Source organism: Ligilactobacillus hohenheimensis, from assembly GCF_947381805.1.
Classification (GTDB): domain Bacteria; phylum Bacillota; class Bacilli; order Lactobacillales; family Lactobacillaceae; genus Ligilactobacillus; species Ligilactobacillus hohenheimensis.
In genome coordinates this window covers 576,716-634,386 of sequence record NZ_CANCXC010000001.1, presented here as the reverse complement: position 1 = coordinate 634,386, position 57,671 = coordinate 576,716, and the positions used below count along the sequence as shown (strand labels likewise).

51 protein-coding genes and 1 other RNA gene (1 of these 52 cut by a window edge) are annotated in these 57,671 nt (G+C 50.0%); 36 read left to right on the top strand and 16 right to left on the bottom strand.

The genetic code is table 11. The annotated features are described in order from the left end of the window. On the bottom strand, nt 1-1,852 hold the 5' portion of the coding sequence (locus tag QOR60_RS03105) for a transglycosylase domain-containing protein (RefSeq protein WP_283581893.1). Its footprint begins 353 nt before the window's first position; 1,852 of the gene's 2,205 nt are visible here — the first part of the coding sequence; its start codon is at nt 1,850-1,852; the stop codon falls past the left edge of the window. A gap of 34 nt (nt 1,853-1,886) precedes the next feature. Beyond that, nucleotides 1,887-2,489, bottom strand: a complete 603-nt coding sequence (recU, locus tag QOR60_RS03100) for a Holliday junction resolvase RecU (protein ID WP_283581892.1) — start codon at nt 2,487-2,489, stop codon at nt 1,887-1,889. Between the two features lie 121 nt (nt 2,490-2,610). On the opposite strand from recU, the gene QOR60_RS03095 reads away from it, so the two are divergent. The 4 genes from QOR60_RS03095 to QOR60_RS03080 all read left to right on the top strand — a co-directional run bounded on the left by QOR60_RS03095 (nt 2,611) and on the right by QOR60_RS03080 (nt 5,171). Next, entirely contained in the window at nt 2,611-3,174 is a 564-nt protein-coding gene (locus QOR60_RS03095; RefSeq protein ID WP_283581891.1) for a DUF1273 domain-containing protein, read from the top strand. A gap of 52 nt (nt 3,175-3,226) precedes the next feature. Further along, the gene (gene gpsB / locus QOR60_RS03090; protein ID WP_283581890.1) at nt 3,227-3,562 is read left to right on the top strand and encodes a cell division regulator GpsB; all 336 of its coding nucleotides are present in this window, start codon (nt 3,227-3,229) and stop codon (nt 3,560-3,562) included. A gap of 26 nt (nt 3,563-3,588) precedes the next feature. Next, nucleotides 3,589-3,962, top strand: an RNA gene (rnpB, locus tag QOR60_RS03085) — RNase P RNA component class B. Between the two features lie 75 nt (nt 3,963-4,037). Then, nucleotides 4,038-5,171 carry a THUMP domain-containing class I SAM-dependent RNA methyltransferase gene (locus QOR60_RS03080; RefSeq protein ID WP_283582013.1) on the top strand — a complete coding sequence of 378 codons (1,134 nt, stop codon included), beginning with the start codon at nt 4,038-4,040 and terminating at the stop codon, nt 5,169-5,171. A 45-nt stretch (nt 5,172-5,216) separates the two neighbouring features. Here QOR60_RS03080 and QOR60_RS03075 read toward each other — a convergent pair whose 3' ends face one another. The 3 genes from QOR60_RS03075 to QOR60_RS03065 all read right to left on the bottom strand — a co-directional run bounded on the left by QOR60_RS03075 (nt 5,217) and on the right by QOR60_RS03065 (nt 8,230). Further along, the gene (locus QOR60_RS03075) at nt 5,217-5,726 is read right to left on the bottom strand and encodes a hypothetical protein (protein WP_283581889.1); all 510 of its coding nucleotides are present in this window, start codon (nt 5,724-5,726) and stop codon (nt 5,217-5,219) included. A 276-nt stretch (nt 5,727-6,002) separates the two neighbouring features. Then, nucleotides 6,003-6,740, bottom strand: a complete 738-nt coding sequence (locus QOR60_RS03070) for a DUF4811 domain-containing protein (RefSeq protein WP_283581888.1) — start codon at nt 6,738-6,740, stop codon at nt 6,003-6,005. After that, complete coding sequence (locus QOR60_RS03065; RefSeq protein ID WP_283581887.1) at nt 6,737-8,230, bottom strand: DHA2 family efflux MFS transporter permease subunit; 1,494 nt, start codon at nt 8,228-8,230, stop codon at nt 6,737-6,739. The genes QOR60_RS03070 and QOR60_RS03065 overlap by 4 nt, the downstream gene beginning before the upstream one ends. A gap of 240 nt (nt 8,231-8,470) precedes the next feature. Between QOR60_RS03065 and QOR60_RS03060 the strand changes: the two genes are divergently transcribed. The 7 genes from QOR60_RS03060 (at nt 8,471) to hslU (ending at nt 15,907) form a co-directional block, all read left to right on the top strand. Continuing rightward, nucleotides 8,471-9,241, top strand: coding sequence for a DeoR/GlpR family DNA-binding transcription regulator (locus tag QOR60_RS03060; RefSeq protein WP_283581886.1), 771 nt, complete (start codon nt 8,471-8,473; stop codon nt 9,239-9,241). A gap of 1 nt (nt 9,242) precedes the next feature. Then, on the top strand, nt 9,243-10,022 hold the full coding sequence (gene murI, locus QOR60_RS03055) for a glutamate racemase (RefSeq protein ID WP_283581885.1): 780 nt from the start codon (nt 9,243-9,245) through the stop codon (nt 10,020-10,022). Then, nucleotides 10,006-10,770, top strand: coding sequence for a ribonuclease HII (locus QOR60_RS03050; RefSeq protein WP_283581884.1), 765 nt, complete (start codon nt 10,006-10,008; stop codon nt 10,768-10,770). The genes murI and QOR60_RS03050 overlap by 17 nt, the downstream gene beginning before the upstream one ends. A 61-nt stretch (nt 10,771-10,831) precedes the next feature. Further along, entirely contained in the window at nt 10,832-11,689 is an 858-nt protein-coding gene (dprA, locus tag QOR60_RS03045) for a DNA-processing protein DprA (RefSeq protein ID WP_283581883.1), read from the top strand. A 64-nt stretch (nt 11,690-11,753) separates the two neighbouring features. After that, nucleotides 11,754-13,898, top strand: coding sequence for a type I DNA topoisomerase (gene topA / locus QOR60_RS03040; protein ID WP_283581882.1), 2,145 nt, complete (start codon nt 11,754-11,756; stop codon nt 13,896-13,898). Nucleotides 13,899-13,927: 29 nt separating this feature from the next. Further along, nucleotides 13,928-14,470 carry an ATP-dependent protease subunit HslV gene (gene hslV, locus QOR60_RS03035; RefSeq protein ID WP_283581881.1) on the top strand — a complete coding sequence of 181 codons (543 nt, stop codon included), beginning with the start codon at nt 13,928-13,930 and terminating at the stop codon, nt 14,468-14,470. A 12-nt stretch (nt 14,471-14,482) separates the two neighbouring features. Continuing rightward, nucleotides 14,483-15,907 carry an ATP-dependent protease ATPase subunit HslU gene (gene hslU, locus QOR60_RS03030; protein ID WP_283581880.1) on the top strand — a complete coding sequence of 475 codons (1,425 nt, stop codon included), beginning with the start codon at nt 14,483-14,485 and terminating at the stop codon, nt 15,905-15,907. 78 nt (nt 15,908-15,985) lie between these two features. Here hslU and plsY read toward each other — a convergent pair whose 3' ends face one another. After that, on the bottom strand, nt 15,986-16,615 hold the full coding sequence (gene plsY, locus QOR60_RS03025; protein WP_283581879.1) for a glycerol-3-phosphate 1-O-acyltransferase PlsY: 630 nt from the start codon (nt 16,613-16,615) through the stop codon (nt 15,986-15,988). A gap of 179 nt (nt 16,616-16,794) precedes the next feature. Here plsY and parE point away from each other — a divergent pair, with 179 nt between their 5' ends. After that, a complete protein-coding gene (parE, locus tag QOR60_RS03020; RefSeq protein ID WP_283581878.1) occupies nt 16,795-18,813 on the top strand; it encodes a DNA topoisomerase IV subunit B in 2,019 nt (672 codons plus the stop codon). Between the two features lie 63 nt (nt 18,814-18,876). Then, a complete protein-coding gene (gene parC, locus QOR60_RS03015; RefSeq protein ID WP_408612549.1) occupies nt 18,877-21,273 on the top strand; it encodes a DNA topoisomerase IV subunit A in 2,397 nt (798 codons plus the stop codon). 56 nt (nt 21,274-21,329) lie between these two features. Here the strand turns inward: parC and QOR60_RS03010 are convergent, their stop codons facing one another. After that, nucleotides 21,330-21,989, bottom strand: coding sequence for an HD domain-containing protein (locus QOR60_RS03010; protein WP_283581876.1), 660 nt, complete (start codon nt 21,987-21,989; stop codon nt 21,330-21,332). Next, nucleotides 21,986-23,707 (bottom strand): Rqc2 family fibronectin-binding protein, encoded by a 1,722-nt coding sequence (locus QOR60_RS03005; RefSeq protein WP_283581875.1) that lies wholly within the window; start codon nt 23,705-23,707, stop codon nt 21,986-21,988. The genes QOR60_RS03010 and QOR60_RS03005 overlap by 4 nt, the downstream gene beginning before the upstream one ends. Before the next feature lie 170 nt (nt 23,708-23,877). Here QOR60_RS03005 and QOR60_RS03000 point away from each other — a divergent pair, with 170 nt between their 5' ends. The 7 genes from QOR60_RS03000 to QOR60_RS02975 all read left to right on the top strand — a co-directional run bounded on the left by QOR60_RS03000 (nt 23,878) and on the right by QOR60_RS02975 (nt 29,142). Next, nucleotides 23,878-24,741 carry a DegV family protein gene (locus tag QOR60_RS03000; protein WP_283581874.1) on the top strand — a complete coding sequence of 288 codons (864 nt, stop codon included), beginning with the start codon at nt 23,878-23,880 and terminating at the stop codon, nt 24,739-24,741. An 18-nt stretch (nt 24,742-24,759) separates the two neighbouring features. After that, nucleotides 24,760-25,578 carry a sugar phosphate isomerase/epimerase family protein gene (locus QOR60_RS02995; RefSeq protein WP_283581873.1) on the top strand — a complete coding sequence of 273 codons (819 nt, stop codon included), beginning with the start codon at nt 24,760-24,762 and terminating at the stop codon, nt 25,576-25,578. A 93-nt stretch (nt 25,579-25,671) separates the two neighbouring features. Next, a complete protein-coding gene (locus QOR60_RS02990) occupies nt 25,672-26,097 on the top strand; it encodes a hypothetical protein (protein WP_283581872.1) in 426 nt (141 codons plus the stop codon). Between the two features lie 51 nt (nt 26,098-26,148). Next, a complete protein-coding gene (lepB, locus tag QOR60_RS02985) occupies nt 26,149-26,730 on the top strand; it encodes a signal peptidase I (RefSeq protein WP_408612548.1) in 582 nt (193 codons plus the stop codon). A gap of 206 nt (nt 26,731-26,936) precedes the next feature. Next, nucleotides 26,937-28,331, top strand: a complete 1,395-nt coding sequence (locus QOR60_RS02980; protein ID WP_283582012.1) for an APC family permease — start codon at nt 26,937-26,939, stop codon at nt 28,329-28,331. 215 nt (nt 28,332-28,546) lie between these two features. After that, nucleotides 28,547-28,801: a type II toxin-antitoxin system HicA family toxin gene (locus QOR60_RS06925; protein ID WP_408612542.1), complete on the top strand. Its 255-nt coding sequence runs from the start codon at nt 28,547-28,549 to the stop codon at nt 28,799-28,801. Beyond that, nucleotides 28,798-29,142 (top strand): type II toxin-antitoxin system HicB family antitoxin, encoded by a 345-nt coding sequence (locus QOR60_RS02975; RefSeq protein WP_283581870.1) that lies wholly within the window; start codon nt 28,798-28,800, stop codon nt 29,140-29,142. Before QOR60_RS06925 ends, QOR60_RS02975 begins: the two co-directional genes overlap by 4 nt. A 98-nt stretch (nt 29,143-29,240) precedes the next feature. On the opposite strand, the gene QOR60_RS02970 is transcribed toward QOR60_RS02975, so the two are convergent. Next, nucleotides 29,241-31,601 carry an FAD-binding protein gene (locus tag QOR60_RS02970; protein WP_283581869.1) on the bottom strand — a complete coding sequence of 787 codons (2,361 nt, stop codon included), beginning with the start codon at nt 31,599-31,601 and terminating at the stop codon, nt 29,241-29,243. A 367-nt stretch (nt 31,602-31,968) separates the two neighbouring features. Here QOR60_RS02970 and QOR60_RS02965 point away from each other — a divergent pair, with 367 nt between their 5' ends. From QOR60_RS02965 to QOR60_RS02945, 5 genes are all read left to right on the top strand, one after another. After that, a complete protein-coding gene (locus QOR60_RS02965; protein ID WP_283581868.1) occupies nt 31,969-32,913 on the top strand; it encodes an AEC family transporter in 945 nt (314 codons plus the stop codon). A gap of 27 nt (nt 32,914-32,940) precedes the next feature. Beyond that, nucleotides 32,941-33,819 (top strand): LysR family transcriptional regulator, encoded by an 879-nt coding sequence (locus tag QOR60_RS02960; protein WP_283581867.1) that lies wholly within the window; start codon nt 32,941-32,943, stop codon nt 33,817-33,819. A gap of 134 nt (nt 33,820-33,953) precedes the next feature. Beyond that, nucleotides 33,954-35,174 (top strand): LysM peptidoglycan-binding domain-containing protein, encoded by a 1,221-nt coding sequence (locus QOR60_RS02955; protein ID WP_283581866.1) that lies wholly within the window; start codon nt 33,954-33,956, stop codon nt 35,172-35,174. A 22-nt stretch (nt 35,175-35,196) separates the two neighbouring features. Next, nucleotides 35,197-35,673, top strand: coding sequence for a hypothetical protein (locus QOR60_RS02950; RefSeq protein WP_283581865.1), 477 nt, complete (start codon nt 35,197-35,199; stop codon nt 35,671-35,673). A 59-nt stretch (nt 35,674-35,732) separates the two neighbouring features. Continuing rightward, nucleotides 35,733-36,716: a cation diffusion facilitator family transporter gene (locus QOR60_RS02945; protein ID WP_283581864.1), complete on the top strand. Its 984-nt coding sequence runs from the start codon at nt 35,733-35,735 to the stop codon at nt 36,714-36,716. Between the two features lie 60 nt (nt 36,717-36,776). Here QOR60_RS02945 and QOR60_RS02940 read toward each other — a convergent pair whose 3' ends face one another. Then, complete coding sequence (locus tag QOR60_RS02940) at nt 36,777-37,340, bottom strand: TetR/AcrR family transcriptional regulator (protein WP_283581863.1); 564 nt, start codon at nt 37,338-37,340, stop codon at nt 36,777-36,779. 164 nt (nt 37,341-37,504) lie between these two features. Between QOR60_RS02940 and QOR60_RS02935 the strand changes: the two genes are divergently transcribed. The 11 genes from QOR60_RS02935 (at nt 37,505) to QOR60_RS02885 (ending at nt 50,187) form a co-directional block, all read left to right on the top strand. Then, complete coding sequence (locus tag QOR60_RS02935) at nt 37,505-39,232, top strand: MFS transporter (protein WP_283581862.1); 1,728 nt, start codon at nt 37,505-37,507, stop codon at nt 39,230-39,232. 252 nt (nt 39,233-39,484) lie between these two features. Next, a complete protein-coding gene (gene purC / locus QOR60_RS02930) occupies nt 39,485-40,207 on the top strand; it encodes a phosphoribosylaminoimidazolesuccinocarboxamide synthase (RefSeq protein ID WP_283581861.1) in 723 nt (240 codons plus the stop codon). Then, complete coding sequence (purS, locus tag QOR60_RS02925) at nt 40,207-40,458, top strand: phosphoribosylformylglycinamidine synthase subunit PurS (protein ID WP_283581860.1); 252 nt, start codon at nt 40,207-40,209, stop codon at nt 40,456-40,458. Before purC ends, purS begins: the two co-directional genes overlap by 1 nt. Beyond that, entirely contained in the window at nt 40,458-41,129 is a 672-nt protein-coding gene (gene purQ, locus QOR60_RS02920; protein WP_283581859.1) for a phosphoribosylformylglycinamidine synthase subunit PurQ, read from the top strand. The genes purS and purQ overlap by 1 nt, the downstream gene beginning before the upstream one ends. After that, on the top strand, nt 41,126-43,342 hold the full coding sequence (gene purL / locus QOR60_RS02915) for a phosphoribosylformylglycinamidine synthase subunit PurL (RefSeq protein ID WP_283581858.1): 2,217 nt from the start codon (nt 41,126-41,128) through the stop codon (nt 43,340-43,342). Before purQ ends, purL begins: the two co-directional genes overlap by 4 nt. Next, nucleotides 43,327-44,790: an amidophosphoribosyltransferase gene (gene purF / locus QOR60_RS02910; RefSeq protein ID WP_283581857.1), complete on the top strand. Its 1,464-nt coding sequence runs from the start codon at nt 43,327-43,329 to the stop codon at nt 44,788-44,790. The genes purL and purF overlap by 16 nt, the downstream gene beginning before the upstream one ends. Further along, nucleotides 44,783-45,823 carry a phosphoribosylformylglycinamidine cyclo-ligase gene (purM, locus tag QOR60_RS02905; protein ID WP_283581856.1) on the top strand — a complete coding sequence of 347 codons (1,041 nt, stop codon included), beginning with the start codon at nt 44,783-44,785 and terminating at the stop codon, nt 45,821-45,823. The genes purF and purM overlap by 8 nt, the downstream gene beginning before the upstream one ends. Nucleotides 45,824-45,834: 11 nt before the next feature. Further along, nucleotides 45,835-46,416 (top strand): phosphoribosylglycinamide formyltransferase, encoded by a 582-nt coding sequence (gene purN / locus QOR60_RS02900; protein WP_283581855.1) that lies wholly within the window; start codon nt 45,835-45,837, stop codon nt 46,414-46,416. Beyond that, entirely contained in the window at nt 46,417-47,961 is a 1,545-nt protein-coding gene (gene purH, locus QOR60_RS02895; RefSeq protein WP_283581854.1) for a bifunctional phosphoribosylaminoimidazolecarboxamide formyltransferase/IMP cyclohydrolase, read from the top strand. Nucleotides 47,962-47,971: 10 nt separating this feature from the next. Continuing rightward, entirely contained in the window at nt 47,972-49,243 is a 1,272-nt protein-coding gene (gene purD, locus QOR60_RS02890; protein WP_408612541.1) for a phosphoribosylamine--glycine ligase, read from the top strand. 383 nt (nt 49,244-49,626) lie between these two features. Further along, the gene (locus tag QOR60_RS02885) at nt 49,627-50,187 is read left to right on the top strand and encodes a hypothetical protein (protein WP_283581852.1); all 561 of its coding nucleotides are present in this window, start codon (nt 49,627-49,629) and stop codon (nt 50,185-50,187) included. Between the two features lie 112 nt (nt 50,188-50,299). On the opposite strand, the gene QOR60_RS02880 is transcribed toward QOR60_RS02885, so the two are convergent. From QOR60_RS02880 to QOR60_RS02855, 6 genes are all read right to left on the bottom strand, one after another. Continuing rightward, nucleotides 50,300-50,950 (bottom strand): HAD family hydrolase, encoded by a 651-nt coding sequence (locus tag QOR60_RS02880; protein ID WP_283581851.1) that lies wholly within the window; start codon nt 50,948-50,950, stop codon nt 50,300-50,302. A gap of 2 nt (nt 50,951-50,952) precedes the next feature. Beyond that, complete coding sequence (locus tag QOR60_RS02875; protein WP_283581850.1) at nt 50,953-52,173, bottom strand: MFS transporter; 1,221 nt, start codon at nt 52,171-52,173, stop codon at nt 50,953-50,955. 75 nt (nt 52,174-52,248) lie between these two features. After that, nucleotides 52,249-53,916 (bottom strand): adenine deaminase, encoded by a 1,668-nt coding sequence (ade, locus tag QOR60_RS02870; protein WP_283581849.1) that lies wholly within the window; start codon nt 53,914-53,916, stop codon nt 52,249-52,251. A 185-nt stretch (nt 53,917-54,101) separates the two neighbouring features. Beyond that, nucleotides 54,102-55,388, bottom strand: a complete 1,287-nt coding sequence (locus tag QOR60_RS02865; RefSeq protein ID WP_283581848.1) for an APC family permease — start codon at nt 55,386-55,388, stop codon at nt 54,102-54,104. 44 nt (nt 55,389-55,432) lie between these two features. Next, nucleotides 55,433-56,158 (bottom strand): gamma-glutamyl-gamma-aminobutyrate hydrolase family protein, encoded by a 726-nt coding sequence (locus QOR60_RS02860; protein ID WP_283581847.1) that lies wholly within the window; start codon nt 56,156-56,158, stop codon nt 55,433-55,435. A gap of 68 nt (nt 56,159-56,226) precedes the next feature. Then, complete coding sequence (locus QOR60_RS02855; protein ID WP_283582011.1) at nt 56,227-57,525, bottom strand: ammonium transporter; 1,299 nt, start codon at nt 57,523-57,525, stop codon at nt 56,227-56,229. Between the last annotated feature and the right edge of the window lie 146 nt (nt 57,526-57,671).

Here is a 57,671-nt window from a genome sequence, read left to right as displayed (position 1 = left end):
CAGGCTTAAACGGGTGATCATAGCCAACCCACACGGAGATAGAATAGTTCTTAGTATATGCATTCATCCAGCCATCCATACATGCGTTGGAAGGGAATCCTGTATTACGGTCACGCGGATAGGACGTTTCACCGTCTTTTCCAGCCATATACAAGCCGGGAACTTTTGCATCAGTGGCAGTACCATTACCTTGTAAGACGCCTTTTAGCATATCTGTAATCATGTATGCTGTACCAGGCTTCATTGCACGGTTTCCATCCGCATCAAAGTCTTTAACATCTCCGTCGGAAGATTTTATTTCACTAATAAATTGAGGTTTGTAATAAATTCCCCCATTTGCGAAGGCAGCGTAAGCGGCGGCATTTTGTAGTGTTGATGATGGGATTCCAATTCCGTAGGTATAATTATCAAACTTATTACCGTTAAACCCTAGATTCGAAATAAATTTTTGGGCCTGTGATAATCCAACGGCATGGAGAGCCTTAACTGCTGTGATATTACGCGACTGATCAAGCGCTTGGCGCATTGTCATTTTTCCTTTATACTTATGGTCCCAGTCGTATAAACTTGTATTTGAACCAGGGTATTTAAATGGACTATCATCTAATGGATGATATGTTGCCCAGTGAAGGTATTGAACAGCTGGGCCGTAATCAAATAGGGGCTTGGCAGTTGAACCGTTTGACCTATTTGTTTGAACAGCGCGATTTAATCCAAAGGCGGTCTGTTTTCCACGCCCGCCAATCATAGCAATTACCTTGCCGTTACGTGGATTAATAACAGTTGAAGCAATTTGGACACGGTTATTAGGCCAGCTTACATAATTATCGGTATTAACGATATTGTATAGCCGCTTTTGTGCATTCCAGTTCAAGTTTGTATAAATTTTGAGATTTCCCTTATCTGGATCATAGCCTTGCTTTTTAGCTTCTTGCAGAACCTGTTGGATGTAGGCGTCCGCTACCAGCTCTCGCTTAGAGTTTTCGTCGTTTTGGGCTGCATGATTCGTAACAAGCCCGGCGGTAATACTCTGTTGCTTTGCCGCGGCTGCTTGAGCAGAAGAAATCTTCTTATTTTGAACCATTGCGTCCAAAACAAGGTTCCGCCGTTGGGTTGCAAGCTTAGGATTAATCAACGGGTCATAAGAGGACGGGGCATTAGGAATTCCTGCGATTGTTGCGGTCTGAGCTAGGTTCAGGTCCTTAAGGGACTTTCCGTAGTAGTAATGCGCTGCCGTCTGCATCCCGTAACAGTTAGATCCCATGTAAACCTTGTTCACATAGAACGTCATAATTTGGTCCTTACTGTAACGTTTATCAAGCTGAACGGCCATCCATGCTTCCTGTGCTTTCCGTTTGAGTGTCCGATCAGCGTTACTGGTTGAGAAGTACGAGAGCTTGATTAACTGCTGGTCAAGCGTACTTCCTCCCTGAATGGCATTCGGGTGAAAGATATTGGAAAACGCTGCGGAAACAATCCGGAGAGGATCTACTCCCCTTTGCTTGTAAAAACCGCGGTCCTCAATCGACACAATCGCGTCCTTTAGCTGTTGGGGAATTTGGTTTTGCTTAGCGACCTGCCGGTTTTCGCTCCCTAACGTGTAAATTTTCTTCCCGTTACTTGCGTAAATTGTCGTCATTTCTGGACTTGCCAGTCGAGAAGTTGATAATTTCGGGGCGGTGCTAGCATACGTAACAAAAAGGAGGCTGCCAGCAACAATTAGGAAGGCCAGAATACCAAGCGTCCAGCCTAAAAAGCGGTGAAATTTCCGGTGGGGATGATTTCGCCGTTCCGCTTGCTCACGAGCCTGACGCCGGGCCGTCCTCGAATAATGTGAATCTTGTTCAGTCATGTTAGGTACCATACTCCTTCGTTTAATTTCTGTGTTACCTGATTAGTTGATTAACAGCGTCGAGATACGGGATGCGGGGATTTAAACCGTATTGCAGGCTAATTCCCTCGGCGGCAATTACCTCACGGGGAATCGACTTACGTCCCGTTGCACTTGTCTGCTGGTCCCAATAGCGAAACAGCGTTGCTGCAGGCATTAAGTAGAGTTCATCTAAAACGGTAAAGCGAACAATTGTAAAGCAAATGCCGTTTTGTGCCACACAGGCCTTCAGGTGATCAACCTGGTGTGCGTGAAAATTACTTAACGGGAAGGCAGTTTTGTTCCGGGTTTCCTTTGCCTCAAAGTCGAGGTAGTGTCCCTGATAAACACCGTTATAGTCGGTTGTTGAGGGCTGTTTGAAGTAGGCTTCCCGGATAACGGCTGCACTTCGCTTGGGATAATCAACATTCACAATTTGAATTGGAATGGGTTTTTTATGAATAACAGCAATCCCGTTAACACGGTAATACTTATTAGTTTCGTTAATTTCCTGTTCAAGTGACATTCCCCGGTTACCATACTGAACCGAAGTGCGCTTAGAACGTGATAATGGGGTTGATTGCTGGAATGGCCGCCCGTCAGGGTACTTTAACGCCATGATACATCACCTTCTTATCCCGTTCATTATAGCAAGGACGCCGGGGGGAATCAAAAGGAAGTGGTCTTTAGTGGGGGAATGCGGTAGGATAAAGGTACGATTATGTCGAGGGAGGAACACCATGCGGCTATGGGTAACGGGTTACCGGAGCTATGAGTTTCCAATTTTTAATAACGATGATCCCCGAGTAGCGGTGATCCGTTTCGCGCTAAAACGAGCATTTATTAACGCCTTTGATGATGGCTTGGAATGGGTGATTACCGGGGGACAGCTTGGGGTTGAACAGTGGGCAGCAATGACGGCGGTTGCTTTACGGAATGAATATCCTGAGTTGCACATTTCAATGATGTTACCGTACGCCGAGTTTTCCCACCGGTGGAAAGAGAATAAGCAGTTGCAGTTGGCAACCCTGCAACAGCAGGTTGACTTTCACGCAAACGTCAGCGATCAACCTTACCAGTCGCCAGCCCAGTTACGGGATTACCAACGTTTTATGTTATCCCATACGGACGCTGCTTTGTTGGTGTATGACCAGGAATATCCGGGGAAACCCAAATACGATTACGCGGCGATTGAGCGGTGGCAACAGCAACATGATTATCCGTGTACGTTGATTGACATGGATCAATTGCAGAGCGCTGCGACCGAGTATGCAGCGGCGAAGAATGATTTGCAATCATGGTAACTTGTAGCTATAATGTAGGTGTTAATTGAGTTTATAATGGAGTGTTAGACGAATGAACGATATTAAGCTTACGCCGAAGGAAATTGTTGATAAGCACTTCAAGCCTAAAATGCGGGGATACGACCCGGAAGACGTCGATGAGTTTTTGGATCAAGTGATTCAGGACTATGAGAAGTTTAATAAGGTTACCCGGCAACTTGAAGAGGAGAACGACCGCTTAAAGAAGAAGGTTGATGATCTCACAAAGCAGGTTGCGGTTGGTCAGTCAGGACAAACTGTTCGGCCATCAGCTGGGGCTGCTAACATGGATATTCTCAAGCGTCTTTCAAACCTCGAGCGGCGGGTGTTTGGCTCCCAGATGAATGATTCTCAGGGGAACCACTTCTAAATTTAATTAGTGTTAACTCTGATGTAGGTTTCTGGTAATCGCGGTCTACCTTGAGTAGGCTGAGGAAAGTCCAAGCTTGCACGGGCTGCGATGCCCGTAGTGATCGTACTCGCTGAAAAAATAAGGCGGGGCACCTTAACGGTGACGGCAAACGAAAGGGCTACGGCCTTTGGCTATGCCTGAGTAGTTTTGAAAGTGCCACAGAGACGAGGACCGTTGGAAACAGCGGTTGTGGAACGCGGTAAACCCTGCGAGCAGGTAACCCAAATTTTGGTAGGGGCGCTTCATGACGGAAATGAACTAATCATGGGGGCGAACTGGTTAACAGTTCGGAGATAGATGATTACCACCGATTTCAGTTTCCTGAGACTGGATGACGTACGGAACGTGGCTTATAGAGGCCTACATCTTCAGGAGGGCCGTGACTGTTGTCACGGCCCTTTTATTATGTTCAATAAAAATGGAGGAATTACGGGTGGAACGGTATCAGTTAATTGCAACGTGTGCGGCGGGAATTGAAGCGCTGACTGGAAATGAACTTCGCCACCTTGGCTATGATGATGTCCGGGTGGAAAACGGTCGGGTTCGTTTTAGTGGCACCATCCAAGATATAATACGGGCAAACCTATGGCTGCGAACAGCGGACCGGGTTCGAATCGTTGTTGCTGAATTCTCCGCCCGAACCTTTAGTGAATTATTCGATCACGTCAACGCGATTGAATGGGAACGCTACCTGCCCGTTGACGCTGCGTTTCCCGTTACGGGGAAGTCACAGAAGTCAGCGTTGCATAACGTTCCAAGTGTTCAGGCAATTACAAAAAAGGCGATTGTTAACCGCCTGCAAACTGTCTTTCACCGCCGAACACGCCTTCCTGAAACCGGCGCGCAGTATCCCGTTCAGATTGCGCTCAATAAGGACCGGATACTCCTAACCCTTGATACGACCGGATCAAGCCTTTTTAAGCGGGGTTACCGGGTTAATAAGGGGGATGCGCCGTTAAAGGAAAACATGGCTGCAGCGTTAGTTTTGCTAGCGCACTGGTATCCGGAAATGCCGTTTGTCGATCCGGTATGTGGTTCGGGAACAATTCCGATTGAGGCAGCAATGATTGGGCATAACATTGCACCGGGCTTTAACCGTGATTTTGTATGCGAACAGTGGGAATGGTTGCCACAGCAGGTCAGTGACGATGAGCGGGCGGCTGCGGACGCCGCTGCAGACTATGGCCGGGAGTTGGACATTACTGGGTACGATATTGACGGGCGAATGGTGGCGATTGCCCGGGAAAATGCTCAGGAGGCGGGGTTATTCCACAGCATTACGTTTAAACAAATGGCCGCAAAGGATTTTAAAACCGATAAAAAGAATGGGGTCATTGTTGCGAACCCGCCGTACGGTGAACGATTAGGGGATCGTCAGGCGGCTAGAAAACTGTACGCGCAAATGGGGGAAGTTTATCGTCCACTAACAAGTTGGAGCAAGTATATTTTGACCGGTGATATGGAATTTGAGCGGTTCTACGGACAACCCGCTACAAAGCGTCGGAAGTTGTATAACGGACGGCTACGGACAGACCTTTTCCAGTACTGGGGTAAAAAGGTGAAATAAATAACGGAATGACGAAGTAACGGCTAATAGACCAACTATGGTTTATTAGTCGTTGTTTGATTTATGCTCATTTGCCCACCAATGCTTGACAGTGATGATCGTCATTCCGATGATGTATATGATCGTAAACGTGATGCAACACCCACCCGATGAGTACATTAAGAAGAGGAGGGGAATTGCGCCGTAGAGGAAAAACCGCTTAAAGGATGGATCAATCCGGCCAGCAGCCACGGGAACGACCTTGGCAGGATCAGCAACGACCTCTTGGGGACAGTATTGATGGCAGGCCGGACACGTTTCAGTAAAACTAATAACGTTAGGGTCGTCCGTAATAATGCGGTTAATTCGGTACCGGTGCGTGGTAATGAAGTCAATATTGTATTCGACGCCACATGCACTACACCGGAGACGAACCCGCCCGTGAGGAATTACGGCCACCTTCCCCCGGTAGATCTTAGTGAGAAGGAGCGTTGTTTGAATGATAAAGTTGATTGTAATGAGAATAATGACGAGGCTATTGATGATTAACAGCCGTTCCGGCATTCCCGGTACCATTTAAAACGCTCCTTTCTTCGTCAGCGATAAAACCAGTATACCATAAAATTGATATTTCTAAAGAATAAGTAAAGAAAGCAGGCGAATTAAAATAATTTGCTTATAAAAGGTATTCGTCAAACTAAAGAAAACGGGTGGAGCGGAAGCAGCCAACTGAACGAATCATTGAGGATTGTTCTGGTAGTTAGTTGGCGACCTTCTTCTCCACCCGTCTTTTTAGTTTGGGATGCAGAAATAGTAAGGAGACTGCAACTGATGTTCCAGCTTCCTTATTAATTATTGTAGTGCCTTATCAATGAATTGTTGCATTACCCGTTGTTTAGCCTGTTGTTCTGCGCGCTGCATTACCCGGGTCCGTTGCTGGGCACTCATTGTTGGGTCCTTTTGCATGGCCTGGGCAACCTGTTGCTTAACAAGTGGTGGCACTTGTTGTTTCATTGCCTGCGCAATGGCAGGTTTATCACGCTTTAACCGCTGTTGTGCGCGCTTAAGCTGCGAGGCACTCACGACCTTCCAACTAGCCGGAACGGTAAAGCGGTAGTGCCGCTGCTTAACCTGGTTTTCCAAACCAAGGCCATAGTACAGAACGTGCCAAAATACGTTTTTAGTGCGGTATTCGGTTTTGGTGACTGTTACCGTTGCTGTTTTAGCATGGGCAGAACGAACAACCTGGGTTGACGCAGAGACGTCCGCATCAGTGTGGTGAATCTTGGTTGTAGCAGTTGGTTTGTACAGGTAAATTTTTTCGTTCCCCGTTCCTAACTGCTTGTACATTAGCAGGTTAACGGGAAGCTTCTTCGGGTTGATTGTTGGTTGCAGTTTTGTTGTGGTCGAAACCGCAACCGTCTTCATCCCAAGATGACTGACATCATTAAGCATCAGTGTGAGGGAACAGGCAATTGCCATGATAAACAGTCCGCTGCAAACGATCGTTTTTAGCAGGCGACCGCGGTGCCACAGGATTGACAGCACTAAGAACAGTAACAGTGCAATCACAAGAATAATTAAAATCATGCCACTTCACCATCCTTTGAATCGAGGGGAAGGTCAGCTTTCCGCTTAATATCCTTGAAGTAAAACGCAATGATGATTCCAAGCACCCCGAAGAGGAATGCCAGGAAGAACGTCATGTGGTATCCCCCAAGGGCGGCGCTAATCATCTGGTGCTTGTATTCCAACGGAGCCGTGTGAAGCAGGTGATGGGCCGGCTCCATATGGTCCTGAACGTTGGTCAGTGCCGTTGTGAAAATCGCCGTTCCGATTGCGCCGGAAACCTGCCGCAGGGTGTTGTTAACGGCCGTCCCATCGTTAATCTTTGCAAGGGGAAGGGCGTTCATTCCGGCCGTGTTAACCGGCATCATGACAAATGAAACCCCAACAACCCGGACGGCGTAGAGTACGATAATTTCAATCATTGGCGTCGTTGTTGAAATCGTGATGAAGTTAAACGTCCCTAACGTAAGGATTGCTAACCCGGTCATTGCGAGCTTCTTAGCCCCCATTCGGTCATACAAGAAACCAGAAATTGGGTTAATTAACCCCATCATCAGTGCCCCAGGAAGTAACATTAACCCGGAGTGGAACGGGGTTTGTCCCCGGACAATTTGAATGTACATTGGGAGAATTAGTTCAACCCCAACCAGGGCAATCCGGGCGATTGATCCAAGGATGGAAGCAATCGTAAAGTGCCAGTTTTTGAGAAGCCGAATGTCCAAGAAAGCCTCGTCGCCCAGTTTGACTTGCCGCCAGCAAAAGAGGGCGATGAAGATGGCGCCGATAATTAAGCCTAACAGGACTTGGAGTGAGCCCCAACCGTCCGTTCCGGCTTCGGACGTTCCGTACAAGAACGAACCAAATCCGATTACGGAAAGTACGGCAGAGAGGACATCAATCTTAGGGTGGGACAACTCAAGAACAGTCCGCATAAAGAAGAATGCCATGATGATATCAATAATTGAAATTGGAATTAAGATTCCAAAGATCATCCGCCAATTAAAGGTATCGATAATCCATCCCGAAAGAGTCGGGCCAATCGCTGGCGCCATCCCAACTGCAAGCCCAACAATTCCCATGATTGTTCCCCGTTTGTCAACCGGGAAAATCGTGAGGGCAATTGACTGCATGAGGGATGTCATTACCCCGGCACCAACGGCGGAAACAAGCCGGCCCGTTAGCAATAATCCGAAACTGTTTGCGCAGTACGAAATCGTAATCCCCACTGTAAAGAGGATCATCGCAACAATATAAAGAAGCTTTGAGCTGAAGCGGTTCATTAACCAGGCGGTAATTGGGATCATTACCCCGGTTACCAGCATAAATCCGGTGGAGAGCCACTGGACGGTTGAAGCCTCGATTCCAAATTTGCTCATAAACGTTGGGTAAGCTGTTCCCAACATTGTTCCGGCAAGAAAACCAACAAACCCACCAATAATTAGGGTTATAAAAAGAAGGAACCGACTGTATGGCTTACCATGAACGTCGGTTGCAGGTTTCATCTTTGCCATGTAATTCACCTCGAATTAATCATTTTAAACTAATCTCCATTTTAGCACTTAGCTAACGGAAGTGCTAAAGCGACGAATGGTTTTACAGAGACTTAATTAATATGACATTATGTCATGTGACAATTTGTCATTCTACACTGGACGATTTTAATTGTCAATGAAAGAATCATCTTTCCAGGGTCGGCGGTTGAATTGTAAAATAGGGTATAATTAAGAAAAAGTGTCTTGGGGTGGCGTCAGGTGAGTCAGGAAAAAAGAATTGCATTAATCAAACAGCTGTTAGAAGAACGACAGGAATTATCAACGCGGGATATTATGCACGAGTTTGGGGTATCACAGGATACCGCCCGGCGTGATATTGTCCTGCTAACTAAGCGGGGAGAGGTCCGGCGGACACACGGCGGAATTTTGCCGTTGGACTTTGGCCGGAGTGTTCCTAACTTTCAAAGCCGGTTGTCCCGTTTTACTAAACAGAAAACACAGATTGCAGTGGCAGCGGCGGAATACTTTGAACCGCACCACGTTTACTTTATTGATTCATCAACGATTTTGCTTAAAACCTGTCAGAACCTTAACATGCCGGTGACAATTATGACTCATTCGCTGGATAACTGCGTTGCGTTAGCGGAGCGGAGCAAGGTGACAGTGAAGGTTCTAAGCGGAACGTTAAACCATGATAACCGGTTTTTCTATTCCCACGACGCCATCGAAGAACTCAATAATATTGCCTTTGATACCGCGTTTATCGCGGCTTCGGGGATTGACCAGCACGGATTATATCTACTAGATGAAGAGGATGCGCAGATTGTTGGGATGGCTGTTCGCCGGGCCCGGAAAGTGATTTTGGTGGCGGAGCACCAGAAGTTTACGAACCAGTCGTATTTCCGGATTTGTTCCCCAGCAAAGGTTTCCCTCTTTATTACGGACCGGCGCTTGACAGCAGAACAGCGGGCGATTTTCCCGCGGGAGACTGAAATTCGGGTTGTTGGCGACGAACAGGGAGGCGAATAGGATGGAGCAACAGGATAAACCGATTGGGATCTTCGATTCGGGGGTCGGTGGAATTTCGGTGTTACGTGCGGCCGTACGGGAACTTCCGCATGAAGATTTTTGTTATTTTGGGGATTCCGCAAACGCCCCGTATGGTCCCCGATCAACGGCGGAGGTGCAACGGCTGAGCGAAGCGGTTGTCACTCACCTGTTGACTAAGGGCGTTAAGGCTATTGTCATTGCATGTAATACGGCAACGAGTGCAGCAGCGACGCTTTTGCGGCAAAAGTACCCCGCACTGCCGATTATTGGAATTGAGCCAGCGGTCAAACCCGCGGTGGAGCGTCATCCCGGACAACAGGTTGTTGTAATGGCGACGCCGCTGACATTGCGGGAAGAAAAGTTTACCCGGTTAGCAAAACGCTACCGCCAACAAGCGGATATTGTCCCGTTAGCTGCTCCTGATTTAGTTGAGTTTGTTGAGGCGGGGGCAACTGATACGCCCGCGGTGCACGCGTACCTTCATAAGTTACTAGCACCATACGCGACAACAGCTGCAGCCGTTGTTTTAGGATGCACCCATTTTCCGTTTGTTCGGGCAGCGATTGCACAGGAGGTGCGGCCGGGGGCCCCAATTATTGATGGTGGTGCCGGAACAGCTAGGGAATTGCGGCGACAGTTAGAGGCTAAGCAGTTGCTTAATCCTCAGCAGGAAGCAGGTCGGGTTGTTTTTGAAAATAGTACAGCAACCTCAGCGATGATTCAGTTAAGCGAGCGGTTATTTAATGAAAAGAACGATTAAAGAAATTAGGGAATGGCTGCAGACTGAGCCAACTGAAGCGGAGGTGGTGGCTCTTCGAACGGATTCCCGGAAAGGCGTCCAGCGGCTAATTGCCCAGTATGAGCGGCTTCAAGAAAAAAAGCAATGGGCTCAGGAGGCCTTTGACCACCGGTTAGTGATTGAACGGCGCCTGTGGCAGGCGGGGAACAAGTACGTTGCGGGAATTGATGAAGTTGGCCGGGGTCCTTTAGCTGGTCCGGTTATTGCGGCGGCGGTTATTTTACCGCATGACTTTAATTTAGTTGCGGTGAACGATTCTAAGCAACTGAGTGCGCCACTTCGTGAACACTTATATGGGCAAATTTTAAGTCAGGCCGTCGCTGTTGCGGTTGGAACGGCTTCAAACGAACTGATTGATCGGATTAATATTTATGAGGCCACCCGAGTTGCGATGAAAGAAGCAGTGGATCACCTTGCAGTAACGCCGTCCCATCTCATTGTTGATGCGATGCAGGTACCGGTTGCCCTGCCCCAGGAACGGTTAATTAAGGGCGATGCCAAGTCGGCCTCAGTTGCGGCTGCTAGCATTGTTGCTAAGGTTTTCCGGGACAGGCTAATGCAGTTCTATGATGAACTTTATCCTGGTTACGGCTTTGGACAGAACGCCGGTTACGGAACAAAGGAGCATCTGGCAGGGCTTGATTGCCAGGGAGTAACGCCCATCCACCGGCGGACCTTTTCTCCGGTTGCGAAGCGGCTTAATAAATGAAAGAATCACACTTTCTTTGCGTATCTATTCAGTAGGAAGAGCGGAAAGGAAGTGTTTTTTAGTGCGTGGGTTGTTAATTATGTTTCATTTGAGTAGTTTGCGAACGCTAGTACGGGAATGGCGGTTGATTACAATTATTCGCCACACCCGGCAGGTTCCGTCTTTATCGATGATTCCCGCACTCCTTGGTTTCTCCGCCGGTCAGACTGCCCGGTGGCAAGGCGAATTACAGGAAGGCCTCCTGGTAAAACGGTGGCAAAGGTGCCAGCAAACAGGACGGATAGTCACAATTATTGATGATGAGTATCCCGCCCTTTTACGGGAGAGCTACCGACCGCCAGTAGTGTTATTTTACCGGGGATCCTTGACACGCTTATGCCGCCCGTTATTAGCAGTGGTTGGTGCCAGGCGGTGTACTGATTATACCCGTGAGGTGTTAGAACATTTGTTGCCGCCGTTAATTCAGCACCGAGTGGGAATCGTGAGCGGGTTGGCCAGGGGAGCAGATCAGGTTGCTCATGCAGTCACCTGTCGTTTTCAGGGAATACCGGTTGGAGTTATTGGAACAGGATTAGATCAGGCCTACCCCCGAGAAAACGCCGTGCTTCAGGCCAAGGTTGCTCGTCGTGGCGTATTACTGAGTGAATATCCTCCGGGAAGCGGCCCGCGCCGGTATCATTTTCCCGAGCGGAACCGAATAATTGCAGCGCTAACCCAGGCGACCCTCGTAACGGAAGCACGGTTGCGGAGTGGAAGTCTCATTACTGCCAATTTCGCACTTCAGGCCAACCGCAATGTGTGGGCGGTTCCCGGACCGATTACCGCCCCAACATCAATGGGGACAAACGAGTTAATTCGGGCGGGGGCGACCCCGGCGTTAAATTCTGCAAATATAATGGAAGAATTTGGTTTAACTTGACAGTAATAATTGTGGTAGCATATGATGAAAAGCGATTTTGATATGCGAAAAGGAGTTGGTGACGATGCCGAAAGCGGCGAGTGCAACAACGACAACCACAAAGAAAAAGAAAACAACGAAACGAAAAACGACCCGGCGGCGGGTGAAAAAGAACCTCGTGATTGTTGAATCACCGTCAAAGGCTAAGACTATCCAAAAGTACCTGGGATCACGGTATAAAGTAATGGCTAGTCTTGGGCACGTTCGCGATCTCCCTAAGAGTACGATGGGAATTGACGTTGAAAACAATTACGCCCCGCATTACATTTCAATTCGGGGAAAGGGTCCGGTAATTAAAGAATTGCGGAAAGAAGCGAAGAAAGCGAACCACGTTTACCTGGCATCTGACCCCGACCGGGAAGGAGAGGCCATTGCTTGGCATTTGTCCTACCTTCTTGGACTTGACCCTAAGGATAAAAACCGGGTTGTTTTCAACGAAATTACGAAGGATACGGTCAAGAACGCCTTTAAGACCCCCCGGGCGATTGATATGAGCTTGGTTGATGCACAGCAGGCCCGGCGGGTGTTGGATCGGCTTGTGGGATATTCCATTTCACCGTTATTATGGGCAAAGGTTAAGCGGGGATTGTCAGCCGGCCGGGTGCAGTCCATTGCGCTTAACTTAATTATCCAACGGGAACAGGAAATCAAGGATTTTAAACCGGAAGAGTACTGGTCAATCGATGCCGAGTTCAAGAAGAACCGGGCTAAGTTTACCGCTGCTTTTTATGGGGTTGACGGAAAGAAGACGGCCCTGCCAAACAATGAAGCTGTTCAGCAAGTCATGCAGCGGATTGATTCAAGGCAGCCGTTTGCCGTAACAAACGTTACAAAGAAGGAGCGCAAGCGGTTCCCGGCTTTACCGTTTACCACGTCGACAATGCAACAGACAGCTAATAATGCTCTCCGGTTTAGCACGGCAAAAACGATGATGGTCGCCCAGCAGCTATACGAAGGGATTAACATTGGCCGCGGTGGTGCGGTTGGTTTGATTACGTACATGCGGACCGACTCAACCCGGATTTCAACGGTTGCTAAGCATGAAGCGGCGCAGTTTATTAATGATGAGTACGGTGCAGAATACGCGGCCGTGAAACCGCGACGGGGGAAATTACCGGAGGGCGCACAGGATGCACACGAGGCAATTCGGCCGTCATCGGTAATGCGGACGCCGGATTCAATTGCGAAGTACCTAACAAAGGACCAGTTACGGCTATATACGTTAATTTGGTCGCGGTTTGTGGCGAGCCAAATGACGCCGGCAATTGTTGATACGATGAAGGTTACGCTGGAACAGAACAACGTCCAGTACCGGGCCACCGGTTCAAAGATGAAGTTTCCGGGATTCATGAAGGTGTATAAGGATGCTAAGCGTAAGGATAACCAGCTTCCTGACTTGGCAGCGGGCGATACGGTGACGCTAGTAAGCAACCAACCAAACCAACACTTTACCCAACCACCGGCCCGATATACGGAAGCCGCTTTGATCAAAACCCTTGAAGAAAACGGGGTGGGGCGGCCATCAACATACGCGCCAACGTTGAGTACAATCCAAAAGCGTTACTACGTTAAGTTAACGGCCCGGAAGTTTGCACCAACTGAACTGGGGATTATTGTCAATAATATTATCAAAGACTGTTTCCCTGATATTTTAAACGTTAAGTTTACGTCTAACCTTGAACAGGAACTGGACGATATTGAAGAGGGAAAGCGGCAGTGGGTTAAGGTCATTGACGAATTCTACCAACCCTTTGCTCAGGAAGTGGCAACCGCGGAAAAGAAGGTTGCGGCGATTAAGATTAAGGACGAACCGGCAGGCATTGACTGTGATGTCTGCGGAGCACCGATGGTCATTAAGATGGGGCGGTACGGGAAGTTTTACGCTTGCAGTCGCTTCCCGGATTGCCGCAATACCAAAGCAATTACAAAGAAAATTGGGGTGACGTGTCCCAAGTGTGGTAAGGGCGACGTTCTTGAACGGAAGTCGAAGAAGAACCGATTGTTTTATGGCTGTTCCCGGTATCCGGACTGCGATTTTGTTTCGTGGGACAAACCGGTTGGCCGGAATTGTCCGAAATGCGGGGCGTACCTAGTAGAAAAGAAGTCGCGGAAGGGACTCCAGGTAAAGTGCAGTAGTTGTGATTACGCTGAGGAGCTTCAGCCGAAATAGTGAATCATTAAGGGAAGAAGGAATTAATCGTGCCAACTAGTTTTCATGCGACGACAATTTGTGCTGTGCGGCATAACGGCCATACTGCAATGGCAGGGGACGGTCAGGTAACAATGGGCGAAAAGGTGATTATGAAGAACAATGCCCGCAAGGTCCGGCGGATTTACCACAATAAGGTTGTGGTGGGGTTTGCCGGAAGCGTTGCCGACGCGTTTAACCTCGAAGAACGGTTTGAAAAAAAGCTTGAAGAATACAGCGGAAACCTGCAACGGGCGGCCGTTGAACTCGCGCAGGAGTGGCGGACGGACCAAGCCCTTCAAAAGCTGGAAGCACTGTTAATCGTAATGGATAAGGATAACCTGTTGCTTGTTTCGGGATCAGGTGAGGTCATCGAACCCGATGAGGATGTTCTCGCCATTGGTTCAGGGGGAAACTATGCCCTTGCAGCAGCCAAGGCGCTCACGCGGCACGCCAAGGAGATGGCGGCCGTTGATATTGCTAAGGCGGCCATTGATATTGCTGGGGGAATTGATATTTTCACTAACCACAACATCATTGCAGAGGAACTCTAGGGGGCATTTAAGATGGATGAAATGGATAAAACGCCCAAGCAGATTGTAGCTGAGCTGAATAAGTACGTGATTGGCCAGGACGCAGCCAAAAAGTCGATTGCTGTGGCACTGCGTAACCGGTACCGGCGAATGCAGGTTCCGGCCGCAATGCGGGATGAGATTACCCCGAAAAACGTCTTGATGATTGGCCCAACGGGAGTAGGGAAAACCGAAATTGCCCGGCGGCTTGCCAAAATTGTGAATGCTCCGTTCGTTAAGGTTGAAGCAACGAAGTTCACGGAAGTTGGATACGTTGGCCGTGACGTCGAATCGATGGTCCGGGATCTTGTTGAAGTGGCATATAAGATGGAACAGGATGCTGCCTTTGCCCGGGTACGGGATAAAGCAACCCAACGCGCTGACGAGGACCTTGTGCGGGTGCTTGTGCCTGCCAAGCCGTCTGCTGACCAGCAAAAGCAGGCCCAGGAACGGTTTACGGCAATGATGCGCGATCTGCAACGGGGGAAGATGCCTGACTTTAGTCAAGCGCTGCAACAGGAAACGGAAGAAGACCACCTTTCACCGGAGGTTCAAGCAGAACGGCAGCGGGTTCGGCAGCAACTGCAAAACGGTGAGTTTGAACAGCAGGACGTTACTATCCAGGTGACTGATCCGGGTCAAAGCGTAGGAAACAATGATATGCTCGGGCAGATGGGCATTGATTTAAGCGCGATGCAATCAATGCTTCCGCAGCGCCGGGTTACCCGGACAATGCCGGTCGCGGAAGCCCGGGAGGTCTTTATCCGGGAGGAGTCAGCACAGCTGGTTAATGATGCGGACCTTGCAGAGGCAGCCATTAAACGAGCGGAAAATGCGGGAATTGTTTTCATCGATGAAATTGATAAAATTACGGCAACTGGTCAGCGGAATTCCGGTGAGGTTTCCCGGGAAGGGGTTCAGCGTGATATTCTGCCGATTGTTGAAGGTTCACAGGTGAAAACGAAGTACGGAATGGTCAGCACGGACCACATGTTGTTCATTGCGTCGGGGGCGTTTCATGAAAGTAAGCCAAGTGATTTGATTGCAGAACTCCAGGGGCGTTTCCCAATTCGGGTTGAGCTTGACGATTTAGGGGTCGATGACTTTGTGAAAATCCTTACCGAACCGCAAAATGCGCTGGTTAAGCAGTACATGGCGTTAATCGCAACCGATAACGTGAAGGTAACGTTTACGATTGAAGCCATTCAGCGGATCGCTCAGATTGCATATGATGTTAACCATGATACGGATAACATTGGAGCGCGGCGCTTACACACCATTCTGGAACGGCTCCTTGAGGATCTACTGTACGAAGGCCCAGATATGGGCGTTGGTGAGGTTACCATCACGGAAGCGTACGTGGACGAAAAGATTGGCAAGATTGCAAAGAACCAGGATCTTAGTCGGTACATTTTGTAATCATAAACAACGAATAGTAAAAAAACGGTGGTTCCCCAACGTGAAGGAGACCACCGTTTTTTTTATTGGATTTCAATTTTACTTTTCCTTATGTTCTTGCTGCCGCCGCTGGTAACCCAGTCCGAAGGAGACCATGTTCTCAGCACCGTTTTCGATTCGTTTGATGTTTTGGCGGTGACGGATAAAGACAAAGATTGTCACCAGCAATCCGATTACGCCTAAGAAATAATCGTGCATCAGGAATGCCAGGATGGTGACGACCACAAAGCACGTGAGGCTCGCCATGCTGACCATACTGGTGAGGTATAACGTTACGGCAAAGAGAGCACACCCAATCACAAACAGAACTGGATTGTAAACAAGAAGTGCACCGGCGCTGGTTGCAACGGCTTTTCCGCCCTTAAAGTTAGCGAAGAGCGGGAAGACGTGCCCGATAATTGCGGCAATTCCGGCCAGCAGAGGATTAAACGGTGCGTGCAAAATGATGGCAAGTGCCACTGCTGCCGATCCCTTAAGCATGTCCATTAAGAAAACGACAATGCCAGCCCGTTTTCCCAGTACCCGGAAGGCGTTGGTTGTCCCCATATTGCCGCTGCCAAAGTTACGAATATCCTTTTTGTAAAAAAGCTTTCCAATCCATACGCCTGACGGAATTGATCCTAGGAGATAACCGCCTAGCAGGATTAAAATCACCTTCACCGTAAGCATTGCTAATTCCTCCTCAGTTTATGCCCCTTCATTCTAGCATGGAAAGGCGGTAAGTACCATGAATTTTAAAGTGGAAAGCACTGGGAAATGGTGTGGTATAATCATTTGTGCTATGGCGTTGTTGCGCCATTGAGACCAGTTTAATCCAAGAAATAAACGATAGGAAGGTGCTGCGGTAGATGGGACAAACCAAGTACAATGACGATTCAATCCAGGTACTCAAGGGGCTTGAGGCCGTACGGAAACGCCCCGGAATGTACATTGGCTCGACTGATTCAAAGGGGCTTCACCACCTTGTATACGAAATTGTTGATAATGCGGTGGACGAAGCCCTTTCTGGTTATGGTAAACAGATTGATGTAACCATTCATGCAGACGATTCCATTACCGTTTCGGATTACGGCCGGGGAATGCCGGTGGGAATGCACGCAACGGGGATTCCAACGGTGGAAGTAATTTTCACCGTGCTGCACGCCGGCGGAAAGTTCGGTCAGGGGGGCTATAAGACATCCGGCGGGCTTCACGGTGTGGGGGCCTCGGTTGTTAACGCCCTGTCTAGTCGGTTAACGGTCAACACCGTCCGGGATGGGATTGAATACGAAGAAGACTTTGAAAACGGGGGGCACCCAGTGGGCACCCTTAAAAAACTTGGTAAGGCCAAGCGGCAGTCGGGGACAATCGTGACGTTTAAGCCGGATCCAACGATTTTTTCAACGACCCACTACAAGTATGACGTTCTCGCGGAGCGCCTGCGGGAAGCAGCCTTCCTGTTGAAGGGGGTTAAGATTACCCTTACCGACGAGCGCACGAATACCAGCGACACGTTCCACTTTGAAGAGGGAATTAAGGAATTTGTCACGTACCTGAATGAGGGAAAGGATGTCCTCGGTGACGTAATGTACTTTGAGGGGAAGCAGCAGGGAATTGAAGTAGAGGTTGCTGCCCAGTATAACGATGGGTATTCCGAAAACATTATTTCGTTTGTTAATAACGTGCGGACTAAGGACGGCGGAAGTCATGAAGCCGGGATGAAGGCGGCGTGGACTAAGGCGTTTAATGAGTATGCCCGGAAAGTGGGACTGCTGAAGGGAAAAAGTAAGAATTTAGACGGAAGTGACGTCCGGGAAGGGCTATCAGCAGTCATCTCCGTCCGGATTCCGGAAGAACTCCTGCAGTTTGAAGGCCAGACGAAGGGTAAACTCGGGACCCCGGAGGCGCGGACAGCGGTTGCCGACGTGGTGAATGAGCAGCTTGGATATTACCTAATGGAAAATGGTGATTTTGCCCAGGAACTAGTCCGGAAAGCACTAAAGGCCCGGGATGCCCGGGAGGCTGCCCGGAAAGCCCGCGACGAGAGCCGGAACGGGAAGAAACGGCGGAAGAAGGATCGGTTATTATCCGGAAAGTTAACCCCCGCACAGTCGCGCAATGCCAAGCGGAACGAACTCTTCCTGGTGGAAGGAGATTCGGCCGGCGGGTCGGCAAAGCAGGGGCGTGACCGGAAGTTTCAGGCCATTCTTCCTCTTCGCGGGAAGGTGCTGAACACCGAGAAGGCTAAGCTTCAGGATATTATGAAAAACGAAGAAATCAACACCATGATTTACACGATTGGTGCGGGAGTGGGACCAGAGTTTGACATTCAGGATGCCAACTATGACAAAATCATTATTATGACCGATGCGGATACCGACGGGGCCCACATCCAGATTCTGCTCCTAACGTTCTTCTACAAATATATGCGGCCGATGATTGACGCTGGCCGGGTGTACATTGCGTTGCCGCCGTTGTATAAGGTTCAAAAGAAGGTTAAGGGAAAGCTGCAAGTGCGGTACGCGTGGACGGACGGCGAGCTTGACCAGGTAACCGCCGCAATGGGAAAGGGATATTCTCTCCAACGGTTTAAGGGGCTTGGTGAAATGAACGCCGACCAGCTGTGGGAAACAACGATGAACCCGGCTACCCGGACACTGGTTCGTGTGCGGATTGATGACGCTCAGGTGGCTGAAAAGCGGGTTACGACGCTGATGGGCGACAAGGTTGCACCACGGCGGAAGTGGATTGAAAAGAACGTGCAGTTCTCACTGGAAGAGGACGGCAGTCTGTTGGATACGATTGCGGCAGAAGGCGCCCACGGGACTCCTTCCGCAGAAACCAAACCCGGCGAATCCGTCCCGTTGTTTACCGATGAGCTAGATTAAGGAGGGGTGTTTTTGACGACCAAGGAAACAAGTCATATTCAGGAACTTTCACTGGAAGCGGTGATGGGTGAACGGTTTGGCCGCTATTCCAAGTATATTATTCAGGAACGGGCTTTGCCGGATATCCGGGATGGGCTTAAACCCGTTCAGCGGCGGATTTTATTTGCGATGAACCAGGACGGAAACACCCACGATAAGGCGTTTCGGAAGTCGGCTAAGTCTGTAGGAAACGTCATGGGTAATTTTCACCCGCACGGTGATAGTTCGATTTACGAGGCGATGGTGCGGCTTAGTCAAAACTGGAAGCTGCGGGCGCCGTTAATTGAAATGCATGGGAATAACGGGTCGATGGATGGGGATCCGCCGGCCGCAATGCGGTATACCGAAGCCCGCTTGTCTGAGATTGCCGCGGAAATGCTGAAAGACATTGATAAAAAAACCGTGGCGATGGTGCTTAACTTCGATGATACGGAGTACGAGCCCACGGTTCTTCCAGCCCGGTTCCCCAACCTGCTGGTTAACGGGGCTACGGGGATTTCTGCTGGGTACGCAACGGAGATTCCGCCGCATAACCTGACGGAGGTTATTGATGCACTAGTATACTTAATTGACCATCCGGAAGCCAAATTGGCTGACCTGATGCAGTTTGTTCAGGGGCCTGATTTCCCGACTGGTGGAATTATGCAGGGCCGGGATGGAATCAGGCAGGCGTATGAAACCGGCCGCGGTAAAACGGTTCTGCGGGCAAAGACGACCATTGAACCGTTGCGGGGTGGCAAGCAACAAATTATCATTACCGAAATTCCGTATGAGGTTAATAAGGCCCTGCTCGTTAAAAAAATCGACGAGTTACGCCTATTAAAGCGGGTTGAAGGAATTAGTGAAGTGCGCGATGAGAGTGACCGGGAAGGGCTCCGCATCGTTGTCGAACTGAAAAAGAACGCGCAGGCCCAGGGAATTTTGAATTACCTGTTTAAGAATACGGATCTGCAGGTAACCTACAACTTCAACATGGTGGCCATCAACAACAAGCGGCCTGAACATGTGGGGTTAAAAACCATCCTCACGGCGTACTTGGACCACCAGCGGCAGGTAACGACCAAGCGAACGCAGTTTGATTTGCAAAAGGCTCAGGACCGCCAGCACATTGTGGCGGGATTGATCAAGGCGTTATCAATTCTCGACCAGGTGATTAAAACAATTCGCGGTTCGGAAAATAAGAAGGACGCCAAGAATAATTTGGTGGCCCAATATGATTTCACGGAGAAGCAGGCGGAAGCCATTGTTTCCCTGCAATTATACCGGTTGACGAATACGGACGTGACGGCACTGCAGCGGGAAGCAGATGAACTGGCCAAGCAAATTGCCCGGTACGAGAAGGTCCTGGGGAGTCCGAAGGAACTGGACCGGGTAATTAAGCGTGAACTGACGGCTGTAGCGAAGAAGTACGGTACGCCGCGGCTAACGGAGATTCAGGATAAGATTCAGTCCCTGACCGTGAAGGCCGAAGTAACGGTGGCGAAGGAAGACGTCCAGCTCTTGGTTTCGCGAACAGGTTACGTGAAGCGTTCTTCTTTGCGGTCTTACAAGGCGTCGGGGGACGAGAATGGGCTGAAGGACGATGATTATCCGGTTCTTGAGCAGACCGTTAGCACCCTTGACCACCTCTTTATCTTTACGAATAAGGGGAACGTGATTTATCGGCCCGTGCATGAAGTGCTCGAAACCCGCTGGAAGGAAACGGGGGAACATTTGTCCCAAAGTGTTGGGCTGGACGCGGATGAAGTGGTTATTCAAGCGCTGTGCTTCCCTGATTTGAAGCAGCCGGGGCAATTTGTGTTTGCTACCCGCAACGGGTTGATTAAGCGAACGGAATTTGCCGCCCTGAAACCGGGACGGACATACCGTTCCCGGGCGAGCGTCTTTATGAAGCTTAAAGCAGCGGATGACGAGGTACTTCTGGCAGCATACCAACCAACCGAAGATCCGGCGACGCAGGTCTTCTGCATGTCCCACGGAGGGTATGGCCTACGGTATGCCCTTAGTGAAGTTCCCGTGAGCGGCGCGCGGGCTGCCGGGGTAAAGTGTATGGATTTACGCGACGACCAGCTAAGCGCAGTTCTCCTTGTCCACGAGGATGCCCAGGTGGCATTGGTTACCCAGCGGGGCGCGTTTAAACGGATGAAGGTGGCTGAAGTGCCGCTGACGTCCCGGGCTCGGCGGGGAGTGCAGATTTTACGTGAATTAAAACGCAATCCTCACCGAATTGTTGCGGGGATGGTTGTTGCTGCCGGAAAGCAACTGGAAGTAATGACGACAACGGGGCAGGTTCTTCCGGTTGATCCGGCGGCCTTCCCGGTTGGGGACCGGTACTCTAACGGATCGTTTATCCTTGATCTCCAAACAGACGGAATTCCCCAACGACTGCGAACGGGAAATCAAGTACAAAAAGAAGAATAATTGTTAATAAGGGAGACCGTGACGGGGAAGTCACGGTCTCCCTTACTTAGCTCCGGTTATTCGTTCCACTCGTGCATGAATTCATCCAGGAACGCCCGCATGTACGCGGTGCGGGTGTGCGCCAGCTTCTTTCCAGCAGTGGTGTTCATGGTTGCCTCCAGGTGGAGCAGTTTTTCGTAAAAGTGGTTAATACTGGTCTCCTTGTGATGCCGGTAAGTTTCCCTGTTAGAACTCATCACAACGGGAATGGTGGGGTCGTAAATTGGATGGTGGTGAGCGCCGCCATAGGCAAACGCTCGCGCAATTCCAATTGCTCCTAAGGCATCTAACCTGTCAGCATCCTGAACGTACTGCCCAGGAACGGGGAGCTCAAAGTGGTGTTCCAGGTTAGCTGCGTATGACATGTGGGTGATGGTTGTACGGAGAATTTCTTGATCCTCGGGGGTAAACCGGCAAACGGTGGGTAACGCCATAATTTGGTGCCACCGGGTAGTGGGGGTTGCCGTGACCTTCTCATCCACAACGTCGTGCAGGTATCCCATCGTAGCGATTAGCTGGAGGGTGGAAGGTGAGGCCAGAGGGAAATCTTCCCGGTACAACCGAACGGCATTCCTTGCAACCCGGGCAACATGGTAAAAATCATGGCCGGTAGTGTCACTTCCCAGGATTTGCTTGGCAAGGGTAACCACGTCGTCAGCAACGTAAAGTGAAGTCATGCTTGTCCTCCTGAAGAATTTTTTAACCGTTCAACGACTGCTTTATCGGGGGTAACGAAGAGGGTGTGCTGTCCCTCATAGATAACGAACCCCGGCTTGGCGCCGTTGGGTTTCCGAATGCGACGCACGGCCACGTAGTCAACCGGCACGTTGGCGGAATTGCGCGCCTTGGAGAAGTAGGCGGCTAATTGGGCTGCTTCCGTGAGGGTGGCTTCACTGGGATCAGCATCACTCACAATAACGTGTGATCCCGGGACATTTTTGGCGTGAAGCCAAATGTCACTCTTGCGGGCGGTTTTAAGGGTGAGCTGATCGTTTTGAAGGTTGTTTTTCCCAACCGTAATTGGGGTTCCGTCACTTGCCACGTACTGGTCCGGCCGACTTAGCTTTTGCCGCCGGCGCTTGCCACTCTTGAGCCGCTTTTCTGGCCGGAGGTATCCCTGCTGTTGTAGCTCCATTTTAATGTCCGGTAATTCACTTGGTGTAGCAAGTTCAATTTGCGTTGCGATGCTATCCAGGTAGTTAATTTCGGTGGTGGTCAGTTCAATCTGGTGGGAGATGTATTTCACCCCGTTTTTCAGCTTGTTATACCGCTTGAAGTATTTTTGAGCGTTTTGGGACGGCCCCAACTCGGGGGAAAGGGTAATTGTAATGTCCCGGTTATTATCGTAAAAGTTTGGGACGGTGATCCGCTTCATTCCGGGATGGAGCTGGCCCATATAAGTGGTCAGTAATTCTCCCTTGACACGAAACTCGTCCGCATTATCGGTGGCCGCGAGTTCTTTTTCCAGTTTTTTCTGCTTTGTCTTATTCTTCTTCAGGTTTTGTTTAACCACGTGGATTAACCGGGCGCCCTGCTGATTTACCCGGTCCCGGGTAGCTTTTTCCTGGTAAAACTGGTCAAGCATCGCACTTAGCGTGTCAAACTGGCTGATGGTGGGGTCATCCGTTAACGGCGAAGTAAAGCTAAATTCCATCCGCTTTCCCGTACTAGTGATTACTGGCGTTGGGTGGTCGGCCGCTGCTAGAAACCGGTTCAGGTTCATGGCCGCCGTACCGTTCTGTTGAAGGTAGCACGCAAGGAGTTGTGCTGAGGCGGAATTCAAACCTTGAAGTTCTCGTTGAAGGTGTGGCCGCCAGTCTGACTGCGGCAGTGTCTGAACGGTGTTTTCAACAATGTCAACTGCTGCCAGGGCAAACGGATTAACCTTGTCTTGCTTGGGCGGCACCCGGTATTCGGCGTTGGGCAAGATTGTCCGGTAGCGGTCCTGATCCATACCAACGTGTTTAATGGTATCAATAATCCGGTTTTCTTCCTGGTTAATCAGAATGATATTACTGTACCGGCCCATAATTTCAACGCTGAGAACGAGGGGTAACTGGTCGCCCAGTTCGGTCCGGGTGAGGAGCTTAAAGTTCATGACCCGGTCGTTTTCAGGCTGCTCGATGGCCACGAGGTGCGCGTTTTCAAGGTACTTCCGCAGCACCATCGTAAAGTTTGTCGGGACGGGGGGGTTCGTATACGGAATCGTTGTTACCTGCACCCGGGCGTAGTTCGGGTGGGCGGATAAAAGAACGGGATAATTTGTCCGGTGTGCGCGCATGGTAAGGATAATTTCATTCGGGAACGGCTGAGAAATTTTCATGACCCGACTTCCCTGAAGAAGGGTGTTGAGTTCACGGGTCATCGCATGGGTAAACATACCGTCAAAGGCCATAAAAAGCCCTCCTTTCGGTTTCTATTGTCCTTTCCATTCTACCGCAAAGCTTGTTTTGCCCGCAATGACGGCGTTTCTTTGCTGTCGAAATGGTTGCCTTCCCCGTGTCTTTTAGGGCTATCTATGATATGATGAAACGGACGATTATTGAGGATAAGTAGGTGAAGGGAATGAAGATTGCTGTTGTCACTGACAGTACAGCATACCTTTCGGCAGAACAGGTGAAGGAAAATAACATTCACGTTGTGCCGATTCCGTTTACGGTTGACGGGCAGACGTACCGGGAAGGCGTTGACATTACAACGACGGACTTTTATGCCAAGTTACGGACGGTCCGCGAATTTCCAAAAACATCACAACCGCCGGTGGGTGAACTGTTGAGTCTCTACGAAGAGTTAGGAAAGCAGGGGTATGATACGGTTATTAGTATTCACCTGGCCGGAACGATTTCAGGATTAGTCGCAACGCTTGAAAGCGTCAAGGATCAGGTTCCGGGAGTGCGGGTGATTCCGTTTGATTCACGGATTACAGTGATTTTAATGGGAATGTTAGCTGTTAAGGCGGCCCGGATGGCAAATGCAGGTAAGTCTGCCGATGAGATTATTGCGGCCCTAACTGAGTTACGGGATACCATCGGGGAGTACTTTGTAGTTGATGATCTTCAAAATCTTGTTCGGGGCGGGCGGCTATCAAACACGGCGGCCTTCATTGGGAGCGTTTTGAAAATCAAACCGTTGTTGACGTTTGACGAACAGACCGACGAAATCGTTGGCTTTGAAAAGGTGCGGTCAACGAAAAAGGCCTTGAAGCGGGCGGAAGCGTTGTTTGCGGAACGAATGAAGGACGTGGACTATCCGTTACATCTTTTTGTAATTCATGCAAATGATCCAGAAATGGCTGCGAAGTGGCAGCACCGGCTCCAAAAGCAGTACCCGGATTATCCGGTCGATATCAGCTATTTTGGCCCGGTAATTGGGACTCATTTGGGTGAAAAGGCACTGGCATTAGCGTGGATGCGTGATATTGATAAGTAGTTAGAAGAAGGCGATTGTATGCAGGTGTTACTTGGATTAAAGGCCAGTCCAGCTGCCGAACAGATGGAAGAGCGGCTTCAATACCGCCCCGATGTGTTTGAATTTTATACCACGGAAGCGGACATGACCCCTCAAGGCTTGAAACGGCTGGAAGAGGCTGTGGTCCGGGTACAAGAGGTTACCAGGCGAATTGTGATTCACCAACCCATGCGGTATCACAAGGTAAACTACACCGAGCTAATCGCGCCGGAAGACTATATGCCGGGGTTATACCGGTTTATTGAGGAAACAACGGAAAATCTCCTGCGGATTGCGTTTGACCACGACGTGCAGCTTTTGGTTCATGGCTCGTATAGCCGGCAGGTTCCTGAGTTTCTCGCCCAGTACCGGTCGTTGGCGGCAGCCCGGGAAGTGGCGATGAACCGGATAGACCGGTTTGCGCGGATGGGGCAGAAGCATATTATGTTTGAGAATTCGATTTCCCCCATCTTCTTTTACGGGGATCCCCAGATGGATCGGCGCATCATGACGCACCATTGGCGGCTTGCCTTTGATACGTCCCACTGCTTTATCCATGAACACGGCTCAAATGACCGGTTGGCGGCATCGCTGAAACGGCTGGCGCCGCAGGTGGTGCACTATCACTTGGTTGATTCGATGGGAATCCAGCATGACAGCCTTCCATTAGGAAAAGGGCGGATTGATTGGCAGCGGGTGATGCCGTTGTTAAATTCGCAGGCCAGTTATATCTACGAAATTGCGATGAATGATCCGAATGATTCGCGGCCGCAGCGGGAAAGCGCGGCATATTTACGCCGGTTATTTAATTTAGTTTGAAAAAATATTAAAACCGCTTTAGAATGTCGTTATCGTAGTCTGAAAGGCTTACAATAACAGCATAATCAAAGTGGACTGGGGTGAATGTAGCGGATGCAATGGAACCGGCGGCTAAATGCAATAACGATTATCCTGGGAATGGCCTACGTACTGGCGGATTTAATTTTTCGGGCGACGATTGCGTATAACGAACGGCGGGGGCTTTCCTTATCCCAGGCGGAAGCGGCCGCAGATTATCGTCACCTGTTATTTTATGCGGCGTACGGCGTGACGGTTCTTGTTGGAATAATCGGAACGGTGACGTTTATTAGCAACGTGATTCACCATGATGCCGTGGACTGGTGGCTCCGGATTGTTTTGGATCTAGGGGCCATTTTCCTGCCGTTCGTGCATACCATGGATTGGTGGTTTGTGGCTGTTGAAGTCGTTTTTGGTTCATTGGGCGGTTACTTCTTTAAGCATTACGAACAGATGCTGGCGGTCCGGAAACCACCGCACCATCAGCGGTTCATATTTTAACAAAACAAAATGTAAAGGAGCTTTTTAGTCGTGGAGAAGTTTAAAAAAATTATGGGGTGGGTTATCCCAATTGTTTTGGCGGTAGCCCTGGGACTTTTCATTAAGGCGGAGTTGTTCCAGTTCGTAAAGGTTGATGGGGCATCAATGGCTCCCAACCTCCACAACACGGAACGGGTGATGCTCCTAAAGCGGGCAAAGATTCGCCGGGATTCGGTGGTTGTCTTTAACGCATACGGCGTTGACAATACGGGACAGCCGGTGGCAAAAAATACCAAGTACGTGAAGCGGGTCATTGGCTTGCCAGGGGATACCGTTACATATAAGAATGATGGTGCACTGTACGTGAACGGGAAGTACGTTCCGCAGACCTTTATTTCACATAAGCAGCGAACAACGGGGACAACGAGCCTGAACTTACCGGAAGCACAGGGAGTTCGGATTGGGACCGGAAAGTCCTTTAAGGTTCCCGCGGGAAAGTACTTTGTTCTTGGTGATAACCGGGCAATTTCGAATGATAGCCGGTACTACGGGTTTGTCCCCCGGGGTAAAATTGATGGTGTTGTAAAAGTGCCGTTTTGGGATGCCAATCACCGGGTAATTAACGACTACTGGAAAAAGGTTAATCAAGATTAAACTGGTTTGAGGGATTGCGCCAAGGAGCGCAGTCTTTTTTTGATGCCGTTTTGGGATTTACGGTGGTTTAATTCTTATTATCCCTTTAATATTTCTTAATCTTTGGTAAAATGTTTATGGGCAATTGCCTGATTGGAGGGAGAGAATTGGACAATCAATTAGGGACCACTAATAAAAAATACATAAGTTGGCCCGTTATTGCATTAATGGACTTTGTGACGATTATGGGGTTTGACGACTTGATGTACCCGCTGCAAAATCAGGGGCTCGCGGTTGTCTTCACCTGGGTTGCAATGATTTTTCTGTTTGTTATTCCGTACGAAATGTCGGTTACCCAGTTGGGAGCAACCTTTGGGGACCGCCAGGACAGTGGATTAGCTTCGTGGGTTCGCCGGGCAAGCCACAGTGATGTTTTGGGGTACGCAACGGCGTGGATGTACTGGGCAGCGTGTCTGCCGTACATCGTTGATGTGGCCAATTCAACGATTGTTGCGCTGGGTTGGCTGATCCTGGGAAACAATTCGCTGGGTCACCGGATGTCAAACTTTATGTTTGGGCTCCTAACGTTTGTGGTCATCTTAATCTTCGTTGTGTTTGAAAACTTCTTCCAGCGTTCCCTGGAAATCATGTCAACGCTGGGCGGGTTTGCGATGTTCTTCATGACGATTTTATTCGTTGTCATGACGGTTTGGTCACTGTTACACGGCGGCCACATTGCGACGCAGCCGTTTAACCTGCATGCCTTTATTCCGTCATTCTCATCGCAGTACTGGTCAACAACGGGACTGTTGATGTTTGCGGCGTGCGGGGCGGAAATCGTAATTCCGTACCTTAAGCGGATGAAGCACCCGAACCGGGATTTCCCGAAGTCAATGTGGATGTTGGCGTTTATGACGGCTTTTTTGGCAATCTTTGGGACGCTGGCGCTGGCAATGTTCTTTAACGCCAACCACCTGCCAAACGACCTGAAGATGAACGGATCATTCTATGCTTTCCGGATGTTAGGAGAGCGGATGGGCCTCGGGAAGAGTTTGATGTACATCTTTGCGGTTGTTCAAACGCTGTACATGTTGGCCCAGCTAGCAGTGCTACTTGATTCGGTTTCGTGGGTCATCGCCGGTGATGTTTCGGAAAAGTTTATTCCGAAGTGGTTTGCTAAGCGGGATAAGAACGGGCGCCCGATGCACAGTTACGTGATTACGAGTGGTTTGTGTCTGCTCCTTCTGTTGTTGAGTGGAACGTTGCCAAGCATTAATTCGATTTTCAATTGGCTGTTAAACCTGAACGGAATTGTCTTCCCGTTCAAGAACTGTTGGATTTTCATCGCCTTTATCTTGATCCGGTGGCACCAAAACGAATTTAAGTCCGGGTTTGTATTCATTAAGAAGCGGTGGGCGGCCCTTGGAGTAGGGTGGTTCTGCCTAATCTTCTCGTTTGTATGCGCGATGATGGGCTTCTTACCGCAGGACGTTGCGGTTGCGACCCATGCGTGGAATCATCAGCTACTGTTAAACCTCTTTGCGGTCTTTGCACTGTTTGTGGCGGGCTTAATTCTGCCGGTTTGGGCATGGATTGAGCGGCGGATGACGCAACGGGGATAAAGATAATCGGTTAATATGTGAGAGGTTGGGACGCGTGTTCCAGCCTTTTTTGTATCTAGGTATTTTTTAAAAAGACACACTTTATGTTTAAAATGCGCGTGGCAATCACAAGGATTGTTCTTAGAATTGGAGGGCAGAACTAAACACTGTTTGCAACTAAAAAATAGTTGCAAGTGTGCTGCAAAATCGCTATTCTAAGATTGTGAGGGCTTGATGTGAGCAATGTAACGGGAATTATCGCAAAGCTTGTGGGTAACTCACAGAACGTTACCTTTACTGAAGTTGTCCGGTTGTTACGGTTTTTCGGGTATCGGGTTAGTAATAAGGGAAGAACTAGCGGATCACGAATTTGTTTTTATAAACCAGGCGCAAACGTAATCTTGATGCATAGACCACACTCGCGTAAAACGTTGCTGGCATACCAACAAAGGCAATTGGTCGATCATCTCAGAAAGGAGCATTTAATATGACAAAGCAGCAACTTTTAAGTTATAAAGGGTATCATGGCTCTGTTGAATACTCTTTGGAAGACGGTGTTTTATACGGCCAGGTCGTAGATATGAGTAGTTTAATCTCGTATGAAGGAACGACGATTACGGAATTAAGGGCAGATTTTGAACACGCCGTTGACGCGTATTTGGCAGAGTGCGCAGCGCATCATGAGCAACCAGAACGATCCTATACGGGAAGTTTCAATGTTCGGGTTACCCCGCAGTTGCATCATGAACTAGCTCTATATGCCCAGGCGCATCATTTATCATTGAATGCAAGTGTGCGGCGGGCAATTGAAGGAATGGTGACTGCTGGATAGGTTAGTGAGCGACTAGCGGTCTGTATGCGGTGGCGAGAATTAATGCACCAAAAACAGGGGCCTACTTAGATAAGTAAGCCCTGTTTAGTAGTCTCAAATTATTTGTTGTTAGCCTTCATAATTGCCTTATTAACGGCATCCTTAAGTCCTCGTGTGGTAGAGGATGCACCTGAAACGGCGTCAACATCGACGGTATTTTCATCAATCATGCGCTGGGGGAGAATTTCAATCGCCCGTTGTCCAATTTCAGCGCTTTCGTGTTGTTGAAGCACGTCAATCTTTTCGATTTGTTGGTTCTCATACTTAACTTTGACGGTGATCGTCCCACCGATTCCCTGTTCAGAGGATCCCAGATATTCGTGGGGACTGAGCTGAACGTTTGAGAGTTGCTCATTAGTTAAAACATCGTTAATTTTACCAATGGTTGCAGTAACTGCTTGGTCGTACGAGGTTTCTTTTTTCTTAGCAGCATTTTCACCGGCAACTTTACCAAAAACAAGGCATTCGGCAAGATTGCCTCCTCCTTGATAGTTATTAGCACAGATTCCGCCAAGTTCACCAGCGCCATAAAGATTAGGAATTGGCTTACCGTTAATATCAACGATTTCCGCTTGTCCAGTTCGTTCAGGCCCTCCTTGAGTGTTAAGAACGTCGCTTGCAAGCGCAATTGCGTAGTACGGACCGTCAGCGAGTGCCCGCATCGTTTGCGGATCACGGCCGCATAGAATATCACGTTGCTTTTCAACCGCTGCATTAAAATCCTTAACTGTTTGTTCTAGCCCAGAGACTGGGAGGTTAATTTTAGCGGCTAATTCACTAAGAGTAGGGGCTGAAATAAGTTTGTCCGTAAATTCTGGATATGGCAGGCAACCTTCCTCCTTTTTTTGCTTATCGAAGTCGGCCTTTTGGCGTTGATCAAAAACAAGGTAGGGGTGTTCCTGTTGGAGGGGAAGACGCCATGCGCCATGGATATAAATATGACCATGGCGTGCTTTCTGGTCTTCAGCAAAGTATCGGGTACCATCATCGCCAACAACGAAAATGCTCCCATGATTTAATTGTTGCCAACCATTAATTTGGCGTCCTTGGGTATTTGGTTGTTCCTTAAAGGTTAACCCGGCTAAGATTCCGTGAGATTCGTAATTAGCCATGTGCCAAAGGCGGGCACGGACTTCCTGCGCCATCTTAATGCCGTCTCCTTGGTTGTATAACGTTCCAATTGGGGTTAGTTTTGAACGCTTAATAAACGTTTGGACCATTGACGGATTATTCTCAAAACCACCGGTTGCCAAAACAACCCCGTTACGCGCAAGGATTCGGTAATCATGATTATTCCGGTTGATTACAACACCAACGATTGCCCCGTTTTCCGGGTTCTGAATAAGGTGTTTTGCGGGCGAATCTAGCCAGATATCAATTTTATCTGAACGCTTAACAACTTTACTCCGAAGAGTCTTCCACAAAGCGGCATCTTTATCACGTTTATGAACAAGGGCGAAGTCAAAGGTTTCACTTCCTGGGAGTTCAGGATATTCAGCCATATGGTCTTTTGGAACAACTGGATCCCCCTGATGAATATCGTTGCGCCAACTAATCGGAGTGATTCCAAGATACTTTTTGAAGTAGGAAGGGATATTACTCATTCCATGAACGTAAGTATTGAGTGTATCTTCGCGGAGTTCCATTGGGGCTGCAAGATGGTGGTAGTACGTCCTTAATTTGTCTTCGTTGTGTCCCATTCCAACATGTTGAGCAGAGTAGCGGGTATTTCCTCCTTCATGACCAAATGGTGCCTTATCAACAAGGAGAACATTTGCGCCGTTGTCAGCTGCAAAACGTGCCGCTGTTGCTCCGGCACCACCAAATCCCAAAACAACTACGTCGTATGCGCGATCCCAGTTGTTATTAAGGTTGGCCTTTCCTGCTTGCTTTTTGACAAAGGTTTGAAAATTGTCAAAACATTGGTCAAGAAAATTAATGGTCTGTTCATTTTTTAAATTTCCTTGGTGATCGAATTGGTCTGCAGCGTGTCCAAGAAGAAATTCATTACTGTAGAGAACACACGCATCAACTCCAGGAGCATTGAGGATATTTCTAAATGTATCCTGGGCACGTGAGGTTCCAAGACTTCCTAGTGAAGTTCCTACAATCATAATTGGTTTATCAGTAAGTGGATGGATATCATTGGATAACCATTCAATCACGCTTTTAAGTGCTGCTGGAATACTATGATCATATTCGGGAACCCCGAAAATAACACCATCTGCTTCCTTGATTTTGTTAGCTAAGTCAACCACGATTTGCGGTAATTCGGGGGTATCTTCGTTGAAGAGGGGAAAATCCACAATTTCTTGAACTTCAATGGTGGCCTTATTAGCAAAATGGTCATGCATAAAATGCAGTAGTTTTCGGTTGTATGATTTAGCTGCGTTTGTTCCAACAATTGCAACGTATTTCATTAGTAACACGACCTTCATTCATGATTTTTTAGGGTTGAGGAATTAAATTACGGGGCTGATTATATACACGGTAAAAATAAATGCAAACGTTTTTTTTAAACGCATTAATATCAAGGAAAAGCGAAAAAGTGATCAGCTCGTTATAGTGAATGAAAAAACAAAGTTATGCAAGAATGTTATTTTAAAATGAATATTAGTAATTTGTATGCCCCAGAATTACTTTCATTGCAGTATAAGTGGGAATTTAATGCTCATAAAAATAATTGATAATACTTGTGAAATTATTATTGAATTATGGAGACGAACGTGTATTATTAAGGTGGTTGGGGAATTAAATTGCAGATATTAGCAAAGGGACGTGAATATTATGGCTAAAGCGCTAATTGCTGCATTAATTCCTGTTATTTTTACAATTATGTTTGGTTTCTTTAGCGGCTACATTAAATCGTTTGATAAAAAGGTTCCGGCGATTCTAAATAAAGTCGTGATGAACTATGCGTTGCCATTAAGTTTGTTTTTTGCCTTAAACCAAATGCCGAAAGAGAAGATTTTTGCCAACTGGCGGATTGTTATGTGGGAGTTTGTAATGATGGTCGGTTGGTGGTTTGGTGTTTACTTCTTTAGTAGGTATGTATTGCATTCATCAACCATTTTATCGATTATTCGGGCGCTTGCGTTGTCAACACCAGCAATTTTATTTGTTGGGCCGGCACTGTTGACGCCATTATTCCCCGGAAACGCAGCGATTGCAATTTCAATTGGGGGATTGATGATGAATGCAGTCCAATTACCACTAACGATGTTTGCATTGACGTTAGCTACAACAAAGAAAACTGATAATTTATTGGTTAACGTTGGACAGGTAGTAATTAACGGGCTAAAGAAGCCTGTAATTATTGGAGCGTTTATTGGATTGATTACGGCGTTACTTGGTTGGCGGTTACCAGCACTAGCAGCACCGACTTTTGAAGAGCTCGGGAAAGCAGCTGCAGGATTAGGACTCTTTTCAATTGGATTAATTCTTTGGTTTAATAAGCCAAGCTTTTCAGGAATTGTTTGGTTTGATGTTATTGTCAAAGAAGTCGTCATGCCGTTATCAGTAATGGTAATTATGATGCTGTGTGGAGAATCACGGATGTTTGTTAATGAAATGACGATGACGATGATGATTTCACAAATGATTTTTCCAACCATCTTTAGCCAACAGTATGGTGAGGGTGAGCAGGAAATGCCGTCTGCAATGTTCTTAACGACCATTGGTTCGTTCTTTGTATTAATGTGTTTTATCATTCTTCGTGGAATTAGCTTGTAATTCGGATTTTAAAGAGTCGGTGATGGGATGCAACTTACTGATTTGGAATATTATATTAGTTTGATTGAAACCGGAAGTTATACGGCAGTTGCGCAACGTTATGGAATCTCGCAACCGGCCGTATCGCGGGCGATTATGAGACTAACTGAACAGTATGAGACGGAATTATTAACACGTCATCGGGGTGGTGTCGTGGCATCTGATGCAGGAAAAATTTTGTATCAGCGAGCAAAGCAAATCGTTTCATTGGCGAGCGAAACCGATCAAGAGGTGCGACATGCAGGCGACCAACTTCTTCGGCTTGGATACTCGACAATTGCGGGGAATCTCTGGATGCCCGCAATTTTAACAGCATTTATTCAAAATGGGCTGATTGACCGTGTGCATACGGTGAACGATTATTCGGCGAATTTGCGCGGGATGCTAACCAGAGGCAAGTTAGATGCCATTGTTTATTCATCATTGGTGGCAGATGCAGAACGAAATATGCAGGTACTTCGAAAACAACGGCAAGATTTTAGTATTATTGTCAGTACGCATAACCCAATTAGTAATTATGAATCAGTAACAGCAAATACGTTGCGAAACGAGCATTTTATCACCAGACGGAAAGGACATTTAGTTCGGAGTGCGTTAGAGCGGTACTGTAGCTTTGGCGGATTTCGCCCTAAAATTATCTATGAAGCGCGTGATATGGATATGATTACTCATTTGGTTGAGCGCAACTTAGGAATTGCCCTTTTAATGGACGTAACTGTTCAGGGAAATCCACGCATTCGAAAAGTTCATCTTCGACGGGATGAACAACTTCACTATTTTATTAAACTCGCTGTTCGGCGGTCATTTATTCCAAATGAAACTCAAAGAAGATGCTTAGATATTCTTAAGCAGGTTCGTTTTGATTAGGCATTTTAAATTTAGGCATGAAGATACTGGGAAAATCCTGGTATCTTTTTTAGTTTTTGGGGATAGTGATACATTGACATTTTCGGGCCGAAAGGAATAGACTACAACCGTACATAGAAAAGGAGTGTTTATTAATGAATAAAAAGCGAATTTTAGCTGCCTCATTCATGGCAGCCTCGTTGCTGGCACCGTTTGCTATTCGGCCGGCCCACACGTTAGCTGATGGTTTTTACTCCCAGCAAAACAACGCCGACAGTGCTGATATTACAAACTGGGTTGCAAACTCACCAGCTAAGATTAGTCAGAACATGCAGTCCCAGCACATTGACGTCAACAACCTTAACGGAACGCGGTACGTGATCCAGTGGGGGGACACCCTCTCAGGAATTTCGGCTGCAACGGGTATTCCGGTACAAAAGATTGCTTACGATAACAACATCCACAACATTAACCTGATTTATGCGGGCGACGTGTTGATTTTAAACCGGGATGGCAGTGCGCCGGCTAACTGGAACATTTACGGAAATGGAAACCAGGTTGCGCAGACACGGGTGACGATCAACTACACGGACAACTCGGTTAACTTCTTCCACTTCGGGGACAACAACCACGTGCGGATTACGAACAACGTGGTAGGAAACGATGATAATAACGATAACGGAAACGACAGCAACAACAGTAATAGTAAGACTGAGTACGAAGCTCCAAGTTCTGCGAAGGAAGGGTTAGCTTCAGCTAAGTCTGCTGATAACGTGGCAAGTAGCCAGCAGGCACAAAGCCCAGCGGTCAGCTCCAACAAACCGGTCAATGATGACGCTGATACTAATAATCAACCGGCCGGAAACAGTAAGGCAGACACCGCCAAATCGAACGATGACAATAACAACCAAAACGATGCCTCTAGTTCATCAACGATGAGTACGACGGATTTTGAAAACAAGGTGCAGGATGACATTAACCAGGATTTAAATAATGATGGTGGAAACTCATCCATCAACTTTACCAGTTACAGTGACGATGACGATTCTTCAAGTTCTTCAAGCTCTTCAAACGGGAACACCACCCAGCTGTACGATAACGACCAGGACTTCACGCTGAAGTCAACGAAAATGAATGACAAGAACGCCCAGAAGTTGGCTGATAAGATTATTAAGCGGTTGAAGAGTGATAACAAACTAGATGACCTGAAGAATGCTGATAACGTCCAGATTACCATCAGTAGCGATGACAACGGGTTTAACGTCAACTTTAACGTTACCTCCCAGTCAAGCAGCAGTAGCAGTGATGATCAGGGGCAGCAGTCGGCCAACAACCAGCAAGCTGATGATCAAAACAACGACGATGATGGCGATTAATCAGCGGGAGGTTGGCTAACAAATGACAAAGAAGAAAAAGTGGACAATCATTGGGATTGTGGTTGTATTAGTCATCGTGATATGTGGTGGGGCCTACTACCACATGAGTCATGCGGTGGCGCAGGATGTTCCGGGGCATGTTTACCGGTACCAAAGCGTTTCGGGGGATAAGGTGCTGTACCTGACGTTTGCACCGCAGGGAAATAAGGTTGTACTCAGTAGTACTGAAGCAGCCGCTAAGAATGCGGACCAGAGCCAGACGGCGTTTAACCAGGCGTACGCTAAGCAGTCCAAGAACGCCAAGTGGGAATACAAGGCTAAGGGCAGCAAGTTAACCCTGGCGAAGATTAACGGGAAACAGGTTTCCCAGTGGCAGTATAATTCTATTTTAGCGACGAAGAGCAAGTTTACGTCCCGGAGCTTCACCTACCAAATCGCGAAGGCGGGGCAGGGAAAGGTTAACCGGAAGACAACGTTCTTACGGGTTGACAATAATTAACGGTCAGGGGCCATTCGGAATTCCGGATGGCCCTTTATCGTGAGGCTTTAAGGGAGAAAGTGGGTGATCGTGTGGATCGCAAGGATGAAGAGAAACAGGACTGGCAACGGGTTGAGACCAAGTACCGGGCCGTCACTGTCGGGTTAGTGTTCAACGTGGTGATTTACGGCGTGATTTTCTTGGTTGAATACCTGCTTGCGCTAAAAAGTGGGGCGGAGGTGTTAAAAGCAGATGCCTTTAATAACCTCACGGGAACGTTTTCGACGGTCCTGTTGCTTACAGGGGTTCACATTGCGACTGATAACGACGATGACAATGATAACGACATACTTGGGGCACCGCTTGACCGGCAGGATACCTTTTATAACCGCAAGCGGGCCCAGTTGCTTCGCTTCGGAATTGAAACCGTCTTTACCCTCATTACGGGAATTCTAATGATCATGATTGCCCTTAAGGTTATCGGCGATGGGTTACACGGGTTGGTTGGTTTTCGCACCCAGCAAATCCCCCAACCAATCGGAATGGTGGGGGCGGCAATTTCAACCGGGCTGATTTTGATAATCTACCTCGTCAACTCGTTAATCGGAAAAAAGACGGGAAGCGCTGCTTTACGTGCCTCTGCCAAGGATAGTCTGGGGGATGCCCTCACAAGTCTGGGAACGTTGGTTGCGATCTGGTTAACGACAACGTTTCGCCTGCGGTGGGGCGATGCCCTTGCGAGTGTCATTGTTGGGGCGTTTGTCTTAATTGCGGGGATTCAGGTTTTTGTTGAAAGTAGTCTTAATTTGGTGGGGTACTTCAATCCGCACGAAGAACGGAAGTACAGGCGGGTGATTGCTGCCCAATCAGCAGTTCAGCGGGTGTTGGGGGTGGCTGCCCACTATAATGGCGGGGTAATAATCGTCGACTGTACGGTTGCCGTCGCCGGGAAACTGACGGTTTTGGAGACCGCCCGGATTGCTGCCACCATAAAACGCCAGTTGAGCAGCCAGTTTAACGTCGCGGACACGCGTGTGGTTTTTGTTCCCGCCGAAGACGAATAGTTAAATATTGTGGAGAGTGCGTTGATTGCCACCGGTGAAGAGGGTTCATCGGTGGTATTTTTATCCCTTGTTTTTTCCGGTAACAAACGGCGTAACGGCAGCCAAACCGGACGTGACGAGTTGGGTCATTTCGTCAACCGAATGGGCTGAATCATCAAGCCAGTGCACGACAACGTTCCAGAACGCCCCGGTGAAAAACTGCATCATGATTGCAACTGCTTCCGGTGAATCGACGGTGTGCCACGGAAGATCCACGGCCGTGTAGAGGCGGGGGCCCAACTGGTTGAAGGCAGCCTGAACGACTTCAAGGAGGTTATTTTGTTGGAGGAGGTGCAACACAGTGCGATGTTGGGCCGCAAATTCAAACGGGAGGCGTACCAATGCATTAAATGTTTGGGGTTTTCTTTCTTGAACAAGGTCCTCGTATTCACCGGCGAGCTGTTCAGCATAGGCTTGGACGACAGCACGTTTATCCGCAAACTTACGGTAAAACGTGTTGCGGGAAACCTGTGCCTGGTGACAAATCTGGGCAACTGACATTTGTGAAAACGATTCGTTGGCAAGCAGCTCTAGGAGGGCGTCAATAATCCATTGACGGGTCTGCAGGGCAATCCGGCGTGACATTTAATCATCTCCTGTAACATTTGGGGACGCACTGGTGAATGTGTCCTGATATCTAAGATTAGTGAGAAACCGTTCCTTCAGGGAAGGAGTTTTCGTATGATAAAGGTGATTTCTGGTACAAGTGTACCACATGGAACCAAATGTCATAAAAGGAGGACGATGAAATGAAAGTTAAAAATCGAGCCGGTGCCCTTGTTATTCTGTGCGTCGTTAACTTTTTGTGCATGCTGGATGCAACGATTATGACCATCGTTGTGCCCCGGCTGCAGGGGGCGTTCAATGCAAACCTGACGCAGGTCTCGTGGGCAGTAAACCTTTATATGATTGTGTTTGCGACGACGGCTCTCTTAGCAGCTCGGATTGCGGAGTTGTGGGGAGAAAACCGGGCACTTTTCTTAGGAATCGTTTTATTTCTTGGTGGTTCACTTGCTAGCGGGTGCGCTCCGACACTAGCCTGGTTATACGTTAGTCGGGTTGTTCAGGGATTGGGCGCGGCCGTGATTCTGCCGTTAGGAACGATTATCGGAATGCAACTTGTTAGTCCGGACAGGCGAAACCGGGTCGTAGCCGTGCTTGGCGGCTGTCAGGCGCTGGCAACGGCGGTTGGACCCGTTGTTGGCGGGTGGATTACCGAACAGTGGGGTTGGCGGTGGGTGTTTTTCGTCAACGTTCCCTTATTAGCGGTTGTCCTGCTTTTAATTCCGGTTTGGATGGTGCTAACCACCCGGTCGCACTTAACTTTACGGGCAGTTGACGTTCCTGGGGCGGCCCTCAGCATGTTGATGCTGTTAAGTCTGACGCTTGGGTTGGTGAAGGGGCCGGATTGGCACTGGCATTCGCCGGCAATTTTAGGCCTGTTATTGACGGCGGGCGTTACGTTTTGCGCCTTTATCGGGGTTGAACGCCGCGTTGCCCACCCAATGGTTGATTTGGAACTATTTCGGAGCCGGAACTTTAATGCAGCGGCCGGTGCAATGGTGGGGGCGTGTTTCTTTTTGGCGGGGTTTGTTATTTTGGTTCCCACGTTCCTGGTGCGGTTGCACGGGCTTACGGAGTTGCAGGCCGCCTTGCATATTCTCCCGTATTCGGGGGTGGTGTTTACGACGACCGTTGTGGCGTCACTGGGGATGAAACGTGTTAATCCCCGAATAATTGTGGTGGGTGGTTTTGGCAGCATTGCCTTAGCGTACTGGTTCTTAGGGCATATGGGACTCACCGGATACCATAATTTATTGGTTGGATCGATCCTGGTCGGGCTAGGATTCGGTGTGATTGCCGGGCCGGCAATGGTGTGGGCGGCCGCTGATTTCACCGGTTCACGCCTGACCGTTAGTCAAAGTGTGATTAACGTTCTCCGACAGGTTGGAATGGTGCTAGCGATTGCAGTGTGCATGTCCCTGTTTAACGTAAACCTAGCAACGGCTAAGGACCGGGTGCAATGTTACGGCGATGCTCAGATTGACCAGTGTACGCTTTCTCCGCGGTTGCATCAGCAGTTCCGGAATAAACTAACAACGCACATTAAGCGGTTAGGAACCGGTCAGGCAAAGAGCACGCAGTTTAAGGTGCCGCAAATTACGGTGACGGCTGCTATGAAGCACCGGGCCGTGGCGCAGGTGTTAGCTCAGAAGACGCAGCATGTTCAACTCTCGCCACAACAACGGCAGGCAGTCGTTCGGGTAATTACGCCCCAGGTGACAGCTCAGTTAACGGTGCGGGCTAACCGAATACAGCGACAGGTGACTAGGGTGGTGCGCCGGGTTCACCAGAAGGCCCGGACGCAACTATGTGCCGCCTTTACCCGGATTTACCGGCTTCTTCTTCCGGTGGCGTTTCTTGGGATGGGATGGGCGGTGCTTTTTCCGCGTCACTCACGAAAAGCCGAACAATAACGTGAATAGAAAGCGACTAGCCATAGTGATATTTGTGGGTGAACGGGGTTTATTCACGAATACCACTATTTCTTTGGCCATAAATACCTTGATATCCATTATTTTTACGAAAATACGAACTATTATATGGGTTTTACCGATTAAAGTTGCACTTTTAATTGACGAATGCATTAAACGGGCGTACGCTATAAATGACGAATGATTATAGTTTGGTTGAAATTCACGTTCGTATTTAGCGAAAGGATGAGTGGAATGGGTGAACTAATCTACGCCGGAAAGGCAAAGCAGATGTGGACAACGGACGACGATCAGGTACTCCGGGTCGTTTACATGGATCAGGCAACGGCCCTGAACGGGAAGAAGAAGGATCAGATTAAGGGCAAGGGTCCGGTTAACAACGCGATTTCAACGTTGATTTTCCGGTACCTGATGAAGCACGGGATTGAAACGTGCCTGTTAGAGAAAACGAGTGCCACCGAACAGCTGGTGCGGCGGGTACAGATTATTCCGCTCGAAATGATTACCCGGAACGTAGCGGCGGGCCACTTTGCGACCCGGTTTGGGGTGGAAGAAGGAAAGCCGTTTAGCACGCCAGTTGAGGAAATGTGCCTGAAGAGTGACGAGCTGGACGACCCGGCAATTAACGCTTCCCAGGCGGAGGCCCTTGGCGTTGTAACGGCGGCCGAACTCGACCAGATGTGGGCCATTTCACGGAAGGTGGATCAGCTCTTAACCCCGCTCTTTAAGCAGGCCGGGTTGGAACTAATTGACTTTAAGCTCGAATTTGGGCGGCTACCAAACGGGCACGTTATCTTAGCGGACGAGTTTTCACCGGATAACTGCCGGTTGTGGGATGCGAAGACGCGGCACCACATGGACAAGGACGTTTACCGGCGGGACCTGGGAGACCTGACGCCGGTTTACGAAGAGGTGCTTGCCCGTTTACAGCAGGTTCTTGGACAGGAGGAAAAGTAATGACAACGGTTCGGATTTACGTGACGTACAAGCAGTCTGTTTTTGATCCCCAGGGGGAGACCATTACCAACTCCCTGCATTCGCTGGGGTACGACCAGGTCGCTGAGGTAAAGGTTGGTAAGTTCTTTGACGTCCAGTTGAAGGCCACGGAACAGGCGGTGATTGACCAGACAGTGAAGGAAATTGCCGAACAGCTCCTGGTGAACTTTAACCTAGAAACTTACCGGTACGAAGTAATGGAGGAAGCCTAATGAAGATTGCGGTAATTGTTTTTCCGGGATCAAACTGTGACCACGACGTTGCCCAGGCCTTACAGACGGTGGGGGATGCCCACGTGGACCTGGTTCCCCACTACGAGCACAGCCTAGCGGGGTACGATGCGGTTGTTTTACCCGGTGGTTTTTCGTACGGCGACTACCTGCGGTGCGGGGCAATTGCCCGGTTTGCCAACATTATGCCGGAGGTGCGGCGCTTTGCCCGTGAAGGGAAACCCGTCTTGGGAATTTGCAACGGGTTTCAGATTCTCACGGAGGCGGGGTTACTTCCCGGGGCGTTAAAACAAAACGATAACCTGAAGTTTATTTGCCAGACCGTGCCGTTGACGGTGGTAAACAACCAGACGCGCTTTTCCCGAAACTATGCGGCGAACCAGCACATTCACCTGCCAATTGCGCACGCTGACGGCAACTACTATGCGGATGAAGCCACCATTCAGCGCCTGGAAGACCAGCACCAGGTTGTCTTCCGGTACGACGATAACCCGAACGGCAGTGTCAATGACATTGCGGGGATTGTTAACGAGCAGGGGAACGTCCTGGGGATGATGCCCCACCCGGAGCGGGCGGCGGAAGCCATTTTGGGCAATACTGACGGCCAGGGCGTGCTGACATCGTTTTTGGGAATCCAGGAGGCGACGAAATGACAACAGAGATGACACCAGCCGAAATTAAGGAACAAAAGCCATACCTTGAGTGGGGATTAACGGAAGAAGAATACGACTATATCTGTGACAAGTTGCTCGGCCGACTACCGAATTACACGGAAACCGGGTTGTTCGCCGTAATGTGGAGCGAGCACTGTTCGTACAAGAAATCCAAGCCACTCCTCAAACTCTTCCCGAACAAGAACGAGCGCGTGCTACAGGGCCCGGGTGAAGGCGCTGGCATCGTGGATATTGGCGACCATCAGGCGGTGGTCTTCAAGGCGGAAAGCCATAACCACCCGTCCGCGGTTGAACCCTACGAGGGGGCGGCTACCGGGGTCGGCGGAATTCTCCGCGACATTTTCAGTATGGGTGCCCGGCCGGTTGCTTCGCTTGATTCACTGCACTTTGGCGAGATTAAGGACGGCCATACCAAGTACCTAATCAACAACGTGGTTGCGGGGATTGGTGGTTACGGCAATTGTATGGGAATCCCGACCGTGGCTGGAGAAATAACCTTTGACCCGTGCTATGCCGGTAATCCGTTAGTTAACGCGATGGACGTGGGAATTATGGATCAGTCCGTAATGCAGCAGGGCCGTGCTACCGGGGTTGGCAACGCGGTAATGTACGTGGGTGCCAAGACAGGCCGGGACGGGATCCACGGAGCCACGTTTGCTTCGGCTGACTTTGAAGACGATAAGGAAACGCAGCGGTCGGCCGTACAGGTGGGCGATCCGTTTATGGAAAAACTCCTCATGGAAGCCTGCCTGGAACTGATTAACGACCACCAGGACTGGTTAGTCGGCATCCAAGATATGGGGGCCGCTGGGTTGGTTTCGTCCAGTTGTGAAATGGCCTCGAAGGCGGGTAGCGGTTTGGACATGACCCTGGATGACGTGCCACAGCGGGAGCCGGGCATGTCGGCTTACGAAATTATGCTGAGTGAATCGCAGGAACGGATGCTACTGTGCATTAAGCGGGGGCACGAAAACGACGTTAAGGCGCTTTTCCAGCGCTACGACCTGGCCGCCGTTGTGATTGGCCGGGTTACGGCAGGCCACCAGTATGTTCTACGCCATCACGGGCAGGTGGTGACGGACATTCCAGTTTCAACCCTGACCAGCGATGTGCCGGAAGAACGGATGCCTGAAAAACAGCCGGCGCGGATTGCGCAGGCCGCAGCGGAAGCCAACTGGCAGCCACAGGTTTCAGACCTGGGCGCTACGCTTCTTCGGATGATGAACCAGCCAACGATTGCGTCCAAGCAGATGTTTACCGATACGTACGATTCGATGGTCCAAACCAACACGGTTGTCCGGCCGGGAAGTGACGCCGGAGTAATCCGGGTGCGCGGGACGCAGAAGGGACTTGCGATGACGACGGACGGTAACGGCCGGTTTGTTTACCTCGACCCTGAGGTGGGGGGCAAGCGGGCCGTAGTGGAAGCCTGTGCCAACGTCATTGCGAGCGGCGCCCTTCCGCTGGCCATGACGGATTGCTTAAACTACGGTGACCCCAATGATCCGGAAGTTTACTGGGAGTTACACCGTTCGATTAGCGGAATGGCAGCGGCCTGCCGGACGTTTGACACGCCGGTCATTTCGGGAAACGTCTCCCTGTACAACGAAAATAACGGTGAGGCCATTTTCCCGACGCCGATGGTGGGGATGGTTGGCCTCATCAAGAATATTGACCGGGTAATTCCGTCGTTTGTCCAGCATGCGGGTGACCGTGTCTACGTGGTGGGACAAACTACCAGCGACTTTAGCGGCAGTGAATTACAGAAGATGCTGACCGGACAGTGCGCCGGCACCCTGAACGACTGTGACCTGGATGGAATCCACGCCAACTTAATGGCGGTTTTTCAGGCAATGGAAGCCGGTGAGGTGGCTAGCTGTCATGATGCGAGTGAAGGCGGATTGGCCGTAAGTGTCGCCGAGATGCTGTTTAATACCGGCTACGGTGCTCAGCTTGACTTTGACCTAACAAGTGAGCTGCTCTTCAGTGAAACGCCGGGGCGGCTGGTAGTGACGGTTGCCCCTGACCACCAGCAGGCCTTTGAAGACCGGCTAGGTGAAGCGGCCCAGTTCGTTGGGACGGTGACCGCAGAACCAACGCTTGAACTCACAACGACCAACGGGCAGGCATCCTTGGAAGTGGCCCGCCTGCAACATGAATGGGAGGAGGCCTTACCATGCCGCATGAAATAAAGGGGTTAAACGAAGAGTGTGGGATTTTTGGTGTGTTTGACGCGAACGATGCAAACCATCTGACCTACTTTGGGCTCCACGCCCTGCAACACCGCGGCCAGGAAGGTGCCGGCATTGTTACCACGGACGGGGAACAGTTTTACCAGCACCGGGATACGGGGTTGCTTTCACAGGTGTTTGCTAAGGAAGGGACCCTTGATGGGTTGCACGGACGTTCGGCAATCGGCCACGTCCGGTACAGTACGTCTGGTAACGGGAGTTTGGCAAACATCCAACCGTTTTTGTTCCGGTTCCACGACGGCAACATTGCGCTGGCCCATAACGGGAACCTAACCAACGCCCGGACCCTTCGGCGCCAGTTGGAAGACGAGGGCGCGGTGTTCCAGTCAAACTCCGACACCGAGATTTTAATTCACCTGATCCGGAAAAAGCGTGACATGCCGTTTATTGATGCCCTAAAGGCGAGCCTGAATGAGGTGCACGGTGGGTTTGCGTTCTTAATGTTGCGGAAGGACAGCATGATTGCGGCCCTTGACCCGAACGGTTTTCGGCCGATGGTGGTTGGCCGGATGCCGTCAGGGGCGTACGTCATTGCCAGTGAATCATGCGCTCTTGATACGGTCGGGGCCGAGCTGGTGCGCGACGTCCTGCCGGGAGAAATTATCATCATTGACCGGGACGGGATGCACATTGACCACTTCACTACGGATACACAGTTAGCGATTGATTCGATGGAATTTATTTATTTTGCCCGGCCGGATTCCAACATTCATGGAATTAACGTGCACACGACCCGGAAGAAGATGGGCCGGATGCTGGCAAAGGAACAGCCGGTGGACGCCGACATTGTTGTGGGCGTGCCTAACTCATCGCTTTCGGCGGCGTCAGGATACGCTGAAGCTGCGGGTTTGCCGTACGAAATGGGATTGATTAAGAACCAGTACGTGGCGCGGACGTTCATTGCGCCGAGTCAAACGCAACGGGACTTGGGCGTAAGGATGAAGTTGTCAGCGGTCCGCGGGGTGGTTGCTGGCAAACGAGTTGCGGTCATCGACGACTCGATTGTGCGCGGAACCACTTCCCGGCGGATCGTTAAGCTCCTTCGGGATGCGGGCGCAGCGGAGGTTCACATGCGGATTGCTTCGCCGGCCTTCCGGTTCCCGTGTTTCTACGGAATCGACTTTTCGACCCGAGCAGAACTACTGGCGGCAAACTATGACCTGGAAGGAATGCGGCAGACCATCGGCGCAGACAGCCTTGGTTTTCTTAGCAAAGCCAGCCTCATTAAGGCGATTGGGTTACCGGATGCCGGGGATGCACCGAATGGGGGGCTAACAGTTGCCTACTTCGACGGGCAGTACCCGACGCCGTTATACGATTACGAAGCGGGATACTTAGCATCGTTACACAAGCAGCAAAAGATGATGGGGGATGCGTGGAATGAATAGGTACCAGGAAGCGGGCGTTGACGTCACTGCCGGATACGAAATGGTGCGGCGGATTCAAGAGAGCATTGCCTCGACCCAGCGGCCCGGAGCAACCGGGCAGGTGGGGAGCTTTGGCGGCACGTTTGACCTCGAAGCACTCCACGTTAAGCACCCGGTCCTCGTTGCCGGAACGGACGGCGTGGGAACGAAGCTCCTCGTTGCCCAGCGGATGCACGAGTACGAAACCATCGGGATTGACTGCGTGGCGATGTGCGTAAACGACATCGTTGCGCAGGGGGCGGCGCCACTGTTTTTCCTTGATTACATTGCCACCGGGAAGATGGATCCCGAAGCAATGGCCGCCGTTGTTAAGGGGGTGGCGACCGGATGCCGGCAGGCGAAAGCAGCCATTATTGGCGGTGAAACCGCCGAAATGCCGGACATGTATCCGGCCGATGAGTACGACCTTGCGGGGTTTGCGGTGGGAGTTGCTGAACGGGCGGAACTCCTGACAACGGATGGTCCCCAGGAGGGTGACGTGTTACTGGGATTGCGCTCAAGCGGACTGCACTCCAACGGCTATTCCCTTGTCCGGCAAATTCTGTTTAAGGATCACCACGTTGACCTGCAGGAGCACCCGGCAGAGCTTGAGGGCTTGCCTTTAGGAAACGCCCTGTTACAACCCACGCGGATTTACGTGCGGAAGGTGATGCCGTTAGTCCGGCAGCACCTGGTTCACGGGATGAGTCACATTACTGGGGGCGGGTTGATCGAAAACGTTCCGCGGATGTTTGGCGACCAACTCCAGGCGGTCATTGACGAAACGACCATTCCGGTGCCGGGACTAATCCGCTACCTTATTCGGGTTGGCAAATTGGCACTGGATGATTGCTGGCAAACCTTCAACATGGGGGTCGGAATGGTACTGGCGGTGGCGCCGGAAAACGTGGCGGCGGCTAAGCAGCAGCTCCGGTTAGCGGGGGAAGAACCCCTGCAAATCGGGCAATTGCGGGCCCGGCCAACGCAGGATGCGCCACAGATTGTAATTCAGTAGGGGGTGAGCGGATGCGCGTTGCCATTTTTGCATCGGGAAACGGTACGAACTTTGAGGTGCTGGCAAAGCATTTTCAAAGTAAGCAAATTCCAGGAACATTAGCCCTACTGTTTTGCGACCATCCGGACGCGCCGGTCGTCCAGCGGGCGCACCGGCTGGGGGTTCCGGTCGTAACCTTTACTGTTAAGGAATGCGGCGGAAAGCAGGCCTACGAGGAACGGATCGCGACGGTATTAGCTGATTACCAAATCGATTTTATTGCCCTCGCGGGGTACATGCGGGTAATCGGGGCGCCGATTTTAACGCAATATGAAGGACGCATTATTAACCTGCATCCGGCCATGTTACCGGATTACCAAGGGCTGCACGCCATTGAACGGTCGTTTGCGGACCGGTCCCCTCGGAGTGGCGTAACCCTCCATTATATTGATGCGGGGCTCGATACCGGGCCCATCATCCGCCAGGAACACGTTCCGGTGCAGGATGATGATACGGAAGAAACGTTTGAGCGGCGAATTCATGAGTGCGAGCACCGGCTTTACCCGCAGGTGTTAGCACAGGTGTTGGCAACTAAAATGAAGGAGGACGATTAAATGAAGCGGGCGTTAGTAAGTGTATCTGATAAGGAAAACCTTGTTCCGTTTGTTAAGGGGCTGGTTGAAAACGGGTTTGAAATTGTGTCAACGGGCGGAACCAAACGCGTCCTGGATGACGCGGGCATCCAAACGATTAGCGTTGAGGATGTCACTGGTTTCCCGGAAATTCTCGATGGGCGGGTTAAAACGTTAAACCCGTACATTCACGGGGGCTTGCTTGCCCGCCGCGATGTGCCGGCCCACATGGCAACCCTGAAGGAGCACCAGATTACGCCGATTGACTTGGTGTGCGTCAACCTGTACCCGTTTAAGGAAACGATTGAAAAACCAGGCGTTTCATTGGCCGAAGCAATCGAAAACATTGATATCGGGGGTCCAAGCATGGTACGTTCGGCAGCCAAGAACTACCACGACGTGACGGTAGTGGTTGACCGGAATGATTACGATGCCGTTTTAAACGAACTTGCTGCTAACGGTGAAACGTCGCTTGAGTTGCGGGCGCGGTTAGCCGCCAAGGCGTTCCGGCACACGGCTGCCTATGACACGCTGATTTCTACCTACCTGACAGAACAGGTGGGGGAAACCAAACCGGAAAAGCTATCGCTAACCTATGACCTTCAGCAGGAGATGCGTTACGGGGAAAACAGTCACCAGGACGCTTTGTTCTACCGGGATGCATTACCGAAGGGCTACTCACTTGCTAGTGCTAAGCAGCTCAACGGAAAGCAGCTGTCCTACAACAACATTAAGGACGCGGACGCTGCTATTCGGATTGCGCGGGACTTCCAGGATGAACCCACGGCAATTGGATTAAAGCACATGAATCCGTGTGGCATCGGTCATGGGCAGACCATTGAAGAGGCTTGGGACCGGGCATACGCGGGTGATTCGGTCTCCATCTTTGGTGGGGTGGTTGTTTTGAACCGGGAAGTGGACGCCGCCACGGCAACCAAGCTGCACAAGATCTTCCTGGAAATCATCATCGCTCCGTCATACTCGGACGAAGCGCTGAAGATTTTAACTACTAAGAAAAAGAACTTACGTCTGTTACAGCTTGACTTTGATAAGATTAACGAGCAGCCGGCGAAGGAAGTTGTTTCTGTACTGGGCGGGGTGCTTGTCCAGGACCAGGATATTCTAGCTGAGGATCCGCACACGTGGACGGTGGCTACCAAGAAGCAGCCGACCGAGGAACAGTTAAAGACGATGCTGTTCGCCTGGAAGACGGTTAAGCATGTTAAGTCAAACGCGATTGTGGTGGCCAACCCAGAACGGACACTGGGCGTCGGCGCTGGGCAACCGAACCGGGTTGATGCGGCTAAGCTGGCCGTTGACCACGCTGGGGATGCGATTGATGACACGGCAGTCCTTGCGAGTGACGCCTTCTTCCCGTACGGTGACAGCGTTGAGTACGCCGTTAAGCACGGCATCAAGGCCATCGTTCAACCGGGTGGCTCCATTCGGGACCAGGAGTCGATTGATATGGCAGACAAGTATGGCGTGACAATGGTCATGACTGGCGTTCGGCACTTCCGGCACTAAGCGGAGGATGATGAAAGTGGAAAAGTTACACCTGTTAGTGGTTGGGAGTGGTGCGCGGGAGCACGCCATTGCCAAGGAATTACAGCACAGCCCCCAGGTAGCGCAGGTATATTGTGCGCCAGGGAACCCCGGGATGACCGTGGATGGGATTAAGCAGGTCGCAATTGAGGAAAACGACTTTGACGGGTTGATTACCTTTGTGCAGGACCACGCCATTGATTGGACGGTGGTGGGGCCAGAAGACGCTCTGTGTGCGGGAATCGTTGACCGGTTCCATGCCGCTGGCCTTAAGATTTTAGGGCCAACCGCGCAGGCTGCCCAGTTGGAAGGCTCCAAGGAGTTTGCCCTCCGGTTTATGCACCAGCACCACGTTCCAACCGCCCAATACCATGCGTACACTGATTTAGCGGCGGCCAAGGCGGGACTAGCAGAGTTTGCTTTGCCCGTTGTGATTAAGGCGGACGGACTTGCTGGGGGAAAAGGGGTGACAATCGCCCAAACTACAACTGAGGCTGAACAACAGTTGGAAGAGCACTTTGCTCACGGCGACCAGAAGGTGGTTTTAGAGGAGTACCTTGCTGGGCCGGAGTATTCCCTTTTCCTGCTGGTTAACGGGGACGAATACCGCTTATTACCGTTAGCACAGGATCATAAGCGGGCCTTTGACGGTGATCAGGGACCTAACACTGGAGGCATGGGGGCGTACAGCCCGCTTCCTCAGTTGCAGCCAGACATTGTGCGGACGATGAAGGCGGAGGTCGTTACGCCAACGATTGAAGGGCTGGTCGCCGAAGGGTTTGACTACCACGGCATCCTGTACATTGGGGCCGTTTTGACGCGTGACGGTGCAAAGGTGATTGAGTACAACGTGCGGTTGGGGGATCCGGAAACGCAGGTGATCCTCCCGCGGATTGAAACGGACCTCGTTGACCTGTTTGCCGCGGCAATTAACGGAACGGCGCTTCCTTCAGTTACGGTGAAGCCTGATGCCTACCTCGGGATTACGCTGGCGGCGGACGGGTACCCGCAAAGTCCGGTGCACGGACAAACGCTTCCTGCTTTCCCCCAGGAGGCGGACATAACCCTTGACTATGCGAACGTTGCTGGTCAACCGGGAGCGTTAACGGGAGCGGGTGGCCGGCTGGTAACCGTGATTGGGCACGGGCCTGATGTTGTGACGGCTCAAAAGCGCGCGTACGCCTACCTTAACAAGTTGACGTGTCCGCAGTGCTTTTACCGAAAAGATATTGGGTTCCGGGCAACGGGGAAGACGATGGAATAGAGTGAAAGGATAAGACTATGGCCTGACTGTCGGTTAAAGATACGTCAGGCCATAGTTTTATTGGCCCTTTGTTAAATCCTGTTGATGGAGAGATTATGGTTCGTTGGATGAGTAAAAGTAACGTGGGAAAAACAAAATTTTCAGTTTTCAGGATATCGTTTTTGGGCAATGCAGGTTATAATGTCGTTGTAGGAAGTATTTCTTACGTTAGATAGTGGTGGAAGGGCAATATCCACCTCCCAAAAAAGAAAATGTCCGCAGTAAGAATACTGGTGGAAGGGCAATATCCACCTCCCAAAAAAGAAAATGCTCACAGATGATGCTAAGGACCACCACAATACCTTGAGTTGTACTATGGTGGTTCTTTTTTAAACGGAGGAATTATGGGGACACTTTCTAAAAATACCATTTACTTTCGTCAATTAAACGAGAATTTTTTTACTAAATATAGGGGTATCGATGAATTTCTTAAAAAGAATGCCAGAGGACATGGAATTATGATAATGGATTATCTCGATTTACTAGTTGCTGTTCCTTTAAGATCGAGTTTGAAACCGTATATGAAGAAGCAACAGTTTATTTTTCCGTATAAAGTGTGCAATAAAGGTGGGAAAAGGTGTCTAAAGGGGATGGATTTTAGCAAATTGATTATCATGTCTGAAGAGGATCTTCAGGGTTCGGTAGGGTTTGTTTTTCAAGATGATTGCGAAAAGCAGTACTATATCGATAATTACAGTAAAATCGTCAATCGACTGGGAAATTATATAAAAAGGTATAAACGGCTCTGCTACCAAATTCAAGAGGGAATACAACCAAGTATCACCCAGCTTCGTCTTTATCGTTATTCAACCATTAGAAATTTTCATGAAAGTTTAGGCATTCACCTTAGTAAGGAATCATTTATTTTAACTTTACAAGAACGAGGCTTGCTGTGTTCAAAGTAGGGTTGTTTATCGCTTTACGGAGTTTAAGTGAGCCTGTCTTTATATGCATAGTAAAAAAGCACTGGTAGACATATCTACCAGTGCTGAGTATTAATTGGAGATTTCTTTTAGATTAATCAAGCGTTAATAGTTCTGCTGGATCATCAATCAAGTAGTCCGGGTGTTCCCGCTTAAGGTTCGCTACACTGAACGCTGCCCACGTGCACCCACAGGTGTGGACGCCCGCAGCGTTTCCCATCTGCAGGTCGTACTTGGCGTCCCCAATCATGACGGATTCATCCGCCTTTAAGTGGTATTCGTCCAAAACCGTCAGCACGCCGTCTGGTGCTGGCTTAAAATGCGCAACGTTATCCGAACCGACCGTTCCCGTAAAGTACTGGGCGAGCCCGAATTTTTCAAGGCCCAACGCGAGTGAGTGGGAATTTTTGCTGGTAACGATGAACAGCTGGTGCCCTCGCTGTTGAAGTTTAGCGAGGGTTTCCTTCATGTGCGGGAAAACGGTGGTTAGTTCAAACTCGTTTGCCCGGTAGGCCTTTCGGAAAGTGGCGTACGCATGGTCGTAGTCGGCAGGACTAAACGTTTTCCCGGCCTTTGTCACCATGTCAGGCACCATTGCTTCCAGGGGAATTCCCATGTAATTAAGGATCACGTCATCGGTGGGGACGGGGAGACCAATTTCCTGACACATTGTCCGGGTGCTTTTCAGGACTGCTTGGCGGGAATCCACGATGGTTCCGTCAAAGTCAAAGAGGTAGTTTTGCATGGTTAGTGAGCTCCTTTCGGGGATTGTTTTTTTGTGGAAAAACTAATAACTACAATAACGAGGTTAATAACGGCCATCATCGCTGTCACCATAAATACGGTTGCGTACGAGAAGTGGCCGGCAACGACCGAACCAATCATCGGTCCAATGATACTCCCAATTGCTTGGAAGGATTGCATGTAACTGAACACCCGGCTGACCACGGCGTTCGGGCTGTTTAACATGACGATTGTTTGGGTCAGCGGTAATAACGCGGCGTCTGAAATGCCGATAAGGAACCGGCAGATGCCAAGGGTGTATACCGAATGGACGAAACTGGTTGCCGCAAACACGCAGCTGCAGAAGATTAGTCCGGAAATCAGGACTTTACCTGCACCCACCTTATCGCCAAGGGCGCCCAGCCGGTTTGCCGCAAAGATGGTGGCAAATCCCGGCAGGGCGGTGATAATCCCACTGACAAGCGAAACATCACCGTGGTGGTGCATGAGTTGCTGAACAAAGAGGCTGATGATGGGGTTAATCGCCTTAGTGGCGGCCATCACCAGCATTGTTGTAATAAACATTGCCACGATTAACCCGGGATGTTCAAGCTGCTTCATTGCCGAACCGTGCTGGGTAGAATCCGTTGCCGGCAGGGGATGAAAGTCTTCGTGCACGTAGAAGAGGGCAAGGAGGCTTGCGAATAACATGATGGCCCCGAAAACGAAGAATGTCATCCGGTAACCGGCGACACTCGCAATGATTCCCCCGATAATCGGGCCAATTAGCTGGCCGCCCACTCGTCCAGTGGTGAGAATGCCCATCGCTTTCCCCCCGAATTCGTCCGGGGCTTCGCTGGCGATGAGGGCCTGGGAATTACTGTTATACCCTGAAAAACACCCATACAAGAAACGCCAAAAGAGTAACCACCAGATGTTCGGCACCGTGCCACACAGAAACCCGATAATGCACATCCCAAACCCAGAACGTAAAATCATTGGTTTCCGGCCGGTGCGGTCGGCTAATTTTCCCCATAACGGGGACACGATGGCCTGGCTAATAAACGAAATGGCGTACGCAAGTCCCGCATAAAAAGTAAGCTGAACGCGGGAGAAGTGGGCGAGTTGCCCGATAAAAAGTGGCAGAAACGGGAGACTCATACTAAACCCCGTTCCTGAGACGAAATCCCCAAAGGCAAGAACGTACAGGTTCTTACGCCACTGGGGAAGTGTCCGGTGTTGCATTGGAATCCTTCCTAACTGACTTTTAATAATTATCCATATTATACCGTACCGGAAAATTAGGGGAAAGCCGGGATTCTACTCGTCAATCCTGATAAACCGCTGCTGGTCAAAGTCGTAGACGCCCTGGTCTGTTAGTTTGAGGGTCGGAATAACCGGAAGGGCGAGGAACGACAGGGTGAGAAACGGGTCAAAGTTAAGCGGACTACTCAGTTGCTGGTATGCCGTGGTAACGGCGCGGAGTTGGGCGGCCGCCTTTTCAGCGGGAATGGTGGTCATCAGTCCCGCAACGGGCAGGGGCATGCTGGCAACTTCTTGTTCGTGGTTGAAGATGGTGATGCCCCCGCCGATTTGGCATAGGTGGCGAATTGCAGCAGTCATATCAGCGTCGTTTGTCCCCAGCACAATAATATTATGTGAGTCGTGGGCAATCGACATGGCCACCGCACCATGCCGGAGGTGCATTCCCTTCACGACGGCTACGCCCACCGTTCCCCGGGCATGGTGGCGCTCGACGACTGCGAGTTTAAGTTGGTCCTTTTGAGGATTTGGAACAAACGCGCCGTCCTTGAGGGTCACCCGTTCCACGCTCGTTGTGGTTTCGATGTGGTTGGGTTGTACGGTAATGACCTTAACCTGAGACTGCTTGAGGGGAAGTGTGAGTTGTTGGGGGTCAAACTTGACGTGCATGGTATTGGCAGCTGGCTGGGAATGTGCAACCGTACTTTCTGGATCTAGGACCCCCGCTTTAATCACGTGAGCGACCTGACAGGTGGTGGCAGAATCAAGAATGACAAGGTCCGCTTTTTGGTTTGGAGTCAGGGCGCCCCGGTCGGTCAGACGATGAGCCTGGGCGGCGTTGTAGCTTGCCATGACGTACGCGGTGGCCGGCTTAATCCCATGGTGGATGGCGCGCTTAATGCAGTAGTTAATTCCCCCTTCATCCAGCAGGGTAGTTACCAGCTTGTCATCGGTACAAAAGGCGCACCGTTGGGCGTTAGCGGGGGTTACAACCGGAATTAGGTTTTCCAAGTCACGTTCGACGGTTCCCTCCCGCAAGAAGAGGTACATTCCCGCATTAATCCGGTCCTGAGCCTGCGCGACGGTCATGCATTCGTGATCGGTAGTGATGCCGTTTTGAACAAGAACGTCAAGCTGTTCCCGCGTTAATCCCGCCCCGTGGCCGTCCGCCTGGCGGTGAGCAGCTTGGCAATCCCGAAGCTTTGCCATCATGTCAGGATCATGCTGGGCGACGGCTGGGTAATCCATTACCTCTGAGAGTCCGCCCACACGATCATTGGCGTAGTAAGGCTTGAGATCCTTGGCTGTCAGGGTAGTTCCGTTGTGCTCAAACGGGGCGCACGGAACACACGATGGCAGCATGGTGATAATGTCAAGGGGGACCTGCGCGGAGTCCTGTAGCATGAAATCAAGCCCAGTTGTCCCGCAGACGTTGGCAATTTCGTGGGGATCCGTCACGATGGTCGTCGTTCCCTGGGGAAGGAGCACCCGCGCTAATTCGTGCGGAACAAGCAGGGAGCTTTCAATGTGGACGTGGGCGTCAATAAACCCCGGAACAACGTACTGGTCGGTGGCATCAATGGTTGTCTGGGCGGTATATTCCCCCGGATGCTTTCCCGTGGCGATGATGGTTCCGTTCTCAATCCACAGGATGTTAGGTTCAAACGTTCGGTTAAAGACGTTGAGGACGTGGTTACTGGTGACACAGAGATCAACGGTTTGCATTATTGAGGACTCCTTTATCCGATTGATTTTGATGAAACTTTCGCAGTGTATTCGGAGATATTGTCAATTAGTATCGAACGTCCGTGTTTTTTTGTCAAGGTTTAAATTGAAAACCGAACAGTGAATTGTTCGATGGTGATAAAAAGCCGTAACGTTTTTGTTACGGCCGTGCGTTTTATTTAAGTCTAATTTGAACGGCGGCACGTCCACTTCATAAGGAAGTAGAACGGGATGGCCACTACCAATCCCCCAAAGCCCCAAATTAACTCGTGGAGGTTGGCCTGCATGAGTAACCAAATACTTACCACAATGGCAATCAACGGAATGGTTGGCCCGCCCGGAACCTTAAACGGCCGGGGCACGTCCTTCATTGTATGCCGGAATACCAAAATGGCTAAGCACGTCGGGAGATACTGGGCAAACCGGGAAACCACGCTAATTGCGGCAAGGGTGGTAAACGAGCCTGAAAGGGCAATCGGCAGGGTGATAATTCCCGTGATAATGATTGCCCAGTATTCCACGCCCCGCCGATTACGCTTTAACATGAAGCGGGGAAGCAGGTCATCGTTCGCAAGGGCCACCGCACTCCGGGGAGTGATGAATGACGAGGCAATGTTAATCCCCCCAATGGAGATTAATTCTCCCGCAGCAACCAGTGCAAATCCGCCGCGCCCAAGGAAGTGTTCCATGGCGGTCTGAACGGGTGCTGTTGCGGTTGCAAGGTGATTTCCGAGTACTCCAATGGCAACGACTTGAATAAGAAGATAGAAAATGGACACGATGCCCATCACCATCAAAATTGCTCGGGGGAGTGTTTTCTGCGGGTTATGCATGTCCTCTGCGGCAACCGCAATGGCTTCAAAGCCCGTAAAGGCATAGAAGATTACCAGGCATGCTGCGCCAAATCCGTGACTGGTTGTCGCCACCGTCGTTGCGGGATGGAAGTTTCCCCCGTGAATGAAGAAGAACCCGACGACAATAAAGATCACTAGTGGCACAAGCTTACCGATGGAAGCAAGATTATTGATAATCTTCGACGAACTTACCCCGCACAGGTTAACGAGGGTGAGCCCCACGATAATCACGGTCATTATGACGATTTGGGCCGAACGGGAATTACATGCTGGAAAGATTTGCCCCAACGCCGTTGCGAACCCGTTTGCCATGGTTGCCCAGGCAATCATGCTGACAATCCACTTGATAAACCCGACTTCAAACCCCGCAAAATCGCCAAAGGCCGCCCGGGTATAGACGTACGGGCCACCATCCTTTGAAAAAAGGCCCGCTGCTTCCGCAAAGCATAGTGCAATCGTAATTACGAGGAGGGCGTCGAAGATAAAAACAAAGATACTTTTTGTTCCGACAAGGGCATAGGCCTTGTTAGGAAGCAGAAAAATTCCCGAGCCAATAATGGCGTTCACCCCAAGAAGGATGATGCTGAGTAAGCCAAGCTTATTTTTGTGTGTTTCCATTAAATCAGTCCTCTCATTAAGTAACTATGCGACTACCAGACAAATTATGCGTTTTCCATGAACGCCTTAAAGAGTTGTTGTGCTTGGAGGTGTGTCCGGTGCAACATTTCCGGGTGAAATTGGACGGCGACTTCAAACCCGTCGTAGGCGAAGTTGCTAAAGCCTTCGACCACGCCATCGGGAGCGGTAATGCCAACCTGTAAGTCCGCGCCAAGTTCGCCAATTACCTGGTGGTGGAATGAGTTCACCGTAAATTCATTTTGATCAAAGATGGAGGCAAACGGACTGTCAGCACTAACCCGTACCGAGTGAGTCGGGAGAGTTGGCTGGTCTGGTTGTGAATGCCGAATGAGTTCGTGGTCGGCGTAACTCAGATCCTGGATGATGGTGCCTCCATGATAAACGTTAAGGAGTTGCGCGCCCCGACAAATTCCTAGAATTGGCAGGTGGCGCTGTTCGGCCTCCTTAATCAGTTGAAGTTCAAACCAGTCCCGGTCAGGGAAGGTTGGCCCACACTTTTGCCGGGGCTGTTCACCGTATTCAAGGGGGTTAACGTCCTGCCCACCGCTTAAAATCAGGCCGTCGAGGTGGGCCACCTGGGCACGAATTACCGCTAGGTCGGTGGTGACAGGGATGATTACCGGGACGCCCCCCGCTTGAACGACGCTATCGATGTAATCATCGTTAACGTAGGAACGGTGGTAACCCGGAAACATACCGTCGGAGTCGGTAATCCAACTTCCAGAAACACCAATCAATTTATTCGTCATGTTAAAATCCTCCAATCTAACTTATAAAGTGTAAGTTAATTTTATATGGTTTATTTCCTAAAAGCAAATCAAAATTTTTTATGATGATACAGTTGCCCGAGTTGTCCCCGAAATTCATCCTGATACCGGCGTACGTCGTATTCTGACCGGACGGTGTAATCCACCTGTTCACCATGTTCGCTTTGATCTAGCCCGCGTTGTTCAGCTTGTTTGCTGACCCGCATCGGGACAAACCGGGTAAGGAGAAGGGCAAGCCCACCCGCCATTATTGTAACAAAGAGAATGGTGGTGATTGTTCCAAATGCTTGGATCCATAAAAGGTGCCAGCCACCACCATAAAGGAGGCCGTTGGTTGGAATGTGCGGGTTAACGGTTCGGGTAGCGAACACTCCGGTTAGAACAGACCCGCAGATTCCAGCGATTCCGTGGCACCCAAATGCATCAAGGGGATCGTCAACCGGGAAGACGCGTTTCCCCCAGTTAATGAAGGCAAAACTTGCGCACGTGCATAGAACGCCGATTAGAAGGGCGCCGGTGGTTGAAACGTAACCGGCTGCAGGGGTAATGCCGACAAGCCCACAGAGGGTGCCGGTGCAGGTTCCGACGAGGGTGGGATGCCCGCGTGTAATAATTTCTAACACCATCCATGTTGTGATGGCTCCGGCAGTGGCCACCGTCGTCGTAAGAATGGCCTGTAATGCTACGGGGGTGATTCCCAAAGCGGCGCCGGCGTTGAACCCGTACCACCCAATCCATAAAATGGAAGTTCCTAAGAGAATCCACGGTAGATTGTAGTGTTGGTGGCTGGCAGGAAGTCGCCGCCCAAGAATAACGGAGAGAACAAGGGACGTGATTCCCGCGTTAATATGAACGACCGTTCCCCCAGCAAAATCGAGAAGCCCAGTGCGGGCCAGTAAGCCGTGCGGGGTCCACACCATGTGCACGAGCGGGTAGTACACCAGAAACGTCCAGGCGCACAGAAAAAGCAGGAAATAGTTAAACCGCATGCGCCCGACAACCGCCCCGACGAAGAGGGCGGGAGTAATAAGGGCAAACATTAACTGGAAGAGGAGGTAGCTTACCATGGGAATGTGAGTAACGGAGGCCGAACGCATAAAGTCGACGCCGTGAAGGAGCAAATGGTGAACCCCACCAATAATCCCGGCAATGTTGGGACCGAAGCACAGTTCGTACCCACACGTTATGAATAACAGAACGGCAATCCCACAGATAATAAAAACAGAGAGCATCGTATTAACAACGTTTTTGGGGCTAACTAAGCCGCCGTAAAAGAACGCTAGTCCCGGGGTCATCCAGAAAACGAGGATGGTGGCACTAAGGACAAACGCCGTGTTGGCAATATTAATCATGAGGAAACTCCTTTGAATCTCATATGTTAGATATTCTAACATAAAAATGAACGAATGGTGTCCTTGATTGCGCCTGCTTTTAATGCGTGGTATGCTAGGCACCGACTAATATGGTAAGAGAGGGAATTGAATTGATTAGTAAA

Excerpts from the sequence above, each read along its gene's own strand:
- QOR60_RS03095 (WP_283581891.1), top strand. The coding sequence starts at position 2,611 with ATGCGGCTATGGGTAACGGGTTACCGGAGCTATGAGTTTCCAATTTTT.
- QOR60_RS02965 (WP_283581868.1), top strand. The coding sequence starts at position 31,969 with ATGGCTAAAGCGCTAATTGCTGCATTAATTCCTGTTATTTTTACAATT.
- purH (WP_283581854.1), top strand. The coding sequence starts at position 46,417 with ATGAAGCGGGCGTTAGTAAGTGTATCTGATAAGGAAAACCTTGTTCCG.
- QOR60_RS02975 (WP_283581870.1), top strand. The coding sequence starts at position 28,798 with ATGACAAAGCAGCAACTTTTAAGTTATAAAGGGTATCATGGCTCTGTT.
- QOR60_RS03050 (WP_283581884.1), top strand. The coding sequence starts at position 10,006 with ATGAAAAGAACGATTAAAGAAATTAGGGAATGGCTGCAGACTGAGCCA.
- parC (WP_408612549.1), top strand. The coding sequence starts at position 18,877 with ATGGGTGAACGGTTTGGCCGCTATTCCAAGTATATTATTCAGGAACGG.
- QOR60_RS03065 (WP_283581887.1), bottom strand. The coding sequence starts at position 8,230 with ATGGCAAAGATGAAACCTGCAACCGACGTTCATGGTAAGCCATACAGT.
- QOR60_RS02950 (WP_283581865.1), top strand. The coding sequence starts at position 35,197 with ATGACAAAGAAGAAAAAGTGGACAATCATTGGGATTGTGGTTGTATTA.
- lepB (WP_408612548.1), top strand. The coding sequence starts at position 26,149 with ATGGGGTGGGTTATCCCAATTGTTTTGGCGGTAGCCCTGGGACTTTTC.
- hslU (WP_283581880.1), top strand. The coding sequence starts at position 14,483 with ATGGATGAAATGGATAAAACGCCCAAGCAGATTGTAGCTGAGCTGAAT.
- QOR60_RS02980 (WP_283582012.1), top strand. The coding sequence starts at position 26,937 with ATGGACTTTGTGACGATTATGGGGTTTGACGACTTGATGTACCCGCTG.
- QOR60_RS02935 (WP_283581862.1), top strand. The coding sequence starts at position 37,505 with ATGAAAGTTAAAAATCGAGCCGGTGCCCTTGTTATTCTGTGCGTCGTT.
- QOR60_RS02940 (WP_283581863.1), bottom strand. The coding sequence starts at position 37,340 with ATGTCACGCCGGATTGCCCTGCAGACCCGTCAATGGATTATTGACGCC.
- QOR60_RS03075 (WP_283581889.1), bottom strand. The coding sequence starts at position 5,726 with ATGGTACCGGGAATGCCGGAACGGCTGTTAATCATCAATAGCCTCGTC.
- QOR60_RS03010 (WP_283581876.1), bottom strand. The coding sequence starts at position 21,989 with ATGACTTCACTTTACGTTGCTGACGACGTGGTTACCCTTGCCAAGCAA.
- purN (WP_283581855.1), top strand. The coding sequence starts at position 45,835 with ATGCGCGTTGCCATTTTTGCATCGGGAAACGGTACGAACTTTGAGGTG.
- QOR60_RS02875 (WP_283581850.1), bottom strand. The coding sequence starts at position 52,173 with ATGCAACACCGGACACTTCCCCAGTGGCGTAAGAACCTGTACGTTCTT.
- QOR60_RS03000 (WP_283581874.1), top strand. The coding sequence starts at position 23,878 with ATGAAGATTGCTGTTGTCACTGACAGTACAGCATACCTTTCGGCAGAA.
- QOR60_RS02885 (WP_283581852.1), top strand. The coding sequence starts at position 49,627 with ATGGGGACACTTTCTAAAAATACCATTTACTTTCGTCAATTAAACGAG.
- QOR60_RS02995 (WP_283581873.1), top strand. The coding sequence starts at position 24,760 with ATGCAGGTGTTACTTGGATTAAAGGCCAGTCCAGCTGCCGAACAGATG.
- QOR60_RS02970 (WP_283581869.1), bottom strand. The coding sequence starts at position 31,601 with ATGAAATACGTTGCAATTGTTGGAACAAACGCAGCTAAATCATACAAC.
- QOR60_RS02955 (WP_283581866.1), top strand. The coding sequence starts at position 33,954 with ATGAATAAAAAGCGAATTTTAGCTGCCTCATTCATGGCAGCCTCGTTG.
- QOR60_RS02960 (WP_283581867.1), top strand. The coding sequence starts at position 32,941 with ATGCAACTTACTGATTTGGAATATTATATTAGTTTGATTGAAACCGGA.
- purC (WP_283581861.1), top strand. The coding sequence starts at position 39,485 with ATGGGTGAACTAATCTACGCCGGAAAGGCAAAGCAGATGTGGACAACG.
- parE (WP_283581878.1), top strand. The coding sequence starts at position 16,795 with ATGGGACAAACCAAGTACAATGACGATTCAATCCAGGTACTCAAGGGG.
- topA (WP_283581882.1), top strand. The coding sequence starts at position 11,754 with ATGCCGAAAGCGGCGAGTGCAACAACGACAACCACAAAGAAAAAGAAA.
- QOR60_RS02860 (WP_283581847.1), bottom strand. The coding sequence starts at position 56,158 with ATGACGAATAAATTGATTGGTGTTTCTGGAAGTTGGATTACCGACTCC.
- purL (WP_283581858.1), top strand. The coding sequence starts at position 41,126 with ATGACAACAGAGATGACACCAGCCGAAATTAAGGAACAAAAGCCATAC.
- QOR60_RS02990 (WP_283581872.1), top strand. The coding sequence starts at position 25,672 with ATGCAATGGAACCGGCGGCTAAATGCAATAACGATTATCCTGGGAATG.
- gpsB (WP_283581890.1), top strand. The coding sequence starts at position 3,227 with ATGAACGATATTAAGCTTACGCCGAAGGAAATTGTTGATAAGCACTTC.
- QOR60_RS02865 (WP_283581848.1), bottom strand. The coding sequence starts at position 55,388 with ATGGAAACACACAAAAATAAGCTTGGCTTACTCAGCATCATCCTTCTT.
- murI (WP_283581885.1), top strand. The coding sequence starts at position 9,243 with ATGGAGCAACAGGATAAACCGATTGGGATCTTCGATTCGGGGGTCGGT.
- purF (WP_283581857.1), top strand. The coding sequence starts at position 43,327 with ATGCCGCATGAAATAAAGGGGTTAAACGAAGAGTGTGGGATTTTTGGT.
- purQ (WP_283581859.1), top strand. The coding sequence starts at position 40,458 with ATGAAGATTGCGGTAATTGTTTTTCCGGGATCAAACTGTGACCACGAC.
- ade (WP_283581849.1), bottom strand. The coding sequence starts at position 53,916 with ATGCAAACCGTTGATCTCTGTGTCACCAGTAACCACGTCCTCAACGTC.
- QOR60_RS03070 (WP_283581888.1), bottom strand. The coding sequence starts at position 6,740 with ATGATTTTAATTATTCTTGTGATTGCACTGTTACTGTTCTTAGTGCTG.
- recU (WP_283581892.1), bottom strand. The coding sequence starts at position 2,489 with ATGGCGTTAAAGTACCCTGACGGGCGGCCATTCCAGCAATCAACCCCA.
- purM (WP_283581856.1), top strand. The coding sequence starts at position 44,783 with ATGAATAGGTACCAGGAAGCGGGCGTTGACGTCACTGCCGGATACGAA.
- QOR60_RS02880 (WP_283581851.1), bottom strand. The coding sequence starts at position 50,950 with ATGCAAAACTACCTCTTTGACTTTGACGGAACCATCGTGGATTCCCGC.
- purS (WP_283581860.1), top strand. The coding sequence starts at position 40,207 with ATGACAACGGTTCGGATTTACGTGACGTACAAGCAGTCTGTTTTTGAT.
- plsY (WP_283581879.1), bottom strand. The coding sequence starts at position 16,615 with ATGCTTACGGTGAAGGTGATTTTAATCCTGCTAGGCGGTTATCTCCTA.
- purD (WP_408612541.1), top strand. The coding sequence starts at position 47,972 with ATGAAAGTGGAAAAGTTACACCTGTTAGTGGTTGGGAGTGGTGCGCGG.
- QOR60_RS03005 (WP_283581875.1), bottom strand. The coding sequence starts at position 23,707 with ATGGCCTTTGACGGTATGTTTACCCATGCGATGACCCGTGAACTCAAC.